This window comes from Bradyrhizobium forestalis, from assembly GCF_002795245.1.
GTDB lineage: Bacteria > Pseudomonadota > Alphaproteobacteria > Rhizobiales > Xanthobacteraceae > Bradyrhizobium > Bradyrhizobium forestalis.
The window spans coordinates 1-56,510 of sequence record NZ_PGVG01000039.1 but is presented as its reverse complement, the minus strand read 5'-3'; the positions used below and the strand labels follow the sequence as shown (position 1 = coordinate 56,510).

The 56,510-nt window shown below is 65.2% G+C and carries 51 protein-coding genes and 1 pseudogene (1 of these 52 running past the window's edge); 26 read left to right on the top strand and 26 right to left on the bottom strand.

Annotated features, from left to right (window positions below; translation table 11 throughout):
• A protein-coding gene (locus CVM73_RS31670; protein WP_100235701.1) for a helicase-related protein crosses the window boundary here: on the bottom strand, positions 1-3,374 show its 5' portion. It extends 28 nt beyond the left edge of the window; 3,374 of the gene's 3,402 nt are visible here — the first part of the coding sequence; the start codon lies at positions 3,372-3,374; its stop codon lies beyond the left edge, outside the window.
• 689 nt (positions 3,375-4,063) lie between these two features.
• Entirely contained in the window at positions 4,064-4,903 is an 840-nt protein-coding gene (locus tag CVM73_RS31665) for a DUF3108 domain-containing protein (RefSeq protein WP_100235715.1), read from the bottom strand.
• A 507-nt stretch (positions 4,904-5,410) separates the two neighbouring features.
• Here CVM73_RS31665 and rpmB point away from each other — a divergent pair.
• The 7 genes and pseudogenes from rpmB (at position 5,411) to CVM73_RS31640 (ending at position 10,006) form a co-directional block, all read left to right on the top strand.
• Complete coding sequence (gene rpmB / locus CVM73_RS31660; RefSeq protein ID WP_100235700.1) at positions 5,411-5,719, top strand: 50S ribosomal protein L28; 309 nt, start codon at positions 5,411-5,413, stop codon at positions 5,717-5,719.
• A 429-nt stretch (positions 5,720-6,148) separates the two neighbouring features.
• Positions 6,149-6,685 (top strand): hypothetical protein, encoded by a 537-nt coding sequence (locus CVM73_RS39430; protein ID WP_146006689.1) that lies wholly within the window; start codon positions 6,149-6,151, stop codon positions 6,683-6,685.
• A gap of 209 nt (positions 6,686-6,894) precedes the next feature.
• Positions 6,895-7,033: pseudogene (locus CVM73_RS41845) on the top strand (phospholipase effector Tle1 domain-containing protein); the annotation flags it as partial.
• Between the two features lie 57 nt (positions 7,034-7,090).
• Positions 7,091-7,327 (top strand): hypothetical protein, encoded by a 237-nt coding sequence (locus tag CVM73_RS31655; RefSeq protein WP_100235699.1) that lies wholly within the window; start codon positions 7,091-7,093, stop codon positions 7,325-7,327.
• On the top strand, positions 7,324-7,866 hold the full coding sequence (locus CVM73_RS31650; protein WP_100235698.1) for a hypothetical protein: 543 nt from the start codon (positions 7,324-7,326) through the stop codon (positions 7,864-7,866). Before CVM73_RS31655 ends, CVM73_RS31650 begins: the two co-directional genes overlap by 4 nt.
• Positions 7,867-8,114: 248 nt before the next feature.
• On the top strand, positions 8,115-9,500 hold the full coding sequence (locus CVM73_RS31645; RefSeq protein WP_100235697.1) for a T6SS phospholipase effector Tle1-like catalytic domain-containing protein: 1,386 nt from the start codon (positions 8,115-8,117) through the stop codon (positions 9,498-9,500).
• A gap of 260 nt (positions 9,501-9,760) precedes the next feature.
• A complete protein-coding gene (locus tag CVM73_RS31640) occupies positions 9,761-10,006 on the top strand; it encodes a PilZ domain-containing protein (RefSeq protein WP_167407165.1) in 246 nt (81 codons plus the stop codon).
• Positions 10,007-10,047: 41 nt separating this feature from the next.
• Here the strand turns inward: CVM73_RS31640 and CVM73_RS31635 are convergent, their stop codons facing one another.
• From CVM73_RS31635 to cobS, 5 genes are all read right to left on the bottom strand, one after another.
• Positions 10,048-10,455 (bottom strand): hypothetical protein, encoded by a 408-nt coding sequence (locus CVM73_RS31635; RefSeq protein WP_100235695.1) that lies wholly within the window; start codon positions 10,453-10,455, stop codon positions 10,048-10,050.
• 134 nt (positions 10,456-10,589) lie between these two features.
• The gene (locus CVM73_RS31630) at positions 10,590-11,702 is read right to left on the bottom strand and encodes an NADH:flavin oxidoreductase/NADH oxidase (protein ID WP_100235694.1); all 1,113 of its coding nucleotides are present in this window, start codon (positions 11,700-11,702) and stop codon (positions 10,590-10,592) included.
• Positions 11,703-12,062: 360 nt separating this feature from the next.
• Positions 12,063-13,145 (bottom strand): esterase-like activity of phytase family protein, encoded by a 1,083-nt coding sequence (locus CVM73_RS31625; protein WP_100235693.1) that lies wholly within the window; start codon positions 13,143-13,145, stop codon positions 12,063-12,065.
• Positions 13,142-15,046, bottom strand: coding sequence for a cobaltochelatase subunit CobT (cobT, locus tag CVM73_RS31620; RefSeq protein ID WP_100235692.1), 1,905 nt, complete (start codon positions 15,044-15,046; stop codon positions 13,142-13,144). The genes CVM73_RS31625 and cobT overlap by 4 nt, the downstream gene beginning before the upstream one ends.
• A 186-nt stretch (positions 15,047-15,232) precedes the next feature.
• Positions 15,233-16,231, bottom strand: coding sequence for a cobaltochelatase subunit CobS (gene cobS / locus CVM73_RS31615; protein ID WP_100235691.1), 999 nt, complete (start codon positions 16,229-16,231; stop codon positions 15,233-15,235).
• Positions 16,232-16,528: 297 nt separating this feature from the next.
• Between cobS and CVM73_RS31610 the strand changes: the two genes are divergently transcribed.
• The 5 genes from CVM73_RS31610 to CVM73_RS31590 all read left to right on the top strand — a co-directional run bounded on the left by CVM73_RS31610 (position 16,529) and on the right by CVM73_RS31590 (position 21,100).
• Positions 16,529-17,188: a DedA family protein gene (locus tag CVM73_RS31610; protein WP_100235690.1), complete on the top strand. Its 660-nt coding sequence runs from the start codon at positions 16,529-16,531 to the stop codon at positions 17,186-17,188.
• Positions 17,189-17,447: 259 nt separating this feature from the next.
• Positions 17,448-18,449, top strand: coding sequence for an ABC transporter substrate-binding protein (locus CVM73_RS31605; RefSeq protein ID WP_100235689.1), 1,002 nt, complete (start codon positions 17,448-17,450; stop codon positions 18,447-18,449).
• Positions 18,446-19,225 (top strand): ABC transporter permease, encoded by a 780-nt coding sequence (locus CVM73_RS31600; RefSeq protein ID WP_100235688.1) that lies wholly within the window; start codon positions 18,446-18,448, stop codon positions 19,223-19,225. Before CVM73_RS31605 ends, CVM73_RS31600 begins: the two co-directional genes overlap by 4 nt.
• Positions 19,213-20,091 (top strand): ABC transporter ATP-binding protein, encoded by an 879-nt coding sequence (locus CVM73_RS31595; protein WP_167407164.1) that lies wholly within the window; start codon positions 19,213-19,215, stop codon positions 20,089-20,091. The genes CVM73_RS31600 and CVM73_RS31595 overlap by 13 nt, the downstream gene beginning before the upstream one ends.
• Before the next feature lie 283 nt (positions 20,092-20,374).
• Positions 20,375-21,100, top strand: a complete 726-nt coding sequence (locus CVM73_RS31590; RefSeq protein WP_100235687.1) for a Crp/Fnr family transcriptional regulator — start codon at positions 20,375-20,377, stop codon at positions 21,098-21,100.
• On the opposite strand, the gene atzF is transcribed toward CVM73_RS31590, so the two are convergent.
• Together atzF and CVM73_RS31580 are read right to left on the bottom strand one after the other, a co-directional pair.
• The gene (atzF, locus tag CVM73_RS31585; protein ID WP_245452486.1) at positions 21,097-22,482 is read right to left on the bottom strand and encodes an allophanate hydrolase; all 1,386 of its coding nucleotides are present in this window, start codon (positions 22,480-22,482) and stop codon (positions 21,097-21,099) included. The two genes, CVM73_RS31590 and atzF, sit on opposite strands and share 4 nt — an antisense overlap.
• Positions 22,483-22,594: 112 nt before the next feature.
• Complete coding sequence (locus CVM73_RS31580) at positions 22,595-23,812, bottom strand: citrate/2-methylcitrate synthase (RefSeq protein ID WP_100235685.1); 1,218 nt, start codon at positions 23,810-23,812, stop codon at positions 22,595-22,597.
• Positions 23,813-23,884: 72 nt separating this feature from the next.
• Between CVM73_RS31580 and CVM73_RS31575 the strand changes: the two genes are divergently transcribed.
• Complete coding sequence (locus tag CVM73_RS31575; protein WP_100235684.1) at positions 23,885-24,976, top strand: citrate synthase/methylcitrate synthase; 1,092 nt, start codon at positions 23,885-23,887, stop codon at positions 24,974-24,976.
• A 232-nt stretch (positions 24,977-25,208) separates the two neighbouring features.
• Here the strand turns inward: CVM73_RS31575 and CVM73_RS31570 are convergent, their stop codons facing one another.
• Positions 25,209-25,841, bottom strand: coding sequence for a J domain-containing protein (locus CVM73_RS31570; RefSeq protein ID WP_100235683.1), 633 nt, complete (start codon positions 25,839-25,841; stop codon positions 25,209-25,211).
• Between the two features lie 127 nt (positions 25,842-25,968).
• On the opposite strand from CVM73_RS31570, the gene CVM73_RS31565 reads away from it, so the two are divergent.
• Entirely contained in the window at positions 25,969-26,244 is a 276-nt protein-coding gene (locus CVM73_RS31565) for a BolA family protein (protein WP_100235682.1), read from the top strand.
• Positions 26,245-26,384: 140 nt separating this feature from the next.
• On the opposite strand, the gene CVM73_RS31560 is transcribed toward CVM73_RS31565, so the two are convergent.
• Genes CVM73_RS31560 through CVM73_RS31550 form a run of 3 tightly spaced genes read right to left on the bottom strand, consistent with a single transcriptional unit; the run spans position 26,385 to position 29,489 of the window.
• The gene (locus CVM73_RS31560) at positions 26,385-27,689 is read right to left on the bottom strand and encodes an HlyC/CorC family transporter (protein WP_100235681.1); all 1,305 of its coding nucleotides are present in this window, start codon (positions 27,687-27,689) and stop codon (positions 26,385-26,387) included.
• A 31-nt stretch (positions 27,690-27,720) separates the two neighbouring features.
• The gene (gene aroB / locus CVM73_RS31555; RefSeq protein ID WP_100235680.1) at positions 27,721-28,869 is read right to left on the bottom strand and encodes a 3-dehydroquinate synthase; all 1,149 of its coding nucleotides are present in this window, start codon (positions 28,867-28,869) and stop codon (positions 27,721-27,723) included.
• Positions 28,866-29,489 (bottom strand): shikimate kinase, encoded by a 624-nt coding sequence (locus CVM73_RS31550; protein WP_167407163.1) that lies wholly within the window; start codon positions 29,487-29,489, stop codon positions 28,866-28,868. The genes aroB and CVM73_RS31550 overlap by 4 nt, the downstream gene beginning before the upstream one ends.
• A 160-nt stretch (positions 29,490-29,649) precedes the next feature.
• Between CVM73_RS31550 and CVM73_RS31545 the strand changes: the two genes are divergently transcribed.
• The 4 genes from CVM73_RS31545 (at position 29,650) to CVM73_RS31530 (ending at position 34,134) form a co-directional block, all read left to right on the top strand.
• Positions 29,650-29,796 (top strand): hypothetical protein, encoded by a 147-nt coding sequence (locus CVM73_RS31545; RefSeq protein ID WP_035669499.1) that lies wholly within the window; start codon positions 29,650-29,652, stop codon positions 29,794-29,796.
• A 16-nt stretch (positions 29,797-29,812) separates the two neighbouring features.
• Positions 29,813-30,772, top strand: a complete 960-nt coding sequence (gene xerD, locus CVM73_RS31540) for a site-specific tyrosine recombinase XerD (RefSeq protein WP_100235678.1) — start codon at positions 29,813-29,815, stop codon at positions 30,770-30,772.
• Positions 30,773-31,113: 341 nt separating this feature from the next.
• Positions 31,114-32,076, top strand: a complete 963-nt coding sequence (locus CVM73_RS31535; protein ID WP_100235677.1) for an acetyl-CoA carboxylase carboxyltransferase subunit alpha — start codon at positions 31,114-31,116, stop codon at positions 32,074-32,076.
• Between the two features lie 525 nt (positions 32,077-32,601).
• Positions 32,602-34,134 carry a L,D-transpeptidase family protein gene (locus tag CVM73_RS31530; RefSeq protein WP_245452485.1) on the top strand — a complete coding sequence of 511 codons (1,533 nt, stop codon included), beginning with the start codon at positions 32,602-32,604 and terminating at the stop codon, positions 34,132-34,134.
• A 124-nt stretch (positions 34,135-34,258) separates the two neighbouring features.
• Here the strand turns inward: CVM73_RS31530 and CVM73_RS31525 are convergent, their stop codons facing one another.
• From CVM73_RS31525 to CVM73_RS31495, 7 genes are all read right to left on the bottom strand, one after another.
• The gene (locus CVM73_RS31525) at positions 34,259-34,954 is read right to left on the bottom strand and encodes a branched-chain amino acid ABC transporter ATP-binding protein (RefSeq protein ID WP_100235675.1); all 696 of its coding nucleotides are present in this window, start codon (positions 34,952-34,954) and stop codon (positions 34,259-34,261) included.
• Positions 34,947-35,681: an ABC transporter ATP-binding protein gene (locus tag CVM73_RS31520; RefSeq protein ID WP_100235674.1), complete on the bottom strand. Its 735-nt coding sequence runs from the start codon at positions 35,679-35,681 to the stop codon at positions 34,947-34,949. Before CVM73_RS31520 ends, CVM73_RS31525 begins: the two co-directional genes overlap by 8 nt.
• On the bottom strand, positions 35,668-36,759 hold the full coding sequence (locus CVM73_RS31515) for a branched-chain amino acid ABC transporter permease (RefSeq protein WP_100235673.1): 1,092 nt from the start codon (positions 36,757-36,759) through the stop codon (positions 35,668-35,670). Before CVM73_RS31515 ends, CVM73_RS31520 begins: the two co-directional genes overlap by 14 nt.
• Positions 36,760-36,823: 64 nt before the next feature.
• Positions 36,824-38,041 carry a substrate-binding protein gene (locus CVM73_RS31510; protein WP_100235672.1) on the bottom strand — a complete coding sequence of 406 codons (1,218 nt, stop codon included), beginning with the start codon at positions 38,039-38,041 and terminating at the stop codon, positions 36,824-36,826.
• Positions 38,042-38,045: 4 nt separating this feature from the next.
• Positions 38,046-38,903, bottom strand: coding sequence for a branched-chain amino acid ABC transporter permease (locus CVM73_RS31505; protein ID WP_100235671.1), 858 nt, complete (start codon positions 38,901-38,903; stop codon positions 38,046-38,048).
• Between the two features lie 36 nt (positions 38,904-38,939).
• A complete protein-coding gene (locus tag CVM73_RS31500) occupies positions 38,940-40,454 on the bottom strand; it encodes an amidase (RefSeq protein ID WP_100235670.1) in 1,515 nt (504 codons plus the stop codon).
• Between the two features lie 165 nt (positions 40,455-40,619).
• A complete protein-coding gene (locus tag CVM73_RS31495) occupies positions 40,620-41,804 on the bottom strand; it encodes a substrate-binding domain-containing protein (protein ID WP_167407161.1) in 1,185 nt (394 codons plus the stop codon).
• A 179-nt stretch (positions 41,805-41,983) separates the two neighbouring features.
• On the opposite strand from CVM73_RS31495, the gene CVM73_RS31490 reads away from it, so the two are divergent.
• A complete protein-coding gene (locus tag CVM73_RS31490; RefSeq protein WP_100235669.1) occupies positions 41,984-42,427 on the top strand; it encodes a MarR family winged helix-turn-helix transcriptional regulator in 444 nt (147 codons plus the stop codon).
• 361 nt (positions 42,428-42,788) lie between these two features.
• Here CVM73_RS31490 and secA read toward each other — a convergent pair whose 3' ends face one another.
• Entirely contained in the window at positions 42,789-45,629 is a 2,841-nt protein-coding gene (secA, locus tag CVM73_RS31485) for a preprotein translocase subunit SecA (RefSeq protein ID WP_100235668.1), read from the bottom strand.
• 354 nt (positions 45,630-45,983) lie between these two features.
• Here secA and CVM73_RS31480 point away from each other — a divergent pair, with 354 nt between their 5' ends.
• Both CVM73_RS31480 and argJ read left to right on the top strand, forming a co-directional pair.
• Entirely contained in the window at positions 45,984-46,904 is a 921-nt protein-coding gene (locus tag CVM73_RS31480) for a peptidylprolyl isomerase (RefSeq protein WP_100235667.1), read from the top strand.
• 130 nt (positions 46,905-47,034) lie between these two features.
• Positions 47,035-48,276 (top strand): bifunctional glutamate N-acetyltransferase/amino-acid acetyltransferase ArgJ, encoded by a 1,242-nt coding sequence (argJ, locus tag CVM73_RS31475; RefSeq protein WP_100235666.1) that lies wholly within the window; start codon positions 47,035-47,037, stop codon positions 48,274-48,276.
• Positions 48,277-48,488: 212 nt separating this feature from the next.
• On the opposite strand, the gene CVM73_RS31470 is transcribed toward argJ, so the two are convergent.
• Entirely contained in the window at positions 48,489-49,814 is a 1,326-nt protein-coding gene (locus CVM73_RS31470) for a TadE/TadG family type IV pilus assembly protein (RefSeq protein WP_100235665.1), read from the bottom strand.
• Positions 49,815-49,952: 138 nt separating this feature from the next.
• Between CVM73_RS31470 and CVM73_RS31465 the strand changes: the two genes are divergently transcribed.
• Positions 49,953-50,363, top strand: a complete 411-nt coding sequence (locus CVM73_RS31465; protein WP_100235664.1) for a (deoxy)nucleoside triphosphate pyrophosphohydrolase — start codon at positions 49,953-49,955, stop codon at positions 50,361-50,363.
• Positions 50,364-50,496: 133 nt separating this feature from the next.
• Here the strand turns inward: CVM73_RS31465 and CVM73_RS31460 are convergent, their stop codons facing one another.
• Positions 50,497-51,366: a methyltransferase domain-containing protein gene (locus CVM73_RS31460; RefSeq protein WP_167407168.1), complete on the bottom strand. Its 870-nt coding sequence runs from the start codon at positions 51,364-51,366 to the stop codon at positions 50,497-50,499.
• A 196-nt stretch (positions 51,367-51,562) separates the two neighbouring features.
• Here CVM73_RS31460 and CVM73_RS31455 point away from each other — a divergent pair, with 196 nt between their 5' ends.
• From CVM73_RS31455 to CVM73_RS31440, 4 genes are read left to right on the top strand one after another with little or no spacing between them, the layout of a single operon-like run.
• Positions 51,563-52,360, top strand: a complete 798-nt coding sequence (locus CVM73_RS31455; protein ID WP_100235662.1) for a ComF family protein — start codon at positions 51,563-51,565, stop codon at positions 52,358-52,360.
• A gap of 47 nt (positions 52,361-52,407) precedes the next feature.
• Positions 52,408-52,683, top strand: a complete 276-nt coding sequence (gene grxC / locus CVM73_RS31450) for a glutaredoxin 3 (protein WP_100235661.1) — start codon at positions 52,408-52,410, stop codon at positions 52,681-52,683.
• Positions 52,680-53,558 carry a carbon-nitrogen hydrolase family protein gene (locus CVM73_RS31445; protein ID WP_100235660.1) on the top strand — a complete coding sequence of 293 codons (879 nt, stop codon included), beginning with the start codon at positions 52,680-52,682 and terminating at the stop codon, positions 53,556-53,558. Before grxC ends, CVM73_RS31445 begins: the two co-directional genes overlap by 4 nt.
• Positions 53,555-54,037, top strand: a complete 483-nt coding sequence (locus CVM73_RS31440; protein WP_100235659.1) for a DUF1178 family protein — start codon at positions 53,555-53,557, stop codon at positions 54,035-54,037. The genes CVM73_RS31445 and CVM73_RS31440 overlap by 4 nt, the downstream gene beginning before the upstream one ends.
• On the opposite strand, the gene CVM73_RS31435 is transcribed toward CVM73_RS31440, so the two are convergent.
• From CVM73_RS31435 to CVM73_RS31425, 3 genes are all read right to left on the bottom strand, one after another.
• Positions 54,034-54,933 carry an EamA family transporter gene (locus tag CVM73_RS31435; RefSeq protein ID WP_100235658.1) on the bottom strand — a complete coding sequence of 300 codons (900 nt, stop codon included), beginning with the start codon at positions 54,931-54,933 and terminating at the stop codon, positions 54,034-54,036. The two genes, CVM73_RS31440 and CVM73_RS31435, sit on opposite strands and share 4 nt — an antisense overlap.
• A gap of 281 nt (positions 54,934-55,214) precedes the next feature.
• Entirely contained in the window at positions 55,215-55,982 is a 768-nt protein-coding gene (gene ubiG / locus CVM73_RS31430; protein ID WP_167407160.1) for a bifunctional 2-polyprenyl-6-hydroxyphenol methylase/3-demethylubiquinol 3-O-methyltransferase UbiG, read from the bottom strand.
• 14 nt (positions 55,983-55,996) lie between these two features.
• Positions 55,997-56,464 (bottom strand): PH domain-containing protein, encoded by a 468-nt coding sequence (locus CVM73_RS31425; protein WP_100235657.1) that lies wholly within the window; start codon positions 56,462-56,464, stop codon positions 55,997-55,999.
• Between the last annotated feature and the right edge of the window lie 46 nt (positions 56,465-56,510).

Below are 56,510 nucleotides of genomic sequence, written 5' to 3'. Positions count from 1 at the left end.
TTCAGCGCGGCAAGCTTGGCGAAGGGCGAGTTCGGATCGATGGGACGATCGCGCTCGCGCGGATTCGCGCTCGATGCGTAGGGACGCAGCGAGGGACCGGACTCGCGATCGCGACGATCGCGGCCCTTGTCGCGGTCGCGGCCACGATGCTCGCGGCCGCCGTCGCGATCGCCGGGCTTGCCCTTGCCGCGATCACGATCCTTGCCCTCGAAACGGCGGTTGTTGTCGCTGCGCTGCTCGCGGCGATCGCCACCTTCTTCGCGGCCCTTGCGGAAATCTTTCCGATGCCCGCCGTGGCGATGGCCCGGCTTCGCGCCTTCGGCGGCTTCGCCCGGACCCGCCGCGCTGGCCTCAGCACCCGCCTGCGAACGCGGCTGATGGTGGTGACGCTGGTGGCGATGGCGCTCGTGACGCGGCTTGCGATCCTCGTGACGGCCGGCCGGGCGCCAGACCTCGACCAGCTCGGGCTCGGCGGGCGGGGCCGCAGCCTCAGGCGCGGCAGCATCGGGCGATGCGGCAGCTTCCGTCGCGGCGGTCTCGGCGGCAGCAGCTTCCAGGCCGGCAGCCTCGGGGGACGTCGCAGCCTCTTCGGCGGGCGGCGCGATGCCGGGGGCATCTTCGGGCGTGACGGGCGCTTCTGGAGACGCTTCGAGCGCCGGCTCCTCATGGGCGGGCTCGTCGTGGGCGGGCTCGTCGTGGGCTGGCTCGTCGTGCGGCTCCACGCCGGGGGCGTCTTCGACCGTGACGGCTTCGGCGGCGGCTTCGGTCGATGCAGTCGCCTCCACCGGCAGGCCGGCAACGGCCTCCGCCGCGGCTTCGGTCGAGGTCTCGGCGCTGCCCTCGGCGGGCGGCGTCTCGGCCGCAACCGTTTCGGTAACGACCGGCTTCTGTGGCAGCGGCGGGCGCTTCTCCAAGCGATAGCCGAGCGCACGCAGCACGGAGGCAAAGTCTTCGCCGGCTGATCCCGTGAGCGAGGTCATCGCCTGCGTCACCACGAAGCTGCGGCCGTCGAACGCGCCGGCGGGCTTTTCGCCCGGCGCGTTCTCGCGCCAGGCCAGCGCCGGGCGGATCAGGTCGGCCAGGCGCTCCAGAATGTCGACGCGCACGGCGCGCTCGCCAGCCTGCTTGTAGCCGAGCACGCGATAGGCATCGCGCGGCAGCTGCTTGTCGACCGGGAACGAGGTGCGGCCGGACGATGCCAGATGCTGCGCGCCCGACAGCGCGGAGAGATCGACATTGTCCTGCTTCAGCGCCCAGAGCAGCGCGGCGAGCGCACGCGCGGCGGGCTTGAGCAGGCCGGGGAAATAGATGTGATAGGCGCCGAAGCGGACGCCGTATTTCCGCAACACGGCGCGCGAGGGCTGGTCGAGATCCTTCAGCTCGCTGGCGATCTTCGGACGCTCGAGCACGCCGAGCGCCTCGACCAGCTGATAGGCGATGCCGCGGGCAATGCCGGTGACGTCCTCGGCCTTGCTGAGCTCGAACATCGGCCCGAGCAGCTTTTCGATATGCGTCTTGAGCCAGAGCTCGAGCCGCGCCTGCACCTTGTCGCGGGGGGCGCCGGTGAGGCGCTCGTCGGAGATGATGCGGATGCGCGGATGCAGCGCGTCCTCTGCGGCAGACAGCCGCGCCACGGCATCGCCGGTCCAGCGGATGATGCCTTCCGAGGTCAGCACGAACTGCTCGTCCGGCGCATTGCCGAGCTTTTCGGCGCGCGCATTGATCTCGCCGGCGAGCACCGCTTGCGCTGCAGCCTGCAAGGCTTTCGCATCGGAGCCTGCTTCCGCCGCATCCGGTGCAAAGGTGAAGCCGTCGAGGCGGCCGATGACATGGCCTTCGACGATGACTTCGCCGGTCTTGCCGATTTCAGTATTCAAGCTCGTGTTCTCCCGCAGGCGGCGCATCAATACACTGGTCCGGCGATCAACGAAACGCTCAGTCAAGCGTTCATGGAGCGCATCCGATAATTTATTTTCGACCTCCCGCGTGATCCCCTGCCAGCGTTCGGGGTCTCTCAGCCAGTCCGGGCGGTTGGCGACGAAGGTCCAGGTGCGGATCTGGGCGATTCGGGCCGACAGCGTGTCGATATCGCCGTCGATGCGGTCGGCCTGGGTGACCTGGGCCTCGAACCAGGAATCGGGAATGCAGCCCTTCCGCATCAGGAAGCCGTACAGCGTCGTCACCAGCTCGGCATGGGCGGCCGGCGACAGTTTCCGGTAATCGGGGACCTGGCAGGCCTCCCAGAGACGCTCCACCGCCGCCTTGCCATGCGCGATATCGCGCACCTCGCTGTCGCGGGCGGCGTGGTCGAGCACGCGCATGTCCTCGGCCACAGGCGCGCGCGTCAGCGTCTCGTGGCCGGGGGCGAGGTTCAGCGACACCTGCAGCGCGCCGAGCGAGGAGAAATCCAGCTTCGCGTTGCGCCATTGCAGCACCTTCACGGCATCGAAGGTGTGGTTCTGCAGCGCGTTGACGAGCTCGGGCTCGAACGGCGCGCAGCGGCCCGTGGTGCCGAAGGTGCCGTTGCGGGTGGCGCGGCCGGCGCGGCCGGCTACTTGCGCGAATTCGGCCGGCGTCAGGCGGCGGAACTGGTAGCCGTCGAACTTGCGGTCGGAGGCGAAGGCGACGTGATCGACGTCGAGATTGAGGCCCATGCCGACGGCATCGGTGGCGACGAGATAATCGACATCGCCGTTCTGGAACATCGCCACTTGTGCGTTTCTGGTGCGGGGCGACAGCGAGCCCAGCACCACGGCGGCGCCGCCGTGCTGGCGGCGGATCAGCTCGGCGATGGCGTAGACTTCATCGGCCGAGAACGCGACGATGGCGGTGCGGCGCGGCTGGCGCGTGATCTTGCGGTCGCCGGCGAATTCGAGGCTGGACAGGCGCGGCCGCGTGATCATGGAGACGCCCGGCAGCAGCCGCTCGATGATCGGCCTCATGGTGGCGGCGCCCAAGAGCAGCGTCTCGTCACGGCCGCGGCGGTTGAGCAGCCGATCGGTGAAGACGTGGCCGCGTTCGAGATCGGCGGCGATCTGGACCTCGTCGACGGCGAGGAAGGAGACGTCGAGGTCGCGCGGCATCGCCTCGACGGTCGACACCCAATAGCGCGGGTTCTTCGGCTTGATCTTCTCCTCGCCGGTGACGAGCGCGACGCTGGCGGCGCCCGCCCTGTCGGCGATCTTGTTGTAGACCTCGCGCGCGAGCAGGCGCAGCGGCAGCCCGATCATGCCGGAGGGATGCGCGAGCATCCGCTCGATGGCGAGATGGGTCTTGCCGGTGTTGGTCGGCCCGAGCACCGCAGTGACGCCCGCGCCAGGCACTCGATCGTGAAGGGCGCGCTCGGAGGCGAAGGGGGAGGAGGAAAATGCCATGTCCGGGGATTAGGTAGTGGCGATTTGGGCGAATGTCAGTGCTGGATGAGGCGGTGAGGGGGCTGGGCCGTTCCCACACACAGCGCTGTCATCGCCCGGCTTGACCGGGCGATCCAGTACGCCGAGACGGCTGCGGTCGAGCCGAGAGGCCGCGGCGTACTGGATGCCCCGGTCAAGCCGGGGCATGACGGCGGAGGGTGCGGCACGCTCTCCCCAAATCCCGCGCAACTGTCTCACTTTGCGACGCTTTTCCCGTTCGCTTTAAGCTTCGGAACGACTCTAGAACGAATCGCGGCCGAATCGCTGACTCCCTGTTGAGTCCTGTTCCGTTCACGCAACATGTCGCGGGACTCATATTGGTTGCGCACTAGATGGAGTTTTGCGTGGCCGCACAAGCGACCGGATTCGTTAAAGCTGGGGACGGCGCGGAGTCGAATCAGAATCGGGGAGGAGTCAAATGGATTCCCCGGCTGCGGACGCTGGCAAAACAAAAGTTGCGAAAACAACCCCATGCACAGTAGGTAAGTGATTGAATCTACAAGACATTCTCACGAGCCAAATAACCGCTCGTCATTCCGGGACGCGCCGTAGGCGCGGGCCCGGAATCCATCGCGCGGCAGCCTCCGTGGCCTGATGGATTCCGGGTTCGCGCCAAGTGGCGCGCCCCGGAATGACGGCGGAGAGAGACCTTACTGCGTCTTCGCCACCCTTGGCGGCTGGGGCGAGGTGATGAAGCTCGTCGCTTCCAGCATGGCCGGGCCCAGCGGCGTCGGCACTTTCAGCCAGAACGGGACCAGGATGCGCGTGCCCGCCACCGGCGCAAACGCGATCTCGATGTTGCGCTGGGCGGCGAGGTATTTGATCACGGGGCGGTCGGGGATGTAGCCGGCCACGGGCACGAAATAGAGCGCGCAGACCACGACCGGGCCCTTGTACCCCTTCTCCGCCTTCACGGTCTCCATGCGCTTGAAATCGAGCTTGAGATCGTAGCGCATGCGGCCGTCGAACACGGGAGCCGCGTTGTGGCAGGCCTCGGGCGTAACCGGATCGCCGGCGCCGGGCACGCGCAGCAGCGAGGCCGTCATGGGGTCCCAGACGCCGCGGCGATGCGCGTCAGTGACGACGATGCGGTCGGGATCGACCGGCGGCTCCGGCAGGATCGCAAAATCCTTCACATTGCCCTTGTCGAGGGTGATGCGGATCTCTTCGGTCTTCTTCTGGGTGGTGGTGGAGGCCTGGTAGCCGGTCGCAACCAGCGCGCCGTTGACGATGCGCCCCTGGCTCGCGCCGGTGCCGGACCCGCCCGTGAACGACTTCAAAAGCCCCGAGGTGCCGCCGGCGGCGGCTGCCGAGAACACGTCGTCCTGGATATCGATGTTCCAGGCGCCCTTGCCGACGGGAATGCCGGCCAGCGAGGCCTCATACTGCGCCTCGAGCTTGCCTTGCGCCGCGGCCGGCACCGCGCTCCACGCCAAGACCCACGCCAGGGCCAGCGCGCAAAAGGCAGCCAGCCTGCCGGCCAGCCGCAGGCGGGCCGGGCGCAGGTCTTGCGCAAAAAGGGGCGTTGTCAGCACGAAACAATCCAATCGGGGCGCGATGCGCTGTTACTTAAGCCAAAAACCGCGGCAAACAATGTGTGAGGGCGTCATGGCCCTGGGAACTCCACGGACTCTTCGGCGGCGAATACGCCCTTTATGTGATGGTAAGGCGCGCTAATCATTGCCGTTTTGGTGATCAAGAGGTAGCCGGGGGCTCCAAACCTCCCCCGCCCTCCGCTGTCATGCCCCGGCTTGACCGGGGCATCCAGTGCGCCGCGGCCTCTCTGGCCAACACAGCCGTCTCGGAGTGCTGGATCGCCCGGTCAAGCCGGGCGATGACACGTTTCTTGGGGCACGAATCCCCGCCCAAAAACTTGACGCAAGGCCCCTTCCCCCCTATACGTCCGCCCGCTCCCTGCAAGGACAGAGAATTCGCCCCCGTGGCGCCCGAAAATGGCGGCCGCACATCGTTGGGGGTTTAGGATAAGGATTTTTGCCATGTCTCGCCGCTGCGAACTGACGGCCAAGGGCCCCCTCGTCGGCCACAAGGTCAGCCACTCCAACATCAAGACCAAGCGCCGCTTCCTGCCGAACCTCGTCAACGTGACGTTCATCTCGGAAGCCCTCGGCCGCAACGTGCGCCTGCGCGTCTCCACCAACGCGGTCAAGAGCGTCGACCACAATGGCGGCCTCGATGCCTTCCTGCTCAAGGCCAACACCGACGCGCTCTCCCCGCGCGCCGTCGAGCTGAAGCGCGCCATCCAGAAGAAGGTCGGCGACGCGCAGCCGGAGAAGAAGGCGAGCTGAGATTTCAGAATTGGGCGGGGGCTAGGTTGCGTCGCGCGGCGTAGGCTTAGCCGAGTAGAGTTCGAGTAACGGCCGGATCGAAAGATCCGGCCGTTTTTGTTTTGTGCGGTTCACCGACGAAAGTGCCACTTGCCCGCGAGGGTAGCACCGAGCATCCTGTGGTTGAGCAAGTCTTAGATTGGGGCGGGAGGATGGACGTCGCCACTGAATTTAAGTCGAAGATTCTTAGCCGGAGCAAAGAGCCCGACGAATATCGAGTTTACCGAGCGGGTCTCGAGTGGGATCTGACCGACCCTATCGTTATTGATCGAGCGGAAGATTTTAAATCAACGCCGAGGTGGAGCGATCGTCTTACTCCCTACCATCACCAAGTAACCAACCTCATTACATTCTGTCGCCGTCTTCCGGTAACTTTGCTCGCGGACGACGTTGGTCTCGGAAACCGGCAAGCGCGCGCTCAAGCGCTACTTCGTGAGCAGCAGCTTATCTGGTCTCAGGCTCTTGGAGCAAATCGCTCAACGATCATCGACCGGAACATTCTGTACACCAACCGAACGGCGAACATGCGCGTGGAGTGGCCGCGCAGCCCATCCAGATGATATTCGAACCTGCGACCTAACCGGGCTCTCGATCCACATTGAGTTCATGACGCCAAACGCACCTTACCGGCTTCAGCCCCTAATCGAGATACTAAATGGTGTTCGCCGAAATTCGGATGGCATCGAAACATGGCCAGAAGTTGCTAACCAACTCGCGTCAGCCAAGAACGGCGGAAAGTACCGGGTCGAGGCTGCAATTATTTCGCCGGACAATCGGCACCTGGCAACATCGTCCGAGTCAAGAGCTCTGCTTGGCCTTCGTGTGAATCAGGTCGGCGCCCTCTACGAAGTTTCGACCAAGAGCATTATCGGGCGCATCTGCGTCGGAAAACGTGGCAAGGATGGCTGGACAGAAACATCCCGTTGACGAAAGTCTCACAACGATACCTGACGGGACATCAAAAGCTGACGTCTCCCGTCGCATTGCAGGCAAACGAGTTCGCCAAACTGACGCGGCGCTGGCGGCTCAAGGCTCCGAATTCCCGTGTGAGCCCACAAGATCATCACGAAGAGATCAACCAACCTCAACAAATTCCACTATACTCGCCCCGGTAGCATCACCCGGAGGCGCATCCCGTGGATCACGCACCCAACACCGACCACAAACCCGAGCCCAAACGAACTCGTCATCTGCTGAGACGGCACCGGCAACGAGATCTCGGAGAACATCTCCAACGTCCTGAAGCTCTATCGCCGCCTGCGCAAGGCCGACAAGAGGCAGTCGCCGACATGTTGACATTTGTTAACACCCGCCCTATCCTCTTGCCTCAGCATGGCTGATCGGCCGCGGCATCCGCACAAGGAGATCGAGGCGGTCGTCGCCGAGGCCGAACGGAAGGGCTGGCGCTGGCGCAAGATGGGGCATTGGGGGCGGCTGTTCTGCCCGCATGCCGGCCGCGACGGCTGCCAGGTTGGCGTGAACGGGACACCGAAGAACCCGGAAGACCACGCCCGGCAGGTGATGCGGGCGATCGCGCGCTGCCCGCATGGAACGGAGGATGGCCCGTGAAGAGGTTCGAGTTCAGCATCATCGCATCGGGCCTCGATCCCGAGGCCGAGGATTTCGAGCAGCGCTTCTATGATGCCGGCTGCGACGATGCGGCGATCGCGTTCCAGAAGGGCCACATCATCGTCGATTTCACGCGCGAGGCGAAATCCATCGGCGAGGCCATCGTCTCGGCGGTGCGTAACGTGCAGGCCGCCGGCGCCAGGATCGATCGCGTCGAGCCCGACCCGCTCGTCAGCCTTTCCGACATCGCCGCGCGAAGCGGAATGACGCGCGCGGCGATGACACAATATTCCAAGGGGCAGCGCAGCCGGGGTTTCCCCGCGCCGGTCGCCCGCGTGACGTCCGACAGCCCGCTCTGGGATTGGGCCACGGTGGCAAAATGGCTGTTTCAGCACGACAGGCTCAGCCGCGACGAGGCGATCGCGGCGGCCGCCGTGCGGGCGGCCAACGAAGCGATCCGGTCGCGCGCCGGCAAGCTCGAAGATGCGCTGAAGGGAAGCCTGAAAGCGTACGAGAAAGAGCTCGACCAGGCCGCGTGAGTGCGGGATGCAGCGGCATCGCATATCAGTATGGTGTGGCGAACAGTTTGCTTGCGGCGATCCTTCGAGACGCCCGCCTTGGGCGGGCCCTCAGGATGAGGACCTGGTTTGCGGCACAATGGTCGGTCCTCATGTTGGAGGTGCCGGGACCCTCCGCATAAATCTTCGCGCGCCCTGTCGATCGTCACGGTCGCTTCCACCATTTTCCGCTATACTCGTCCCGGTAGCATCACCCGGAGGCGCATCCCATGGAGCACGCGGCCAGCACCGACCACAACCCCACCGCCAAAAACCTCGTCATCTGCTGTGACGGGACCGGCAACGAGATCTCGGAGAACATCTCCAACGTCCTGAAGCTGTATCGCTGCCTGCGCAAGACGGACAAGACGCAGCCGCGGCAGCTGGTGTTTTACGATCCCGGTGTCGGCACGGTGACGGAGCCTTCGACGTGGCACCGCTGGAAGGCCAATATCAACCTGGTGCTGGGGCTCGCCACCGGCTACGGGCTCGATGAGAACGTGCTGTCGGCCTATTGCTTCCTGGCCGAGCATTACACGCCCGGCGACAAGATCTATCTGTTCGGTTTTTCGCGCGGGGCTTACACGGTTCGCGTGCTGGCGGGGCTGATCCACAAGATCGGCCTGATCTCGCCGGAGCAGGCGAACCTCGCAGGCTCGGGCATGGTCGCCTACAAGCAATATTCCGGCACCGGGCGCGGCAACGACATCGAAGACCTCAAGGACGTCGCTTTCGACGAGAGCGGGCCGCTGCCGAAGGACGCATTCGACCTCGCCGCGCAGTTCGCGCGCATCACCTCGACGCGCTGGCCGACCATCCACTTCATCGGCGTCTGGGACACGGTGGCGAGCGTGATCGTGCCGCGGCGCGACAATTTCTTCTTCGTGTTCAGCCTGGAGGAGCTCGCCTTCACGCGGCGCGATCCGAGCGTCAAGATCTTCCGGCAGGCGATCGCGATCGACGAGCGGCGCCGCATGTTCCGCCTCAACAAGTACGAGGAGCCGCAGGAGTTCTGGAGCAACCGCTACGTGCCCGACGAGAAGAAGCTGCCGCAGGACATTCTGCAGGTGTGGTTCGCCGGCGTGCATTGCGACGTCGGCGGCGGCTATCCGGAAGCCGAGAGCGGGGACTCCAAATATCCGCTTGTGTGGATGATCGAGGAGGCCGAGAAGGCCGGGCTGAAGTTCAACCCGCGCACGGTGAACCAGCTCGCCTGGGGCATCCAGCGCAAGAACTCGCCGTTCAGATATGTCGAGCCCGCTTACACGGGGAAGACGGGAGAATTGCACGATTCGATGAATGCGGCCTGGCGCGTGCTGGAGTATTTGCCGAAGAGCGCAAAGTACAAGGAATGGCCGGAGCGGAAGGTCACTTTCGGCTTCTACATCCCCGATTGCGAGCCGCGCGTCATCCCCGAAGGCGCGCATGTGCATGAGAGCGTGCTGAAGCGGATGGCGGTGGAGCCGAACTATCGGCCGGTGAACCTGCCGAAGGCGTATGTGACGGTGCCGATGCCGGTGGGGCCGCAGCATGCCGAGGCGGCGGCCGATGAGGGCGTGCTGCCACCCTCCCCTGGAGGGGGAGGGTCGGCTCACATGGAGCAGAGCGACATGTGAGACGGGGTGGGGTGACGGTCTCTCCACGGAGGCGCTGCCCGAGGGGAGAGATCACCCCACCCCGTCTCGCCTCGCTACGCGATGCGAGCCGACCCTCCCCCTCCCGGGGCGGGTGGCAACCCATTACCGCCGCTTTCTGCTTTCGCCGACACTTTTCATTAAAATTCTCCCGCCAACCTTAGCCTGATCGCATCATCTCTTTTCCATCATTGGGACAAACCACCCGCCGCGATACCTGCGGAATTGGAGGAGACGTGCCAATGCATCCGCGCAAATATGTCCGCGTGAAGCCCGCAGGGCTGGTGTCGCGACAGGCCAAGATCATCACCGACCCGCGCGCGCCGGTGATCCCGTGCACGCTGATCGACTATTCGCCCGGCGGGGCCTGCGTCGATCTCGGCGGACAGGTGAAGATTCCCGATCGCTTCGAGCTGCTCCACGTCAACACCAAGAAGCGCTGCCGCATCGCCTGGAAGCGCGGCACGCGGGTGGGCGTGGTGTTTTAGGGGATCTTACCCTCCCCTGGAGGGGGAGGGTAAGAAAGAAGCTACTTCCGCATCCGGGCCTTGGCGCCGGCGACGATCTGCATGGCGACGCCGGCGATCCAGCCGGCGAAGACGAGCCAGGTCCAGGCCATGTGCGGATCGAGCCGGAGCACGATCACGGCGACCGAGGCGAGCGCGGTCAGCGTGGCGCAGAGCGTGCCGGCCGCGCTCAGAAATTCCGCGGCGTCGATCTCGCCATGTGCATCGTCGAAAGGCATTTGCGGCGTGTCGATGCCGAGATAGAAGCCGACGGCCCCCAACGCCATCATCAGCAGCAGGAATCCCTGCGTGGTGAGCGTGGGGATCGCAGATCCCACATAGGCGCCGACGAACAATCCGCACGCCGCCCCCGCCATCGCAAGACCCACACGCTCGAACACATGGGCAGTTTTACGAACACCAAAACGCATGGCCGGCCTCCGCGAGGCGTTGAATGCGGAGAGGTTAGGACAGTTTTGGGGGGCGTGGAAGGTGAGGAGGTTATAGCGATCGGCTTAGCTCCCTCTCCCCGCGACGAGCTTCGCTCGCGCTGGAGGCGAAGACCTCACCTCGCCCCGAACGTGGTCTTGCCGAACAGCGCCTTTTGCGCCTGTGGCTGCGAGCGCCAATATTGCGGCGGGGCCTCGACCTCGCCGCCGAGCGCGGCGGCGGCGTGCCAGGCCCAGCGCGGGTCGTAGAGCATGCCGCGGGCGAGCGCGACCATGTCGGCCTTGCCGGATGCGACGATCTCCTCGGCATGCCCAGCGTCGGTGATCAGGCCGACGGCGATGGTGGGCAATCCCGTCTCGCGCTTGATGGCCTCTGCGAACTGCACCTGATAGCCGGGGCCGAGCGGAATCTTCTGCAGCGGCGAGACGCCGCCGGAGGAGGCATCGATCCAGTCGACGCCGCGCGCCTTCAGCGCTCGCGCAAATTCGATCGTCTGCGCCAGATCCCAGCCGCCCTCGACCCAGTCGGTCGACGACACCCTCATGCCGACCGGCTTGTCCGCTGGGAAGGCGGCGCGCACCGCATCGAACACTTCGAGCGGAAAGCGCAGGCGGGCCTGAAAGGACCCGCCATAGTCGTCGGTGCGCCGGTTCGAGACCGGCGAGAGGAATTGATGCAGCAGATAGCCGTGCGCGCCGTGCACCTCGATGGCGTCGATGCCGAGCCGCGCGGCGCGCTTCGTGGAATCGACGAAGGCCTCGCGGATGCGCTTGAGGCCCGCCGCATCCAGCGCCAGCGGCGCGGCCTCGCCTTCCTTGTGCGGCACCGCTGACGGCCCCACCGTCTGCCAGCCGCCCTGCCCCTCCGGAATCAATTGGCCGCCGTCCCAGGGCCGCGCGCTACTGGCTTTGCGACCGGCATGGGCGAGCTGCATCGCGACCGCGGCGGAGGAATGCTTGCGCACGGAGCTCAGGATCTGCTTCAGCGCCGCTTCGCAGGCATCGCTATAGAGCCCGAGGCAGCCCGGCGTGATGCGGCCGATCGCCTCGACATGCGTCGCCTCGATGCAGAACATCGCAGCGCCCGACAGGCTGAGATTGTTGATGTGGGTGAAGTGCCAGTCGGTGGCGACGCCGTCATCGGCCGAATACTGGCACATCGGCGACACGATCACGCGGTTCTTCAAGGTCAGGCCGCGCAGCTTGATCGGATTAAACAGGGCGCTCATGCGGGGAGTTCCGGGGGATCGAGGGCGATGGAGGGAGTGTAGTGAGGGACGCGCGGATTGCTAGGCGCGCGGTGGAATGGCCGGTAGCCTCGGCGTGCATTTCCGCAATCGAAGCTGGACGCGAGATGGCGCCACACATTCCGCTGTCGTCCCGGACAAGCGTCAGCGCAGATCCGGGACCCCAGCGCGAGCGCTTGCGCTCGTCGCCATAACCACAGGGAGACGTGGTTACGGCGACTCGAATTTACCGGCGTCAGGCAACGACTTCTTCCCGGGAGTATCGCGACGAGCGCAAGCGCTCGCGCGGGGGTCCCGGATCTGCGCGCGCTTTAGGCGCGCTTGTCCGGGACGACAGTGGGGCTACTCCGCCAGCGTGAATTGCAGCAGCAAGGTCCGCTGCAGCATCGAGAAATTGTCGTCGGAGATCAGCGTCAGCACGGTCTCGCCCTCAGTGGTGACGTGGGCGTCGATGCCTTCCATGTTGTCGATCTCGTGGCCGAGATCGGCGGCGAACAGCGCGGGGCCGTCGACCAGCGCGCCCGGCGCGATCGACGTCAAGGGGATGGCGCGGATGCGGATGTTGACGCCGGTGAACCAGGAGAATTTGCGTTCGAGGATCAGAAGCTCGCCGGAGGGCAGCAGCACGGCATCGCTGATGTCGTATTTCTCGGTGCGGCGGACGCTGAACTGGCCGGGCGTGGGGCCGCCGATCAGGAAGGCGACGAGATTGCCGTCGGCATCGAGCCCGCGCTCGGAGAACGCGATCAGCGTGCCCGCGAGCGGCATGTTCTGGTCTTTGCCTTTGGGCACGACCACCATCGCCTCCAGCCCCTTGTTGTAGGGCAGCTTGCGCAAGGCCGGCGGGACGGCGATCACCTCGCCGCGGGCGCGTGTGCCGCCCTTGGCAAAGTCGTAGCGCAGGATCTGGTTGACGCGCTCGAGCCCGACATAGACGAGGTTGCCGTCGCGCGCGATCGATTCCGAATCCCACCAGAGGTGCTTGTCCGTGATCGGCCGCCCCTCGGCGCCGAGCAGCGGCGCGGCCTCGACCTCCGCGAGCCCGGCCATGTCGCGGCCGGAATAGCGGATGCTGCCGGTGAACCAGCCGCCCTGGTCGGAGATCGCGAGGAAGCGCTCGCCCTTGCCGTCGAGGAAGCGGATGCCGGACAGGCCGCCGAAGCCGCGATAGGGCGAAGTCAACACCAGGCCGCTGCGATATTCCAGCGAGCCGAAGCGCGTGCGCGAACGGTCGCGCGGCTCGAAATTGGGGATGGCGCGCGCGTTGACCTCGACGCTGACAGGCGCGGCGACGGCGTGCTCGACCTGCGCGCGCGGCGGCGGCTCGGCCGCACCTTGCGCCCGCGCCAAGCCGGAGACTGCGAGAGTTGAAAATCCTGCCGCAGCAAAGCCGAGAAAGCTGCGGCGGGATGAAAGCGTGCTCACGAATGCAATTTGCGTCGCGGGCGGGCGGGTGCCTGCGTGGGCGCCGTGTTGGTCTCGCTGAAGAGCTCGGCGAGTTTTTCGGTGATGGCGCCGCCGAGCTCCTCGGCGTCCACGATCGTCACCGCGCGGCGATAGTAGCGCGTGACGTCATGGCCGATGCCGATCGCGATCAGCTCGACCGGCGAGCGGGTCTCGATCTCCTCGATGATGTGGCGCAGGTGCCGCTCGAGGTAATTGCCGGGATTGACCGACAGCGTGGAATCGTCGACCGGCGCGCCGTCCGAGATCATCATCAGGATCTTGCGCTGCTCGGCCCTCGCCAGCAGGCGCTTGTGCGCCCAGTCCAGCGCCTCGCCGTCGATGTTCTCCTTCAGGAGACCCTCGCGCATCATCAGGCCGAGGTTCTTGCGCGCACGGCGCCAGGGGGCGTCGGCCGACTTGTAGATGATGTGGCGGAGATCGTTGAGGCGGCCGGGATTGGCCGGCTTGCCGGCGGCAAGCCAGGCCTCGCGCGATTGCCCGCCCTTCCAGGCGCGCGTGGTGAAGCCGAGGATCTCGACCTTGACGCCGCACCGCTCCAGCGTGCGCGCGAGAATGTCGGCGCAGGTCGCGGCGACCGTGATCGGGCGGCCGCGCATCGAGCCGGAATTGTCGAGCAGCAGCGTCACCACGGTGTCGCGGAACGTCGCCTCCTTCTCGTGCATGAAGGACAGCGGGTGATAGGGATCGGTCACGACGCGCGACAGGCGCGCCGGGTCGAGGATGCCCTCTTCGAGGTCGAACTCCCAGGCGCGGTTCTGCTGCGCCATCAGGCGCCGCTGCAGGCGGTTGGCGAGGCGGGCGACGATGCCTTGCAGATGCGCGAGCTGCTTGTCGAGATAGGCGCGCAGCCGCTCCAGCTCGTCATGGTCGCAGAGATCTTCCGCCGCGATGACCTCGTCGAACTTCGGTGCGAAGGCGTGGTACTCCGGCCCGCGCGGCTCGTTCCTGCCATGCGCGTTCGGACGCGTCGCCTCGCCCGGCGTCTCGTCGTCGCCGAGCTCGCCGTCGTCGAAGGTGTCGGAGGTCGAGGCCTGCGCGCTTTCCATCGCGCTCTCGCTCATCTCCTCGCTCGTCGCCTGCGCCTGGTCGGCGCTCATCTCCTGCGCGGCGTCGGAATCGGGCGAGCCCTCGGCGCCGGACTGATCGTTGTCGCCGTCCTGGTTCTCGTCGTTCTCGTCATTGTCCTCGCTGTCGGCGTTGCGCTCGTCGCCGAGCTCGAGCGCCGACAACAGATCATGCACGGCGTCGCCGAACCTGGCCTGGTCCTCGACCACGCCGTCGAGCCGGTCGAGCCGCCTGCCGATCTTGTCTTCGAGAATCGGACGCCAGAGGTCGACCATCTTCTTCGCCGCCGTCGGCGGCGCGAGGCCGGTCAGGCGCTCGCGCACCAGCATCGCCAGCGCATCGGCGAGCGGCGCGTCGGCACGGTCGGTGATCTCGTCGAACTTGCCGCGATGGAAATGGTCGTCGAGCATCGCGGTGAGGTTCTTGGCAACGCCCGCCATGCGGCGCGCGCCGATCGCCTCGACGCGAGCCTGCTCCACCGCCTCGAACACGCCGCGCGCCTGCGGATTGCCGGGCATCAGCTTGCGGTGAACCTTGGGATCGTGACAGGCGAGCTTGAGCGCGATGGAATCGGCGTGGCCGCGCACGACGGCGGCGTCACGCTTGGTCATCTTGCGCGCCGGCTCGGGCAGCCGCGCCTTGCCCGGCGCAAGGCCCGGGCGCTCGGCGGCGAAGGAGACGTCGAGCTCGGGCGATTTCGCGATCGCCTTGAGGCAGGAGGCCACCGAGCGCTTGAACGGCTCGGTCGGCGCTTCCTTGTTGCTGCGGAATTTGGAGTTGGAGGTGGTGCTCATCTCGATCTCACCGTCGTCCCCGCGAAAGCGGGGACCCATAGCCACAGGGAGCAGTTAGTGAGCACACTGATGGCCCAATCTTCGCAAAACCACAGCCGGTGGTCATGGGTCCCGGATCTGCGCTTCGCCCTCGACAACGCTTCGCGTTGCCAAGCGCTGCGCTTGTCCGGGACGACATCTCAAAGCTCAGCTCAGCGCCACATTTACCGCCGATTCCGGCAGCTCCGCGTTGAAGCAGCGCTGGTAGAATTCGGCGACCAGGGGACGTTCGAGCTCGTCGCACTTGTTGAGGAAGGTGACGCGGAAGGCGAAGCCGATATCGCCGAAAATGTCGGAGTTTTCTGCCCAGGTGATCACCGTGCGCGGGCTCATCACCGTCGACAGATCGCCGTTGGCGAAGGCGTTGCGGGTGAGGTCGGCAAGGCGCACCATCTTGTTGACGATGTCGCGTCCCTCCTGGGTGCGATAATGCTTGGCCTTGGCCAGCACGATCTCCACTTCCTCGTCGTGGCTGAGATAGTTCAGCGTGGTGACGATCGACCAGCGGTCCATCTGGCCCTGGTTGATCTGCTGGGTGCCGTGATAGAGGCCCGAGGTGTCGCCGAGGCCGACGGTGTTGGCGGTCGCGAACAGGCGGAACGCCGGGTGCGGCTTGATCACCTTGTTCTGGTCCAAGAGCGTCAGGCGCCCCGAGACTTCCAGCACGCGCTGGATCACGAACATCACGTCCGGGCGGCCGGCGTCGTATTCGTCGAACACCAGCGCGACGTTGTGCTGGAGCGCCCAGGGCAAAATGCCGTCGCGGAATTCGGTAACCTGCTTGCCGTCACGGACCACGATGGAGTCCTTGCCGACGAGGTCGATACGGCTGATGTGGCTGTCGAGGTTGACGCGCACGCAGGGCCAGTTCAGCCGCGCGGCGACCTGCTCGATATGGGTGGATTTGCCGGTGCCGTGATAGCCGGTCACCATCACGCGGCGATTCTTGGCGAAGCCGGCGAGAATGGCCAGCGTGGTGGCGCGGTCGAAGCGGTAATCGGAATCCACTTCGGGCACGTGAGGATCGACTTCGGAATAGGCCGGGACTTCGAGATCACTGTCGATCCCGAACACCTGGCGCACCGACACTTTCATGTCGGGCAGACCGGAAACTTCCTCAACTTTGGACAGGGCGGCGGTCGTCATCAATCCTCCGAGGTCCCGGGCGGTCCCGAAACCGGTTATTCGCACGTTGGCTGCGGCTGGGTGCTGGAAAGCAACCTATCAGAGACAAGTGGCGGGCAGAAGCCCGCCCTCCAATCAAAGTTCCATTGTCTTTTCATTTAGATAGGCAAGGAACGCAGATTTTGGAGGGCTGCCTTGCGAATCACGCCCGCATTTCGCACCCGGGGGAAACGGCCCAGCCTATGCGAATGGCAAATTTCGCCGGTTCTCCTTATGTAGGGTTCAAAGCCCCGCGCGCCAGCCCGCCACAGAGACGACGTGACGTCCTTCCTCGATCCCCTCATCTCCTTCGTTTCGGCCCATGCGTGGCTGGGCTATCTGACCCTGTTCCTGGCGGCGCTGCTCGAAGCCGTGCCGGTGGTGGGATCGGTGATCCCCGGCTCCACCATCATCCTGGCGCTGAGCGCCCTGGTGCCGGGCGGCGAGCTGCAGCTGCCATGGGTGCTGCTGGCGGCGGCGCTGGGCGCGGTGCTGGGCGACGGCTCGGCCTATTGGATCGGGCACCGGCGGCAGCGCGAGATCCTCAACACCTGGCCGTTGACCAATTATCCGCGCGTGGTCGCGGAGAGCGAAAGCTTCTTCAACCGTTTCGGCACCTGGGCCGTGTTCTTCGCCCGCTTCGTCCCGCCCGTCCGCGCCTTCGTCCCCGTGACCGCCGGCGCACTGGGCATGGCGCCCGCGAGATTCTACGCGGTGAACATCCCGGCGATCCTGGCCTGGGCGCCCGCACATGTGCTGCCGGGCGTGCTGGCGGTGTCGGCGCTGCACGAATATGCCGGACTGCATCATCATGGACATGTCGGCAAGCACATCTGGATTCTGACCGTGGTGGGGGTTGCGATCGTGCTGGGGCTGGCTGTGTGGATCTATCGCCGGCGGAATGGCGGCGCGGTCGCGGAAGCCAAGCCGCGGGCCTGATGGCGCGACGCCCGGCGTCCGGTCGCGGCCTCGACCTTGCTCCTCTCGAGCACGGCGGCCGAACAGCACGCCGCACAAGAGGCGGGCAAACAGAGCTCTCCGTTGCCCAAATTGCGATCCGCTACGGATCCGCGCTGCGCAAATGTTCGTCAGCGGGACACGTTGTCGATTAATTGCTTCACGGCGCAGTGCCTTCGGATGACCCTTCTCCAATCACAGGCTGGCCGTTGCGGCCGCCGACATGACCGGAGGTGGTTGCATGCGCTCGAAAACAGCTCTTCGCATGGTCTCGTTTGCGATCTCGGCCTGCGCGGGCATCTTGAATCCGGCTTCCCAGGCCAAGGCCGAAGAGGTCCTGAAGGCACGGCTTGCGCAGAACCTCGCACCGATCTCGGGCCTTGCGATTGTCGCCAAGGCGAACGGCCTCTTCGGCAAGCAGGGACTCGATATCTCGGTCTCGAATTTCACCAGCGGAAAGCAGTGCCTCGACACGGTGATGGGCGGAGGCGCAGATATCGCGACGACCGCCGAAGCTCCGGTCACGGCGGCTGCGATGGCCCAGCAGCCGATCGCCTTCGTCGCCGGCATGGAGTACTCCGATCTGAAGACGATGACGGCCGCGTCCGCCGCAATCAGGACCAAAGCGGATCTGCGCGGCAAACGCATCGGCTTCACAGCCGGCACGGGGAGCGAGGTCTACACCTCGGCTCTGCTGAAGGCGGCGGGATTGACCGCCAAGGACGTCACGCTCGTCAACCTTCGTCCCCAGGAGATGCTTCCCGCTCTGGCGGCGGGAAGCATCGAGGCGTTCGACACCTGGGAGCCGCACGTGGCCAATGCAAAGAAGGCGCTCGGCGAGGGGGCCGTCCTGCTCGATACCAAGGGGCTCTACTCGGAGACCTTCAACATCGTCGTGACGCGGCCCTATCTGGAGGCAAACCCGGCCATCGTCAGCAAATTCCTGGCTGCTCTCATTGAAGCGGAAGGCTGGGTGAAGGCCCATCCGGACGAAGCGATCGACATTGTCGCCGCCGCAACCGGCATGAAGCGCGACGAGCTGGCGCCGATCTGGTCGGATTACGTCTATCACGTGCGCCTCGACGACAAGCTGCTCGAGACGTTGAAGACGCACGCGGCCTGGCGGCTCGAGACCGGCAATCACCCGCCGGGGGCGGGGATGCCTGATTTCTCGAAGGTCATCGCGGCGGCGCCGCTGAAGGCGCTTGATCCCGCCCGTGTGACACTGTCGGCCAATCCATGAGCACCGGCGGGCACAACCGTGCGACGACGGCCGGACGCCTGAGCGTGCTTGTCGGCGCGCTCTCCGTGCCAGCTTTCGTCGGCGTATGGGAATTGATCGCGCGCTCGCGGATCGTCAACGCGGTGCTCTTCCCGCCGCCGTCGACGGTCGCTGTCGCCGTCCTTGACTGGATCCACAGCGGCCAGTTTTTCGGCGACCTCTGGGCGAGCCTGTTCCGCGTCACCGTGGGTTTCCTGATCGGGACGACGGGCGGGATCATGCTCGGCATGCTGACGGGCCGGTTCCGGCTGGTCTCGAGCCTGCTCTCGCCGTTGTTTCATATCCTTCGCCCGATCCCCCCGATCGCCTTCGTGCCCATCGTGATCCTCTGGTTTGGCTTGTCGGAGGCCGGCAAACTCTTTCTGGTCGTCTGGGGAGTGTTCTTCACCGTATGGCTCGCGACCCATATTGGCGTTCAGAAGGTCGATCGCGGTCTCGTTCGCGCCGCGCTGATGCTCGGCACGCCACGTCGGCAGATGCTCTCGGAGATCATCCTGCTGGGGGCGCTTCCCTACATCGTTGTCGGCCTGCGCACCGCCGTCAGCATCTCCTTTTACACGCTCGTGGCCGCCGAGCTGGCAGGCGCGTTCGCCGGCATCGTCTACCGGATCGAGATTGCGCAACAGAATATGCAGACCGGACAGGTCATGGGAGGGCTGGCGGCGCTCGGACTGCTCTCCTTCGTCGCCGATCGTTCCTTCGCGGCCATTGCCGAGCGCGCCGTATGGTGGCGATGATGCACAACCCGCTTCGACCGACATCGCCGCTCCGGCTCGTGGATGCTCCGCCGGAGCCTTCATCGGCAGTGCCGGAAGCGACCATCCGGGTCGAGAATTTGAGCATCGTGTTCGACGTGCCGCGCGGTCAGGTCATTGCGGTGGACCGGGTGTCCCTGGCCGTGATGCCGGGTGAGTTCGTCTCGCTGGTTGGTCCGTCGGGCTGCGGCAAGTCTACGCTCTTGAACGCGATGGCGGGTCTCGAACGGCCGTTCGAAGGCGAGGTCATGGTAGCTGGCAAGCCGATGCTGGCACCTCGACCGGATATCGGGATGGTGTTCCAGCAGCCGCATCTGTTCCCCTGGAAATCGGTGCGCCGTAACATCGCTCACGGACCGCGCGCGCTCGGCAAGTCGAGAACGGAGGCGCTTCGGATCGCCGACGACCTGATCGACATGATCGGGCTGACAAAATTCGCGAGCGCCTATCCGCATACGCTTTCAGGCGGCATGCAGCAGCGGGTGGCGATTGCTCGCGCCCTCGCGAACCAGCCGCGTGTGCTGCTCATGGACGAACCCTTCGGTGCTTTGGACGCGCAGACCCGGGCCGTGATGCAGGATAACCTGCTCGAACTGCGCGACCGGATCAACGCCACGATTGTTTTCGTCACGCATGACATTGACGAAGCCATTCTCCTGTCGGATCGCGTGCTGATCATGAGCGCCGGGCCGGGCCGCATCCTGCGGGATCTTTCCGCGGGCCTGCCGCGCCCGCGCTCCAGCGCTATTCTGACCGACCCCGCCTATCTCGCGCTCAAGCGGGATTGCCTTGACCTGATCCGGACCGAAGGCCGCAAGGCGTTCGAGCAAATGGAAACAGTGACCTAGCCCCAATGGGGCTGGGCTATCGCGTATGGCACCTTGCGAGATCTGAACGCGCGCCTCGTCCTTCGAGACGACCGCTTCGCGGTCTCCTCAGGATGAGGCTAAGAGGCATCGGTGCTCGCTGAAACTCGCGCAACACACTTGGTCCTCATCCTGAGGGCCCGCCTATGGCGGGCGTCTCGAAGGATGGCCACAGGCGAAATCGCTCCCATATGCGATTACCCTGCCCCAGCGGGGCTGGCATAGCTCTTGAATGGATCTGCTCCAGCTACGAGGGAGCGGGCAGATGTCAGCGGCAACTCTCAAGACGACGGCCGGGATCATGCTGGCGGAGTCGGATGCTCTGGTCAGATCGTTGCCAGGCTTGCTCGACCATCTGAGCGAGGCTGACCAGCGCCGTGTGAAGGCAATCGGTCGCCACGAGGTTCTGGACACCGGCAAGCATATCTGGCGCCAGGGAGACACGCAGAACGGCATATATCTGATCGAATCCGGCCGGATCCGCAGCTATTACGCAGCACCTTCGGGGCGCGAGGTGACGCTCGCCTACTGGTTTGGCGGCAATTTCGTCGGCGGGCCCGACCTCTTCGGAGCTGGTGCGCATATGTGGTCTTCGGTTGCCATCGAGCGCAGCCGGCTGCTGTTTCTGCCTGGCCCCGCGCTGCGCGAGCTTGCGCTTCAGTCGGCGTCCATCGCGGTGGCGCTGCTGGATGCCCTGGCCTTCAAGGCAAGGTGCTACTCGGCCATGGCGCAGATGCTCGGCACACGATCGGTGACCGAGCGGTTGCAGCGTCTTTTGATCTTTCTGTCGAATATCTACGGCTCGCAGCACGGCCGCGAGATCGTGCTCGGCATTCCGTTCACCCATGGCGACCTCGCCAACCTGATCGGGGCGACGCGACAATGGGTGACGGTGCAGCTCTCTCGCATGCAGGCGAGAGGCATCATCCGCTACGACAGGGGCCTGATCGTCATTCTGAATTTGCGTGCGCTCGACCTCGAAATCGTCTAAGTCGCGGCACGCGCATAGACATTCAGCCCGAACAGAGCGTCGCCATTGTCCCGCTGCCATCGCGAGGCGAAGTCCAGGAGGGCGTGGTCGTGCCATGCGGGGGCCAGCAGGGTGACGCCCATCGGCATGCCGCTGGCGAGCGTCGCATTGGGAAGCGCCACCGCACACAGATCCAGAAGATTGACGGAATAGGAGTAGTGACCAAGACGCGTATTGAGCGCGATGGGGTCTTTCAGCATTTCCGCAATGGTGAAAGGACGCGGCGCGGTCGGCACGACCAGGACGTCGATCTGCTTGAAGAGGAGCTGGACCTGCCGCCGCAACTTCAGGAGACGATGTTGCGCCGCGAATGCGTCAGCCGCCGAAAATTGCGCCGCGGAATGCAGGACTTTGCGCGTAACCTCCAGCAGATCACCATGATCGATGTCGAAAAGCTTGCTGATCGCAGCGTAGCGCTCGGCGATCCACGGTCCCGAGAAGAGCATTTCGCCGGCCTCGGCGAAAGGTGTGAAGTCGATCTCGAGGGCCTCGCCTCCCAGTCCCACCAGTCTCCCGCAAGCCTGTTCGTAAAGCGCGTCGCATTCGGGCAACCCGAATGAATTGAGCTGAGGGGCGGAAATGCGCCCGAAGCGGAATTCGTCGGGGACAGCGGATGACGGGCCGCGCGCTTCGCGGCTGTAGGAATCCTCCTCGTCGAAGCCCTCGATGAGCTCCAGCAACAATTTGCCCTCGGTGACGGAATTGCAGAAGATCGACGGACAATCGATCGTGGGGCAGTTCGGAACCAGTCCGCGGGATGAGACAAGCCCGACCGTCGGCTTGATTCCGATGATGCCGTTGAAACCTGCCGGCACCCGGCCTGAGCCGCCGGTGTCGGTGCCAAGTGAAAAGGCAACGTGACCGGCCGCCACGGCGACGGCCGAGCCCGAGCTCGATCCGCCCGAGATATAGCGATCATCGGCGGCACTTGGGCAGGCGCCGTGAGGTGACCGGGCGCCGGACAGCCCGGTCGCGAATTGATCCAAATTGGTCTTGCCGAGACAGATTGCGCCGGCCGCGGCGAGGCGCTCGACGCACCGGGCCGATCGCTCCGCAACATAGGCGAAGGATGGACAGGCCGCCGAGGTCGGCATGCCCTTCACGTCGATGTTGTCCTTCACGCCGAAAGGCACACCGAGCAGAGGCAGCAATTCGCCCTGCGCGGCGCGACGTGCGAGAGCCTCGACCTCCGCCAGCGCCTCTTCCATGGGCCTCACATGGATCCAGCAATTGCGGTGTTGGTCACGTTCGATGCGCTCGTACGCCATCGCGATCGCCGAGCTCAGTTCGGCCGAGGTGCGAAGGGGGCGGCTGCGGCGAGTTAGGGCGACGGCTTGCGACACAAATGGCTCCCGAGGAGATCGAAGGTGCTGCAAACCTGCCCGGAGGTGGACGGGACGGAAAGCAATTAAGCGCTTCTGCTGCCGCCGTGAACCGGACCGCAAGTTGGAGCGATCACGAACTCCCCGCCCTCCGTCCCGGCGCGGGCCCGACATATCTCGCTCTCGGCCGGATCAGCTTGCCGAACTGCAATTGCTCGCTGGCATGCGCGATCCAGCCGACGCTGCGGGCCATCGCGAACAGCGCGAGCTCGCTGCCGGCGGGCAGGCGCAGCGCGTGCACGAGGACGGCGAGCGCATAGTCGATGTTGACGAATTCGCCGGTCGCCTCCGCGATGCGCTCGGGCACCTCGCGGGTGAATTTGCGCGGCGCGCCGGCGCGCGACAAGGCATTCAGCAGCGATTGCGCGCGAGGATCGCCACGCTTGTAGACGCCATGACCGAAGCCAGCGAAACGCTCGCCGAGCGCGACGCGCTCGCGCACGACAGGCTCGACGTCGCGATCGACCAGCGTCTTGACGAGCTGCGAAGCCAGCACGCCGGCACCGCCATGCTTCGGCCCTTTCAGCGCGGCAAGGCCGGCGATGACGGAGTCGAAGAGATTGAGGCCGGTCGAGGCCGCGCAGCGCGCGGTGAAGGTCGAGGCGTTCAGCTCATGATCGGCGAGGAGGACGAGCGCGCGGCGGATCAGATCGGGCGCATGCTTGTTGTCAGGCGCCCAGGCACGCGCGACCTGTTGATGCAACGGCTCGTCCGACGGCTCGGCATTGAGCATGGTCGCAACCAGCAGGCGGACGATGCGCGCGCCGACCATGGCGCGGCCATCAGGCGCGCGGGTGAAGGCGCGAGGATCGGCGCTCGCGGCCAGCGCCAGCACGGCGATCGCGCGGTCGATCGGCGCCGCCCGGCGCGCGGCCTGTCCGATCGTGCGCATCTCCTCCGATATCTCCGGCTGATTATCTGGATCGAACGGATCGACGCCGGAGACGTCCCAGAGCAGCGTCGCCGTGTGCTCCAGCGTGTCGCTCTCGGAAAGATCGACGCAATTGACGCCGCGGTAGATCGCGCCCTCCTCGGTGATGGTCGAGATCTCCGTGTCCATCACCGGCAGGTCGGCGTCGAAGCTGCGCAGGCCGCGCGGCTCGGGGGACGGCACGCGCCGTTCTTTGAGCGCGCGGACGTCCTCGGCGCGATAGCGGTTTTTTCGCGAGTCCGGCGTCGGCTCGGAGCGGATCAGGCCGCGGCTGACATAGGCGTAGAGGGTGGCCGGGGAGATCGCGAGCTCGGCGGCGGCTTCACGGGCGGAGAGGTACAGCCCATCGGAATTTTTCATATTGATTTATGTAATCAAGATTGATCAATCTGTCGAGAGGCCCGACCTTTCCGCAGTGAAAGGAGACAGGCCATGAACATCCACCTCACCAAGAGCCAGATCGGGCTGGACGGCGTTCCCGCGGCTGAGACCGTGCTGAGCCATGTCGATGGCGAGCGCGGCGAGTTGATCATCGCCGGAGAGCATGTCGGCCGGCTGGCAAGCCAGTCGAGTTTTGAGGGCGTGACCGCCCGGCTCTGGAACGGCGCGAGCAAGAGCGGCTTGAGCGAAGCCAATGTCCGCGCAAGCCTCGGCGTGGCGCGGGAGCGCGCATTTGCGCGGTTGCCGGACCTCTTACCCGCGACGCACGGTATGGGCATCGTCGACGGGTTCCGCGCCGCGGTCGCCGGGCTTCGCGCGGAGAACGGGATCGAGCACGAGGCGACCATCGTCGGTGCGTTTCCGGTGATTGCGGGCGCGCTGGTTCGTCAGGCCAAGGGACTACCGCCGGTCGCGCCCGATCCGAATGCAAGCCATGCGGCCGATACGCTGCGGATGCTGCGCGGTGCCGCGCCGGAGCCGCGTGAGGTCGCCGCACTGGATGCCTATTTCGTCACGGTCTGCGACCACGGCATGAACGCCTCGACCTTCACCACGCGCGTGGTGGCCTCGACCCAGGCCGACCTGTTCGCCGCCGTCACCGCCGGTTACTGCGCACTGACCGGACCGCTGCATGGCGGCGCGCCGGAGCCGGTGCTGGAGATGTTAGACGCGATCGGCTCCAGCGAGCGCATCCGGCCATGGGTGGATGCGGCGCTCGCGCGCGGCGAACGGCTGATGGGCTTCGGCCATCGCGTCTATCGCGTGCGCGATCCCCGCGCCGACGTGCTCAAGGCCGCGATCGAGCGGCTTTCGGCTGAAGGCGCCGACCTGCCCTTTGCCGGCGAGGTCGAGGCCTATATCCGCAGCGCGCTGCGCAGGAAGAATCCCGATCGGCCGCTGGAGACCAATGTCGAGTTCTTCACCGCGATCCTGCTCGATGCGCTGGCGATTCCACGGCAGGCGTTCACGCCGGTTTTCGCGATGGCACGCGCCGCGGGCTGGACCGCGCACGCGCGCGAGCAGCAGCGGACGGGGCGATTGATCCGGCCGAGCTCGTCCTATGTGGGGGCGATGCCGGAGTGAAGCGCGGTGGCGGAGCGATACGCTCCGTCGTCCCTGCGAAAGCAGGGACCCATACCGCGTGATCTTTCGATCGTCCGAGGTGGGAGTACCGCGGCAAGACTTCGTCACTACGAGTCTTCGCCAAACTGCTCCCTGGGGCTATGGGTCCCGGATCTGCGCGCGCTTAAGGCGCGCTTGTCCGGGACGACACTGATGGTGTGGCGCCGATTGCAGCAGCAGTCTGAGGGAGCCCCTACGCCTCCCGCACCACCGTCTTCAGATAATTATAGGCCTTGATGATCTCGATCAGGCGGTCTTCGGTGGAGCGATCGCCGCCATTGGCGTCGGGGTGATGCTGCTTCACCAGCGCCTTGTACTTGGTCTTGACGTCGGCAAGCGTGGCGTCGGGGCCGAGGCCCATGACCTGGAGCGCCTTGCGCTCGGCATTCATCACCTTGCGCGCCTCGGCCTTGGGCTGGGCTTCGGGGCCGCGGCGCCAGTTGGCGCGGCCGTTGATCTCGGAGAACATGCTGAACGGGTCGAAGGCGCCGTCGATCTCGGCTTCCGATCCCTTCTTGCCGCCATTGGCGCCCATCTTCCAGGTCGGACGATGGCCCGTCAGAGCGTCCTTCTGGTAGCGCGCGACGGCTTCCGGATTCATGCCGGAGAAGAAATTGTAGTTCTGGTTGTACTCGCGCACGTGGTCCAGGCAGAAGTGCCAGTACTCACGCTGGTTCTCGCGCCCCTTCGGCGCACGATGCGACCCCTTGTTCGCGCAGCCCGCCCACTCGCAGTTGACCACGGTGTCGCGCGGCTTCGCTTCCGGCTGCTTGCCTCGCGGCTTCACGCGGATGGAGTCGAAGAACTTTGATGAATCGATCGGCATGGCTGACTTTGACTACGCAATGCAAAAACCTTCAAGTCTTGACATTGCAATTCGCTGAGCACCCGGTCGCAGTTACCTTGGACGTCCGGGTATTGACGGGGTGCGATCGCGCACCTTAATGGCACACATGGCCATGAAAGACACTATCAGCAACAAGTTGCAGGAAGCTTTCACGCCTGAAAGCCTGCAAGTCGTCGACGAGTCACATCTGCATGAAGGCCACGCCGGCCATCGGCCGGGCGGCGAGACGCACTTCCGTGTGTATATCGTGTCTGCCGCCTTCAAAGGGAAGAGCCGGGTCGACCGCCATCGCATGATAAATTCGGCGCTCGCCGCGGAACTCTCCGGCGGCGTGCACGCGCTCGCCATCAATGCGCAGGCGCCGGGGGAAGGCGGAAGCTAACCCCACTGTCATGCCCCGCGAAGGCGGGGCATCCAGTACTCCGAGACAGCGCGGCTATAGCCGAGCCGCTGCGGCGTACTGGATCGCCCGCCCCAGTGCGCAAGTGCGCACAAGGCGGGCGATGACACCGAGTGTGAGGCTCAAAACGACGTCCCGGCCCTTCTCGGCTTTGCCTCCTCCAGCTCTGCTTCCCGCGGCACCGGTGAAATACGGAGCGCGGTGATGCGGTTGCGCTCGCGGCGGAGGACACGGAAACGGAAGCCGTGGAAGGTGAAGCTCTGGCCGCGGTCGGGAATCGAGCGCGCCTCGTGAATGACGAGGCCGGCGACCGTCGTTGCCTCTTCATCGGGCAGGTGCCAGTCCATGGCGCGGTTGAGGTCGCGGATCGGCACCGAGCCGTCGACCACGACCGAGCCGTCCGGCTGGGCGCGCACGCCGGCCACCACGACGTCGTGCTCGTCGGAGATGTCGCCGACGATCTCTTCCAAAATGTCTTCCAGCGTCACAAGACCCTCAACCTCGCCGTACTCGTCGACGACGAGTGCGAAATGGGTTTTTCGCCGGCGGAAGGCCTTGAGCTGCTCGGAGACGGGCCGCATCTCCGGCACGAACCAGGGCGGCAGCGCGATGGTGGAGACGTCGATGCGCGAGGTGTCGCCGTCGGAGGCGCGGATCGCGCGCAGCAAATCCTTGGCGTGCAGCACGCCGATGATGTTCTCCGGCTTCTCGCGCCAGAGCGGAATGCGGGTGTATTCGGTCGCCAGCACCTCGCGCACCAGCTCTTCCGGCGGCAGATCGGCATTGATCATCATCATCTCGGTGCGATGGATCATGACGTCGGAGACCTGGAGCTCGCGCAGGTCCAGGAGGCCGCCAAGCATGTCGCGGTCATGCTTCTCGAACTTGCCTTCGTGGTGCAGCAGGTCGACCGCGCCGCGCAGGCGCTCGGTCGGCGACAGGATGGCCTGATGCTCGCCGGCCAAGCCAAACAGCCGCATCAGCAGGCGCACGATGACCTCGACTATTCTGAGCAGTGGACCCAGCACGTACATCGTCAGCCGCATCGGGCGCGCGACCGCGAGCGCCATGCGATCCGGCGCGTTGATCGCGATGGTTTTCGGCAGCACCTCGGCGAAGATCACGACCAGGGCGGTCATCACGCCGGTGGCATAGAGCACGCCGACATCGCCGAACCAGGACGTGAAGATGCCGGTGGCAAGCGCGGACGCGCCGATATTGGCGATATTGTTGCCGAGCAGAAGCGCGCCGATCAGGCGCTCGCGCATGTCGAGCAGCTGCGAGACGACGTCGGCGTCGCGATTACCTTGCTTGGAGAGGCGGAGCATGCTGGCGCGCGAGGCGCCGGTCAGCGCGGTCTCGCTCGCGGCGAAGAACGCCGAGACCAAGAGGCAGAGGACGACGATGGTGAATCCGAGCCAGTCCATGCACCACTCAACAGAAATGATCGGCCGCGCATCAAGCCTTCTGCGCGAGCTTGTCCTCGAGGAAGTCGCGCACCGGCGCCGGCTCGACATCCTTCGCGATCACCGCGCGGCCCACGGCTTCCAGCAGGATGAAGGTGAGCTTGCCGCGCTTGACCTTCTTGTCCTGCGCCATCAGCGCCATCAGCGCGTCGGCGTCGGCAAGGCCTTCCTGCGCAAAACCCGCGATGTCCTGCAAGCGCGTCGGCAGGCCGGCTTCGATCAGGTGGCGTTCGACACGCGCCGCCTCAAGCTCGCCGATCATGCCTAGCTTAGCGGAAAACTGCGCCGCCAGCGTCATGCCGATCGCGACGCCCTCGCCGTGGAACAGGCGGTCGGAGAAGCCGGTCGCGGCTTCCAGTGCGTGGCCGAAGGTGTGGCCGAGATTGAGCAGAGCGCGCTCGCCGGTCTCGCGCTCGTCGCGCGAAACGACGCCCGCCTTGGCACGGCAAGAGGTCGCGATCGCATGCTCGCGCGCGGAGCCGCCCTTGAAGATGTCGGAGTGGTTCTTTTCCAGCCAGGAGAAGAAGGCCTCGTCGCCGAGCACGCCATATTTGGCGACCTCGGCATAGCCGGCGCGGAATTGCCGCGGCGACAGCGTGTCGAGCACGGCGGTGTCGGCGACGACAAGCACCGGCTGGTGGAAGGCGCCGAGCAAATTCTTGCCCTGCGGCGAGTTGATGCCGGTCTTGCCGCCGACGGACGAATCGACCTGCGCCAGCAGCGAGGTCGGCACCTGCACGAAATCGACGCCGCGGCGCAGGATCGCCGCGGCAAAGCCGGCGAGATCGCCGACCACGCCGCCGCCGAGCGCGATGACGAGATCGTTGCGCTCGATTCGAGCGGCGATCAGGGCCTCGCTGACCTTTTCGAGGCCGGCATAGGTTTTCGAGATCTCGCCCTCCTCGACCACAATGCGCGAGGTCGGGATGCCGGCGGCGGCAAGCGACGCTTCGGCCGGCTCGAGCCAGTATTTTGCGACGGTGCGGTCGGTGACAACGGCCGTACGCACGCCCGGCCGCAAGGCTGCGATCCGTTCGCCAAGCGAAGACAGCACGCCGCGGCCGATGACGATGTCATAGGCGCGATCCTCCAGCGCGACGTCGACCTTGACGGGATCGGAATGTTTCAACGGCGCAGTCATCTTAACGCACTCGCAACGTCGGCAGGTGGTTGGGCGGCCTGTTCGCCGCAGAGATGGGCGTGCAGCGCCGCGATGCATTCCTCGACGATTCTATCGTGCGGCACGTCGCGCGAGGCGATCGTGAGGTCGGCATTGGCATAGACCGGCTCGCGCTCGGTGAGCAGGCGCGTCACGGTTCCCTCGGGGTCGGCGGTCCGAAGCAGCGGACGGTCGGCACGACGACGCACGCGGCGCATGATGACGTCGTGGTCCGCCCTGAGCCAGATCGAGATGGCTTTCGCCGCGATGCGCGCGCGCGTCTCCTCGCGCATGAAAGCGCCGCCGCCGGTCGCCAGCACCACGGGACCACCCTCGAGCAGGCGCGCGATCACCCTTGCCTCGCCATCGCGGAAATGCGCCTCGCCATGGCGTTCGAAAATCTCCGGTATGGTCATGCCGGCCGCCGCCTCGATCTCGGTGTCGGCATCGACGAAGGGCAGCTTGAGGCGGACCGCCATGCGCCGGCCGATGGTGGATTTGCCCACCCCCATCATGCCGACGAGCACGATCGAGCGCGCGCCGAGTGCCGACAGGATGTCGGCCTCGGGCGAAGCGGGAATCGGCAACGCGGCGTCGGACATAAATCTCGCTCGATCTGCCGCCAAAGGCGGCATGGTTTGGCCACCTATACGACCCCGCAGGGACCCTCGCCAGAGGACTCTTGCCACGAAACGGCGAACATGTTGGATGATTTCATTGGTTAATTTGGCCGCCTGGCCCCTTACCCGAGACCCCAGAACGATGCCGAGCTTGTTCCGCTTCCTGACGGTCGTCGCCGTGATCGCCGGCATCGTCTATGGCGTGGTCTTCGCGCTGGCGAACTTCGTCAATCCGAAGCCGCGGGAAATGACGGTGACGATCCCGCCGGATAAGTTTCTCAAGAAATAGCAGCTAGGCTCCGGGCATGCCCGCAAAGCCCTCCGACACCAAGCTCATCGGCCTGTTCCTCGACATGCTCGCAGCGGAACAGGGCGCCGGCCCCAATACGCTCGACGCCTATCGCCGCGACCTCACCGATTTCTCGGAATTTCTGGGCCGCGTCGGCCACAGTTTCGCGGACGCGGAGACGCAGATCCTGCGCGACTACCTCGTCGATCTCGACACCCGCGGCTTCAAATCCACCAGCGTCGCGCGGCGGCTGTCGGCGATGCGGCATCTCTACCGTTTCCTCCTGAACGAGCGCATTCGCGGTGACGATCCGGCGGCGATCCTGTCCGGACCCAAGCGCGGCCGCGGCCTGCCAAAGGTGCTGTCGATCGCCGATGTCGACCGCATGCTCCGCCGCGCCAAGGAATTGAGCGAGGCGGAAGATGCCTCGCCCTCGAAGCGGCTGCGGGCGTTGCGACTCTATTGCCTGCTCGAGGTGCTCTATGCCACGGGCCTGCGCGTCTCCGAGCTGGTGGCGCTGCCGCGCTCGGCGGCCAAGCGCGATGCCCGCATGATCGTGGTGCGCGGCAAGGGCAACAAGGAACGCCTGGTGCCGCTCAACGAGGCCTCGCGGCAGGCGATGGCCGACTATCTCGCCGCGACGGAGACTGCGAAGACGGAGAAGAAGAAGGACAGCCTCGCCGCCTCGAAATGGCTGTTTCCTTCCTTCGGCGAGAGCGGACATCTGACGCGGCAGCATTTCGCCCGCGACTTGAAGGAGCTTGCGGTTGCCTCCGGCCTGCAGGCCCGGCTGGTCTCCCCGCACGTGCTGCGCCACGCCTTCGCCAGCCATTTGCTGCACAACGGCGCGGACTTGCGCATCGTGCAGACCCTGCTTGGACACACCGACATCTCCACGACCCAGATCTACACCCATGTGGTCGAGGAGCGGCTGAAGAGCCTGGTGCGGGATCTGCATCCGCTCGCGGAGAGGTAAACGGGTCTCGTGCCCCGGACGCAGCGCAGCGTTCCCGGCGATGCGAAGCATCGTCCGGTACGGTGCGCCGCAGAGCCGGGGCCCATGCCGCTTGCTGGGTCCCGGCTCAGCGCAGCAGCGCTATAGGGCGCTGCAGCGCGTCCGGGACACGAGCGCTCCAGCCGGGGCAACCCATGAAACCGCCTTGACTTCGGCCACATCTCCGCAGAAAGAGCCGGGGCCTCCCGGATGATTTGGCGGGCTCGCTCGCAGCGCACAAGTCAACCCATTGGAGAAGCTACACTCTTTCCACCCACCCAAATCCGCTTCGCCGCTTCACCCCGTCCCCCTATATTGAGTTGATGCAAGACCAGATGCGCAGCTATCTCGACTTCGAAAAGCCCGTCGCCGAGCTCGACTCCAAGGTCGACGAATTGCGGGCGCTCGCGGCCTCCGGCACCGATATCAGCGACGAGGTCGGGCGGATCGAGGACAAGGCGGCGCAGGCGCTGGCCGACCTCTATACGAACCTGACGCCGTGGCAGAAGACGCTGGTGGCGCGGCATCCGCAGCGGCCGCACTTCAACGACTTCATCAAGGGCCTGATCACCGAGTTCACCCCGCTCGCCGGCGACCGCAAGTTCGGCGAGGACGAGGCGCTGGTCGCCGGTTTCGGCCGCTTCCGCGGCGAGCCGATCTGCGTGATGGGCCAGGAAAAGGGCGATTCCACCGAGAGCCGGATTCGGCACAATTTCGGCATGGCGCGGCCCGAAGGCTATCGCAAATGCGTGCGGCTGATGGAGATGGCCGAGCGGTTCGGCCTGCCGGTGCTGTCGCTCGCCGATTCCGCCGGCGCCTATCCCGGCATCGGCGCGGAAGAGCGGGGACAAGCCGAGGCGATCGCGCGCTCGACCGATGCCTGCCTGGCGCTGACTGTGCCGAACGTCGCCATCATCACCGGCGAGGGCATGTCGGGCGGCGCCATCGCCATCACCACCGCCAACAAGGTGTTGATGCTCGAGCACGCCATCTACAGCGTGATCTCGCCGGAAGCGGCGTCCTCCATCCTCTGGCGCGACGGCACCAAGGCGCAGGAAGCCGCCAACAACATGAAGATCACCGCCCAGGACATGCTCCGCTTCGGGGTGATAGACGCCATCCTGAAGGAGCCGGTCGGCGGCGCCCATCGCGACCCCGCCGCCATGATCGCCACCACGGGCGAGGCCATCGCCAAAGCCTTCGACGAGCTCCGCGGCCTGGACGGGGATGCGATCCGTAAGCAGCGGCGGCAGAAATTCCTCGATATCGGCCGGAAACTGGGCTGATTCCGGCGGGTTTTCGTGTCCCGGACCCGGTGCGGCACGAAGTGACGCTCCGCAGAGCCGGGATCCAGGGGGCCGCACAGCTCGCTCGCAGCCTGGGCCCCGGCTCAGCAGCGCACCGCCAAAGGGGCGCTGCGCTGCGTCCGGGGCACGAGACGGCCCCCCGGTAACCCCGCATTAACCCTTTTTTTGCCCAAATCGGCGATCTGAGTCCCGATGGGGCCCAAAAGCCCAAGTTCCGTCCCAAGTCGCGTCCATTTAGTCTTCGTTGACCATGCCACTGGGCCAACGCCCTCGTGATCCCCGCTCGGGTTGCGACCACATGACCCAGAGGTTAGAATTTTAATCAATGGCTTCAGGGCATAAGCGCTGGGGCGTGAGCTGAAAAAGCCCGTCATGACGGGTCCGGTTTTCCGGTCGGATCATGCGCCAAACGAATTGGGGTTCGCGCTCGCTGCCCGGCACGGTGTGGGGTCCATCTTGATTTCTCGTTCGCTTGCTCGCGCGCTCTTGGCTTCGGTTGCGCTGATGACGGCCGGCGTTCTGCTCGCCGGCTGCGACACCGATCAGGTCTCGCTCGCGACCAACGCCAAGGCCAACCAGCCGGTGCCGCCGAAGCTGATCGCCGCGATGGCCGAGAAGGACATGGACCTGCAATCGCCGATCCTGGTCCGCCTGTTCAAGCAGGAGGCCGAGCTCGAGGTCTGGAAGCAGACCCGCTCGGGCCAGTTCGCGCTGCTCAAGACCTATCCGATCTGCCGCTGGTCCGGTGACCTCGGCCCCAAGGTGCGCGAAGGCGACCGTCAGGCGCCGGAGGGATTCTACTCGATCAATCCGAGCCAGATGAATCCGCAGTCGGCCTATTACCTCTCGTTCAACACGGGTTATCCGAACGCGTTTGACAAGGCTTTGGGCCGCACCGGCTCGCAGCTGATGGTGCATGGCGATTGTTCGTCGCGCGGCTGTTACGCGATGACCGACGAGCAGATCGCGGAGATTTATTCGCTCGGACGCGAATCCTTCTTCGGCGGGCAGAAGGCGTTTCAGCTGCAGGCCTATCCGTTCAAGATGACGCCGGTGAACATGGCCAAGCACCGGAACAATCCGAACATGCCGTTCTGGAAGATGATCAAGGAAGGCTATGATCATTTCGAGGTGACGCGGCAGGAGCCGAAGGTCGATTTCTGCGAGAAGAAGTACGTGTTCGACGCAACGAAGCCGGCCGACGCCAAGCGCGATCCGGTATTCGACGCCTCGGCAAAATGCCCGGCCTATGTGATCCCCGAGGACATCGCCAGCGCCGTGCGCGAGAAGCAGCAGCAGGACGAGACCGTCTACGCCAAGCTCGTCGCCAAGGGCACGCCGGTGGCGCGCATGAACACCGGCATCGACGGCGGCATGAACAAGGTGTTCGCCGCCAAGATTCCGGAAGGCTCGACCGGCCTGTCCGAAGGCGCCGAAGGCACCACGCTGCAGATGCTGGCGATGGCGAAGGCACCCGGCACGATCCCCGGACACGTCAATCCGCCCAAGCCGAATCTCGACGCGGTGGCGTCCGCGCCTGCGCCGCAGGAAGAGCGGGTTGTCGCGGCCAGCGCGCCCGCCGCCAACACGCGCGTCGCGTCGGCCGCTCCGAGCGAGAAGTCGCAAGAGAAATCTCAAGGCGGCTTCTTCTCCAATCTCGGCCGCAAGATGGGCCTCGGCACCGCCGACACCACGGCGACCGCCACGCCTGCGCCGCAGGCGACCGCGTCCGTGGCGCCGGCCCAGACGTCCACGACGCCGCCCACGGCAGCGTCGAGGCTCAAGGCCGCAGTGACTCGCTTCGTGCCGGGCCATGACAAGTCCAAGGACGCCGCGAAGGATACGCCGAAACCGGCTGTCGCTGCCGCCAAGCCGGCTGAGCCGCCGAAGCCGCAGCCCGACACCCGCCTCGCCCAGACCCGCCCGGCGTTGAAGCCGTCGGTGTCGGATGGCGCCGGTGAGAGCGGCCAAATGGCGGGTGCCGCACCTGTGGTCTCGTCGAACTCGTTCGACAGCCGCTTCGGGGCGATGAAGTAAGCCGACGACTTTCGCTCTCACCCCACACTCTGCTGTCATCGCCCGACTTGATCGGCCCTGGATGCCCCGGTCAAGCCGGGGCATGACAGGTGAGTTCGGGGCGACAGCGATGCGCTTCGGCGCCCTACGGCGCCAGATACCGCATCAGCTCCGGGTTGCCCCTCACCTCACCCGCCGCGCCCTGCAGCGCGACGCGGCCGCGATCCAGCACATAGGCGTAGTCGGCAACGCGCAGCGCCAAATCGAGGTGCTGCTCGACGATGATCACGGCGATGGTCTTGGCGAGCTCGATCAGGCGTTCGGTGATCTCCTCGATGACGCCGATCCAGACGCCTTCGGTCGGCTCGTCCAGCAGCAGCAGCTTGGGATCGCCCAGCATGGCGCGGCCGATGGCGAGCATCTTGCGCTCGCCGCCGGAGAGGGTGCCGGCGGGCTGATCGAGGCGCTGGCCGAGTTTGGGGAAGATGGTCAGCACGCGGTCGATCGCGGAGGCATCCTTAGCTGCGAGCGAGCCGACGGCGAGATTGTCGCGGACCGACAGGCGCGCGAACACCGAATGCTCCTGCGGCACGTAGCCGATGCCGGCGCGGACGCGCTCCTGGGTGGCGCGGCGGCTGATGTCGCGGCCGTCGAAGGCGACCTCGCCCTTCCACGCCGGCAGCTCGCCGACGATGGTCTTCATCAACGTGGTCTTGCCGGCGCCGTTGCGGCCGAGCACGGCGACGCCGCCGCGCCAGGGGATGCCGAGGCTGACGTCGAACAGGACCTGGCTGCGGCCATAGCCGGCGTCGAGATGCTTGATGTCCAAAAATTCAGGCACGGCGCAGATAGATCTCCTGGACGGATGTGTTGGCCTGGATCTCGGACACCGTGCCCGATGCCAACACCTTGCCCTGGTCGAGCACGGTGAGGCGATCGCAGATGTCGCGGATGAAATCGAGGTCGTGCTCGACGATGACGAGCGAACAGTGCTTTTTGATCGGCTGCAGCAACTCACCGGTGACGCGGCGTTCCTCCAGGCTCATGCCGCCGGTGGGCTCGTCGAGCAGCAACAGCTTCGGCTTGCCCGCCAGCGCCATCGCGATTTCCAGCCATTGCTGCTGGCCATGCGACAGCGCCGCGGCCGCATCGAAGGCGCGGTTCGCGAGGCGGAACTGCGTCAGCATGGTCATGACCTGGTCGTGCAGCGCACCCCGCGTGCGCGAGAATACGAGGTCGAGCAGCGAGCACTGCGCCTGTAGCGCCAGCAGGATGTTGTCGTAGAGCGTCAGCGACGGCAGCACGGATGTGATCTGGAATTTCAGGCTCATGCCGGCCCGCGCCCGCTCGGTCGGCGTGAATGCGGTAATGTCGGCGTTGACGAAGGAGACCTTTCCTTGCGTCGGCACCTCGGCACCGGCGATGCACTTCATCAGCGTGCTCTTGCCGGAGCCGTTCGGGCCGATCAGGCCATGAAACTCGTTCTCGCCGACGGTGAGTGCCGCGCCATCGAGCGCGGTGAGCTTGCCGAAGACCTTCTTGATGCCGGCGGCTTCAAGGAGCGGCATTGCGCTTCTCCTTCGGTTTCGCACCGAAGCTGCCGACGCGTTCACGCTCGCCGAGGACAAAACTGATCAGGCCGAGCGGCCGGAACAGGATCACGAGCAGCAGCAGCAAGCCCAAAATGATCGGCCAGACGTCGCGATAATTGTCCGACAGCCAGAAGCTGACGCCCTCGACGATGACAGTGCCGATGACGGCGCCGATCAGCGTGCCGGAGCCGCCGAACAGCACGTAGAGCACGACCTGCGTGGAGACCACGACGCCGACCATGTTGGGCCAGACGAAACCTTCGTGGAACGCGTAGAGGCTGCCGGCAAGGCCGGCGACGGCGCCGCCGATGGTGAAGATGATCGCTTTCAGGTGCTGCGCCTTGTAGCCGAAGAAGGCGATGCGCTGCTCGTTCTCGCGCAGGCCGGCGAGCGCGAGGCCGAATTGCGAGCGCACCAGGAAGCGGCAGAGCAGGTAAACCACCACGAGAATGCCGAGCACGAGATAGTAGAAGGCGGGGCCTTCCGTGAATTCGTAAGTACCGAGCGACATCGGTGCGATCGAGGGAATGCCGTTCTGGCCGCCGAGATAATACCAGCCGCGCGCGAGGCGGTCGGCGGCGTAGGAGCCGGTGAGCGTGCCGAGCGAGACAAAGATCACGCTGGAGGGATGCCGGCCCAGCAGCAGGAAGCCGCCGAGCAAGAGTGCGAAGGTGAGGCCGATCAGCGTGCCCGCTGGCAGCACCAGGACAATGTTGGTGATGTCGAGGTCGCGCGCGAGCAGTGCCACGCCATAGCCGGCCGAGCCGAAGAACAGGGCCTGGCCAAAGCTCATGATGCCGGCATAGCCCCAGACCAGGTCGAACGACAGCGCGAACAGCGCGAGGATGATCACGCGGGTCGCGAACACGGTCAGATAGTCCTGCAGCACCAGCGGCGCGAGCAGCGCCGCGACCAGCACGACGCCCTCGACGATCGGCAGGATTTTTCGTGCCGTCCCTCGTTCTGCCGGCGCGTGATCGATGACCGGAACGTCCATCTCGTCCCCGACTTCGACCTGGACGGCTTGCTTAGCTGCACCCATAGATTTCAGCATTCCGAGTTGAGGCATCGAGAGGGTCGGTTCGCTTCACCTCTCCCCGTCGGGGAGAGGTGAGGATTCAGCATTCCTTGGGATCGACGAGGCCGTTGCTGCGTGCGACGATCTCGTAATTGCCGCCCTTGGCGACGGCGGTGTACATCTTCATCTTGCAGTGCCGCTTGCCCGGGACCATCTCGGCGGGGCCGCCGGGACCTTCGGCGATCTTGGCATGGTCGAGCGCGGCCGCCACCGACTCGCGGTCGATCTTGCCGGCTTCCTTCACTGCGGCTTCCCACAGCTTCAGGCCGCGATAGGTGCCGGTCGCGGCGCTGCCGGCGGCGAACAGGAAGTTGCCCGGAAAATCCTTCTCATAGGCCGCCTGGATTTTTGCGTCGAACGGGTTCTCCTTGGTCAGCACCTTGAAATAGTCGAGGCAGCTGGCGAGGCCCTCGATCTCCGCGGCCTGATTGATGTTGAGCGTGTTCTCGTCATAGTAGACGCAGGCGAGCCGCCCGCCGTTCTTGAGGAAGCCGGCTTCATAGAGCTGCTTGAAGAACGGGCCGACGCCCGGCGGAATGACGGTGTTGAAGACGACGTCGACCTTGTTGGAGACGATGCGGTTGACGGTCGCGGAAAAGTCGACCTGGTCGAGCGGGTAGTATTCCTCGAACACGACCTCGCCGCCATTGGATTCGATCACCTTGCGGGCATAGACGTTGAGCGTGTGCGGCCAGACATAGTTCGCGCTCGGCAGCGCGAACTTCTTGCCGCCGTTCTTGATCAGCCAGGGGATGAACTCATCGCACTGTTGCGCCGGCGTCGGGCCGGTGCAGAACAGATAGGGCGTGCACTCCTTGCCTTCATAGAGCTGCGGATAGATGTAGAGCGTCTTGCCGCGCGCCACGATCGGGTCCTTGATCGCGTTGCGCATCGACGAGGTGATGCCGCCCAGCACCATGTCGACCTTGTCGCGCTGAATCAGTTTTCGCACGTTGCCAACGGCCACGGATTCGTTGGACGCGGTATCCTCGATGTAGAGCTCGAGCGGACGGCCGAGCAGGCCGCCGGCCGCGTTGATCTCCTTGATCACCATCTTGGCGACGTTGGCGTCGGCATTGCCGGCATAGGCGATCGGGCCGGTGAGGTCGGTGGCGATGCCGACCTTGATCGGGGCCTCGGCCGCATTGGCCCAGGGCGCCGGGATCACCCAGCTGCCGACACCGGTTGCGACTGCGCCGGACGCGAAAGCGAAATTGGACAGGAAGCGGCGCCGTGAAAGCTGAGTGCGATCGAACATGTGACTAAACCCCTTTTCCAGCGATGAGGCCCTGCGGGCGGAATTTGATGAAGACAATGGCGAGAACGAAGACGAGCACGTCGGCGACGACGGGCGCCATCACCCAGGGCAGCGCGGCGCTGAGCGTGCCGATGACGCCGGCGCCAGCGACCGGACCGATGAAGGAGCCGACGCCACCGACCATGACCGCGACAAAACCCTGGATCAGGAAGCGCAGGCCGAGATCGGCGAACAGGCTGAACACCGGCACGATCAGCGCGCCGGCAAGGCCGGCGAGCGCGGCACCGAAGGCAAAGGTGGCGCCGTAGATCAGCGGCGTCGAGATGCCCGAAGCGCGCGCCAGCGACGGATTTTCCAGCGTCGCGCGGACGCGCAGGCCGAAGCTCGTGCGCGACAGCAGCAGATAGCAGCCGCCCATCACCAGCAGGGTGATGACGATGATGGTGAAGCGCCAGGCCGAGATGTGCATGGCGCCAATGTCGATCGAGCCGCCGATCGGCTCCGGCACGGTGAGATAGAAGCCGCCGATCAGGCCGCGCACGGATTCGCGGATGATCAGGCCGAGCGCATAGGTGCCGAGCATGGCGACGATCGGTGCGGCGTAGAATCTTCGGATGATCAGCGCCTCCAGCACGAAGCCGAGCGCGCCGACGACGAAGGGCGCCGCGACCATGCCGGCCCAGATCGGCATTCCCTTGGCATAGGCGAGATAGGTGATGTAGGCCCCGAGCAGGACGAACTCGCCCTGCGCGAAGTTGAAGATGCCCATCATGCTGGCGATGATCCCGAGCCCCAGCACGATCAGGACGATGATCGCGCCGAAGCTCAGGATCTCGAACGCCGCGACGAACGCGTTAGCCATGCGTTGCGATCCACCCCGCCTGCATCGGTCGACCTCTCACATCTTCTTCCAGTCGCCGATCTGCTCGAAGGCGTGCGCGGCGCGGTAGATGGTGGATTCCTCGAACATGCGGCCGACCAGCATCAGGCCGACCGGCAGGCCGTCGACCATGCCGCAGGGCAGCGACATCGCGGGATGATGCGTGATGTCGAACGGCGCGGTGTTGGAGATCATCTCGAGCGCGCGAGCAACGTATTCCTCGCGGCTGGCATTGGGCTCCGGCAGCTTGGTCGCCTTCATCGGCGTCGTCGGCAGCAAGAGCAGATCGTAATCCTCGAGTGCCTTGTCGTAGGCCGCAGTCAGCCGGCGCGAGATGTTGAGCGCCTTGCCGTAGAAGCGTGGACCGAAATTGTTGTTGATGTAGGTGCCCAGCATCATGAACAGCTTCGTGGTCTCGGACAGCGAATCGGCCTGCCGGCGCCAGCCGCGATGGAAATCCATCAGCGAGGTCGAATAGAGATCGCCGCGGCTGAGGCCGTAGCCGTCGCCGAACATCATGGTCTGGGTCAGGCCTTCGGTGCCGATCGGGGTCCAGATCGCGCCGCCCAGCAGGTGCATCGGGATCGAGACGGTCTCAACCGTGGCACCCAGATCCCTAAAGCGCTTGGCGGCCTCGCGCACGCTTTCATTCACCGCGGCCTCTGCGACCGGCTGCTCAAAACCTTCCTTGAGGATGCCGATCTTCATGCCCTTGACGCCCTGGCCGAGCGCCTTGGTGTATTCCTCGACCTTCGGCGCCTTGATGCGCGAATCGTAGCCGTCGTCGCCGGCGAGCACTTCGAGCAGCAGCGCATTGTCGGCGACCGTCGCGGTCATCGGACCGGTATGGTCGACATAGATCTCGATCGGCATGATCCCGGTATAGGGCACGAGGCCCCAGGTCGGCTTCATGCCGTAGATGCCGCAGAACGAGGACGGCATGCGGATCGAGCCGCCCTGATCGCCGCCGATCGCCATGTCGACCTCGCCGAGCGCGACCACGACGCCCGATCCCGACGACGAGCCGCCGGCCGAGTAACCCATCTTGTGCGGATTGTGCACCGGCCCGTAGGAGCCGGTGTGGCTGCCGCCGGACAGGCAGAAGTGCTCGCAATGGGTTTTGCCGGCGATCTCTGCGCCGGCGTCCAGCATGCGCGTGACGATGGTGGCGTCGAAATCGGGCACATAGCCTTCCAGCGTCGACGAGCCGTTGGTCATGGGCACGCCGGCCAGCATGATGTTGTCCTTGAGCGCGACGGTCTTGCCCTTGAGCTTGCCGCTGGCGGCGCCTTTCACGGTCGACTTGCGATACCAGGCATTGCGCGGGTTCTCTTCGGCCGAGGGCCGATAGCCCGGCGTGCGCGGATATTTCACCTCCGGCACCTCATCCGGCATCGCGGCAACGAGATTGTAGGCTTCGATCGAGCCTTGCATCAGGCCGCGGAACGAGGCGACGTCGTCGTCGGACAGCGAAAGGCCGCACTGCTCGGCGACGCTGCGAAGTTGGGCGGGCGTTGGAAGGACAACTGTCACGGCGCTCTCCTTGAAGGCTTCTTGATCCCTGGCGTTGAACGGAAGCCTCTCGCTCGCGCCTGCGCGGCGCGGGCCAATCGGCTTCGTGTCGTTACTAGAGACGGAAATATTTTCCTTTTCAAGTATTATTTCGCGCGATCGGTGCGGCGTGTCGGCAGCCGTCCCTCAGAGCGTTTTGATGATCCTGAAGTCGAGACCGTCGGCTTCAGCGAGATACATCGGCATCTCGGCGCGGCCATCGCGAAGCGTCACGGGACCGCGGCCCGCCGAGTAGACGGTGTTGCGGGCGGCCTTCAGCAGCGGACGAAAGGCCAGCGAGCCGGCGCGGTTGGCCACGGCCTCCAGGAAGCGCAGCCCCTCATAGTTCGACTGGCCGACGGAGCCGACCGGCGGCGCGTTGGCACCGAACATGGAATGATAGGCACTGAGGAACTCGTCATTGGCACGCGAGACCAGGCCGTTGAAGTAGCCGGAGGCGCAGAACAGATTCTCGGTGTTGTCGGCGCCGATACCGAGCAGCACGGTCTCGTCCATCGCACCGGCAAGCCGCAGCGTCGAGGGGGCAAGCCCCGCTTCCGCGAAGGCGCGGTTGAAGGTGATGCTGTCGGTGCCGATCAGCGAGATCAGCACCACGTCCGGCTTGGCGGCGCGGATGCGCGCCAGATGCGGCTCGTGATTGTCCTCGCCGACCGGGACGAACTCCTCGCCGACGACCTGGCCGCCCGCCTCCTTGATGTAGCGCTTCACCGCGCGATGCGACTGCCAGGGCCAGACGTAATCGCTGCCGATCAGGTACCAGCGCGCGGCCTTCTTGACCTCCGCCAGCCAATGGATCGACGGCCGGCTCTGCCAGCGCGGCGTCTCGCCGATCGCCATGACGCCCGGCGTGCGCTCGCCGCCTTCATAGACCGGGGTGTAGATATAGGGGATGCGATTGCCGGTGACCTTGCGCAGCGCGACCCGGACCGCGCTGATATGCGAGCCCATGATGAGGTCGACCTCGTCGAAAGCGATCGCCTGCTCGGCGCGGCGCACCACCTCGTCGATCGGGCCGCCGGAATCGTAGATCGACAGCTCGAGCTCGCGACCCAGAATGCCGCCGCGCTTGTTGATCTCGGCGACCGCCAGCATCGCGCTGTTGGTGGAGGTCGGGCCCCAGATCCCGGGCGAGCCGGTGAAGGTGAGGAAATTGCCGATGCGCAGCTTGTTGCGCGCGCCGCGCCGCTTCATGAAATGCGCATCGACCGGAGACAGGTCGAAATCCGCCGCCGATGACGACAAATTCCTGAACAGCAAAGACGGCGGCAACGCCGGGCCGCCGTGAGCCGGGAAGTTTACCGTCGCGCGCACGCCAACTCCTGTCTGGGACCAGACCTGAAAGCACATTGAGCAGGCGGCCGCGGCTTCCGCCCTTTTGTTGGGCAATGATCCTATTTTGAAAATATTGAATATTCAAGAATTGAAGTGCATATAGATGCAGCATTGATTGCAAGACATTCACTCAATTGGGTCAAGACGAAGTCTTAGCCGTGGCAAAACCGCCGAAAGAAAACTCCCCGATCACCGAACACCTCGCCTACCTGCTCGCGCAAGCCAACCGGGAGATCAACCGGCAGCTCGAACTGCGGTTGAGCAAGGAGGGCGTGCCGGTCGAGCAATGGCGCATCTTGAAAGTGCTGTCGGATGGCAACGGCCATTCGATGGGCGAGCTTGCGGACGCGGTGCTGCTCAATCATCCGACGCTGACCAAGATGATCGACCGCATGGTCTCCGATACGCTGGTCTATCGCGTGCAGGACCCGAACGATCGCCGCAAGGTGCTGATGTTCATCTCCGACCGCGGCAAGGTGCTGTGCAAGAAGCTCAACTCGCTCGCGGTGGACCAGGAGGAGCACATCCTGGAAAGCTACGGCGACAAGTCGACGAGCGAATTGAAGCGGCTGCTGGAGAGCTTGATCGACAGCTCGAATTGAGCTGCGCACTCTCTCAACACGTCGCCCCGGACAAGCGCGCGCAGATCCGGGATCCATAACCACAGGAAGACGTTTGGCGAAGACTGGTCGTTACCCGTTCTCGCGCGGTACGACGACCACGCGCCGTCGATAGATTCCGCGGTATGGGTCCCTGCGTTCGCAGGGACGACGGCTTGGAAAGTCTCGCGCCACACACAACTGTCATCGCCCGATTTAATCGGGCGATCCAGTATTCCAGAGGCGGATGTGATTGAGCCGAGGAGCCGCGGCGTACTGGGTCGCCCGGTCGAGCCCGGCGACGACAGCGGATGATGAGGCGCGAGAATCGCGCCTCACACGCGCACGGCAGCGAAACTGGCCGCTACGCGTACCGACCGTGGCAGTGCTTGTACTTCTTGCCGCTACCGCACGGGCAATCCTCGTTGCGGCCGACCTTGCCCCAGCTGGCCGGGTTCTTCGGATCGCGCAATGCCGCGTCGGTGTGCTGCGGGGCCAGCGTGACGCTGGCGAGCGCCATTTCGTCCTCGCCGGTGTTCGGGTCGAACTTGTGCGCTTCCATCGCCGGCAGGATGGGGGCTTCCTGCTCTGGCGGGACGATCTCGACGCGCATCAGCTGCGCCGTGACGGCCTCGCGCAGATGGGCACTCATCTCCTGGAAGAGATTGAACGCTTCGGTCTTGTATTCCTGCAGGGGATCGCGCTGGCCGTAGCCGCGCAGGCCGATGACCTGGCGCAGATGGTCGAGCATGATCAGGTGCTCGCGCCAGAGATGGTCGAGCGTCTGCAAGAGGATGGTCTTCTCGACGTAACGCATCACGTCGGGGCCCCATTGCGCGACCTTGGCGGCCATGTGCTCGTCGGCCTTGGTCTCGATGCGCGTCAGCAGCTCCTCGTCGGCGATGCCCTCTTCCCTGGCCCATTCGTCGACCGGCAGGTCGAGATCGAGCACGCGCTTCAACTCGTCCTTGAGCCCGGCGACGTCCCACTGCTCGGCATAGGCATGCTCGGGCACGTGCTTGACGACGAGGTCGTCGATGAAGGCGTGGCGCATGTCGGCGACGGTCTCGGCGACGCTCTCGTCCTTCATCAGTTCGACGCGCTGATCGAAGATCACCTTGCGCTGGTCGTTCTGGACGTTGTCGAACTTGAGGAGGTTCTTGCGGATGTCGAAGTTGCGCGCCTCGACCTTCTGCTGCGCCTTCTCCAGCGCCTTGTTGATCCAGGGATGGATGATGGCCTCGCCCTCTTGCAGGCCGAGACGCTGAAGCATGCTGTCGAGGCGGTCCGAGCCGAAGATGCGCATCAGGTCGTCTTCCAGCGACAGGAAGAATTTCGAGCGGCCGGGGTCGCCCTGACGGCCGGAACGGCCGCGCAGCTGGTTGTCGATACGGCGGGATTCGTGACGCTCGGAGCCGATGATGTAGAGGCCGCCGGGCTTGTTCACGGTCTTGGCGGGCTTGGATCCCTTCGCCGGCTCGACCTCGACGGTCTCCTCGGCCTTCAGCACGATGTCGCGGAAATGCTCGATGTCGGCCTTGATCTGCTCGATCTTCGTCGCCTTCTCGGCTTCATCGGTGATCCCGGCAGTCTCCTGCTGGATGCGCATCTCTAGCGAGCCGCCGAGCTTGATGTCGGTGCCGCGGCCGGCCATGTTGGTGGCGATCGTGATCGCGCCGGGCACGCCGGCTTCGGCGACGATATAGGCTTCCTGCTCGTGGAAGCGCGCATTCAGCACCGCGAACAGCTTGGCCGGCTTGCCGGCACGGGCGGCGGCATAGAGCTTGTCCAGCGCGCTCTCCTTGCCGAAGTCGATCTGCTTGTAGCCGTTCTTCTTGAGGAATTCGGCCAGCACTTCCGATTTCTCGATCGAGGCGGTGCCGACCAGCACCGGCTGCAGCCGCGCATTGGCACGCTCGATCTCGGCGAGGATGGCCTGATATTTTTCCTTCTGGGTGCGATAGACCTCGTCGTCCTCGTCGAGACGGGCGATCGGCAGGTTGGTCGGGATCTCCACGACCTCGAGCTTGTAGATGTCGAACAATTCGTCCGCTTCGGTCGCGGCGGTGCCGGTCATGCCCGCCAGCTTCTCGTACATGCGGAAGTAGTTCTGGAAGGTGATCGAGGCCAGCGTCTGGTTCTCGGGCTGAACCTGGACGTGCTCCTTGGCCTCCAGCGCCTGGTGCAGGCCTTCCGAATAACGGCGGCCCGGCATCATGCGTCCCGTGAACTCGTCGATGATGACGACCTCGTTGTCGCGGACGATGTAGTCCTTGTCGCGCGTGAACAGCGTGTGGGCGCGCAGCGCCTGATTGATGTGATGCACGACGGAGACGTTCTCGACGTCGTAGAGCGACTCGCCCTTGAGCTGGCCGGCATCGCGCAGCAGCGTCTCGATCTTCTCCATGCCGGCTTCGGTCAGCGTCACCGTGCGCTGCTTCTCGTCGACCTCGTAGTCGGACTTGTCGAGCTTGGGCAGGAAGCCGTCGATGGTGTTGTAGAAATCGGAGCGGTCGTCGAGCGGACCGGAGATGATCAGCGGCGTGCGCGCTTCGTCGATCAGGATGGAGTCGACCTCGTCGACGATGGCGAAGAAGTGCGGCCGCTGGACCATGTCCTCGAGCCGGTACTTCATGTTGTCGCGAAGATAGTCGAAACCGTATTCGTTGTTGGTGCCGTAGGTGATGTCGCAGGCATAGGCAGCCTTGCGCTCGGCATCGTCGAGGCCGTGCACAATCACGCCGGTGGTCATGCCGAGGAAGCCGTAGATCTGGCCCATCCAGCCGGAGTCGCGGCGGGCGAGATAGTCGTTGACGGTGACGACGTGCACGCCCTTGCCGGCGAGCGCGTTGAGGTAGACCGCGAGCGTTGCGACCAGCGTCTTGCCTTCGCCGGTCTTCATCTCGGCGATGTCGCCCTCGTGCAGCACCATGCCGCCGATCAGCTGAACGTCGAAATGGCGCTGGCCGAGCGTGCGCTTGGCCGCCTCGCGCACGGTGGCGAAGGCGGGGACGAGGAGGTCGTCGAGCGTCTTGCCGTTCGCAAGCTGCTGCCTGAATTCCGCGGTGCGGGCCTTGAGCGCCTCGTCGGAGAGCTTCGAGACCTCTGGCTCCAGCGCGTTGATCGCGTTGACGCGGGACTGATATCCCTTCACCCGCCGGTCGTTGGCGGAGCCGAAAAACTTGCGGGCGAGCGCGCCGATCATGCCTAGTTCCTGTGTTCGCGATTTAACCGCGTTGCAGCCAAGAAGTTGTCACCCGCTTGCCTATTCAACTCACCGTGACGCTTCGCGGCGTCAGAGCCCGGACTGCGGGGATCATCCGCCATATGGGTGGGAATTGGGCAAGTCTGGGTTCAACGGCCAAAAACGCAGCAAAATAAACGCCATCGCCATGGTCGCGACCGGGCAGAGATATGGCCCGGTCAGGGCCTTGTCAACGGCGGGCGCATTGCGGCTAATTCATCATTTTGACAGACTTTTCGCGTTGCCAAGCCCCCCTGAATTGGGCGAGTGTCCGCCCCGCTCGAGCAGCCCCCTGCTTCAACATAAGGATTTTCCATGACCACCTCGTTCCCGGTAACCACCGGCCAGCGCTTTCGCCATGCGTCCGCCCTGGCTGGCAGCCTCGCTCTGGCGCTGTCCCTGGCGTTCGCGGGCCCGCTCCGGGCCGCCGATGATCCGGTGCTGGCGAAGGTCAATGGCGCGGAGATCAAGAAGAGCGACGTCACCATGGCCGAGGAGGAACTCGGGCCGAGCCTCGCCCAGATGGACCCGGCGACCAAGGACGAGAACGTCCTGTCCTTCCTGATCGACATGAAGATCGTCAGCAAGGCTGCCGAAGACAAGAAGCTCGCCGACAGCGAGGAGTTCAAGAAGCGCCTGGCGTTCGCCCGCAACCGGCTTCTGATGGACAGCCTGCTCGCCAATGAGGGCAAGGCCGCCACCACGCCGGACGCCATGAAGAAGGTCTATGAAGAGGCCTCCAAGCAGATCACCGGCGAGCAGGAGGGGCGTGCCCGCCACATCCTGGTCGAGACCGAGGACGAGGCCAAGGCGGTGAAGGCCGAGCTCGACAAGGGCGCCGATTTCGCCGAGCTCGCCAAGAAGAAGTCCAAGGACCCCGGCTCCGCCGATGGCGGCGACCTCGGCTTCTTCACCAAGGAGCAGATGGTGCCGGAGTTCTCGGCCGTCGCTTTTGCGCTCGAGCCCGGCAAGATCTCCGATCCCGTGAAGTCGCAGTTCGGCTGGCACATCATCAAGGTCGAGGAAAAGCGCAACCGCAAGGCGCCCGATTTCGAGCAGGTCAAGGCCCAGATCGAGCAATACGTGACCCGCAAGGCCCAGGCCGAGTATGTCGCCAAGCTGCGCACCGAAGCCAAGGTCGAGCGGCTGGACCAGCCGGCGGCGGATGCCTCCAAGGACGCCAAGTCCGATGCGAAGCCGTCCGACAGCAAGATGGCCCCGCCGGCGAAGAAGTAAGAATTCGCTGTCACTTCGGTGACGCCAAGAGTATCTAAACCTTCGTGATGCCCGGCCCTAAGCGCGAAGCGCGTCTTCGCATGATGGGGCCGGGCATCTGCTTGTCCAGATCCCACGAAGGCGCCCCGCGATGTCCTCAGCCGTCTCCCCGCTCGCTCCGAAAACCGTTCCCGACATGCCCGTGATCGCGGGCGTCCGCCTTGCGACGGCCGAAGCCGGCATCCGCTACAAGAACCGCACCGACGTGCTGCTGGCGGTGATGGACAAGGGCACCGCGGTCGCCGGCGTCTTCACCAAGTCGAAATGTCCCTCAGCCCCGGTTGAATGGTGCCGCGCCAAGCTGAAGGGCGGCAAGGCGCGCGCGCTCGTGGTCAATTCCGGCAATGCCAATGCCTTCACCGGCAAGACCGGCCGCGCCTCCACCGCGCTGACCGCGAAGATCGCGGCCAAGGCGGTCGGCTGCAGCGAGAGCGAGATCTTCCTGGCCTCGCCCGGCGTGATCGGCGAGCCGCTGGACGCGACCAAGTTCGACGGCGTGCTCGGCCGCCTCGCCGAAGCTGCCGAGCCCGGCGATTATCTCGCCGCGGCCAAGGCGATCATGACCACCGACACGTTCCCGAAGGTCGCGACCGCCACCGTCAAGCTCGGCAAGGCCAAGGTCACCATCAACGGCATGGCCAAGGGCGCCGGCATGATCGCCCCCGACATGGCGACCATGCTGTCCTTCATCTTCACCGACGCACCGATCGCGCCCGCCGCGCTGCAGGCCCTGCTCAAGAGCGGCGTCGAGGACACGTTCAACGCGGTGACGATCGACGGCGATACGTCGACATCGGACACGTTGCTGGCCTTCGCGACCGGCGCTGCGGCCGAGCACGGCGCACCAAAGATCGGCCGCGCCAGCGATCCACGCCTGAAGGCCTTCGTCAAAGCTTTCAACCAGGTGCTTGCGAACCTCGCCGAGCAGGTGGCCCGTGACGGCGAAGGCGCGCGCAAGCTGGTCGAGATCACCGTCGAGGGCGCCAAGACCAAGGCCTCGGCGCGCAAGATCGCGATGTCGATCGCGAACTCGCCGCTGGTCAAGACCGCGATCGCCGGCGAGGACGCCAATTGGGGCCGCGTGGTGATGGCGGTCGGCAAGGCCGGCGAGCCGGCCGATCGCGACAAGCTTTCGATCTCGTTCAACGGCATCCGCGTCGCCAGGAGCGGCGCGCGCGACCCCGACTATGACGAAGCGCAGGTATCGGAGGCGATGAAGGCGCCGGAGATCGCGATCAAGGTCTCGCTCGGCCTCGGCAAAGGCCGCGACCGCGTCATGACCTGCGACCTCACCAAGGAATACGTCGCGATCAACGGGGATTACAGGTCGTAGCTTTTGCTACTCCCTCCCCGCCATCCCCGCGCAATGGCGAAGCCATTGTCGCTGGAGGCGCGAGACACGTGGCGCAAATGCGACGCGGGGCGAGCCTCGAAGGATGCACGGCCACCGCTGCCACCGCGCGGAACGAGCCGGGCCGTCGCCCTTCGAGGGCCGCTGAAGAAGCGGCCACCTCAGGGTGACGGGGAACGAAGGTCGTTACCAGCTCACCCCGAGATGCGCGCGTCGGCGACCGCCTTCCTGAACAGCGCGTTCATGGCGTCCGCGATGCCTTGCGTCGGACTGACCTCGAAATACAGCCCGGGCGAAGCGCAGCTCTGCATGTTCTTTGCGATCTCGCTGTTCGGCGAAGGTCCATACGGACCTTTATTGAACGGATCGATCCATTTCATGTACCAGGCGTTGGTGGGCAGTGCGAGGTACGTCGTGTACAGCACGGCGATCTTGACGCCCCGATCCGTTATCTTCTTGCAAAGCGCAGGGTTGAGCGGCGACTGGCAACGCGTGGTGCCCGAGAGCGGTTTCAGGCATCCGGTGTTGCTCTCGTCAGCGACCCCATCGGACACGAAGAATAGATATTTGAGCGGACTGGACGACGTGCCGCCTCCGGGTGAACTGATCTCCTTGTCGATCGCAGGAATTACCGCGGTGAATGCCGTGTCCTGATCGTTATTCTCGTTCTGCCCGTTCACCGACATCAGGTCGATCTTGCCGGCCGCCGTCTTGGCGCTGGAGAGAGAGGCCGACAACGAGAACAGACTGCGCAGGCCGAGCGTGCTTGCGGAGCCGCCGAAATCATAGATCGCCATTCTGAACTGGTTTGAATAGGTTTCAGTCAGGCTCGCGGTCTCCATCAGCGACGCCGTCGCGCTCCGAAGCACGTCGATCCGCGTCGTCACGCCGAGCTTCTTGGCAAGGTCGTAGTAGTTGTTCGTGTTCTTGAGATCGTGGCAGGCGAAAGCGCACTTGTCCGAGGTGTTGTTGACCATGGTCTGCACGTCGGTCGGCGTCGCACCGACGCCCATCGACGGCGAATTGTCGAGCAGCAGATAGAAGTCGATATAGAGCGGCATGCTGGCCGTCGCCTTCGACGTGCCACTCAACGTCAGCGCGGACTTGCCGATCAGGCCGAGAAACATGGTGTTCATGGTTGCGGTGAACGAAACCGTCGAGGTGACGGTCGAGCCGGACTTGACCACGGTCGGCGCGAGGCTGGTCAGCGTGTAACCGGTCAGATTGGCGCGGTTGGCATTGAAGATGTTCTCGGCATCTGTGACGCCGACCGAAATCGAGCCGTCCGCAGTCATGTTGCCGGCGGCCTTGAAGGCCGGCGAAGCCTTGGCGATCGAGCCGACACTGGCGGCATCGGCCGCAGCCTGAAGCTTGGACCGGGTCAGCGTCGCGCGCGAATAATCGATGGCGCAACCGATCGCGCTGATCAGGGGGACGCAGGCGAGTGCGAAAATCACCGCGATATTGCCACGCCGGTCGTGGACGAAGCGGCGGAGAATGATGGAAAACGCAGCGCGCATGGATCGGCCTGGAGTGGTTTAAGGAGTTCCCACTCTAGGAACCGCGGATTAAATATGACTTATGGAGACCGTAGAAACACTGGCGACAACGGGGTTAACAAACCGTTGCGCACGATCTTCAGCGAGCGACAGACACGCATGGCCGATCTCAAACTGACACTGGTGGTGGCCTGCGCGCTGGTCGACGCCGACAAGCGCGTCCTGATCGCGCAGCGCCCCGAGGGCAAGGCGCTGGCGGGCCTGTGGGAATTCCCGGGCGGCAAGCTCGAAATGGGCGAGCGGCCGGAGCAGAGCCTGATCCGCGAGCTCCACGAGGAGCTCGGCATCACCGTCGCCGAGCCGTGCCTCGCGCCGCTGACCTTCGCCAGCTACGGTTACGAGACCTTTCACCTGCTGATGCCGCTCTACATCTGCCGGCGCTGGGAAGGCCTGGTCACGCCGCGCGAGGGCCAGAGCCTCGCCTGGGTCCGCGCCAACAAGCTGCGCGACTATCCGATGCCGCCCGCGGACATTCCGCTGATCCCGCATTTGATCGATCTGCTGATGTGACGATGCCTTGCCCCGGACGCGGCGCAGCGCTTCTTCAGCGGTGCGCCGCTGAGCCGGGGCCCACGCTAGCGGCAGACTGGGTCCCGGCTCAGCGCAGCAGCGTAAGAACGCTGCAGCGCGTCCGGGACACAGACTACTCCTTCCCCGCCTTCTTCACCGCCTCCGCCAGGCTCGCCTTGGCCGACCCTGGCTTCAGCGGCTGCTGCTGGCTCGCATGCGGCGCCCAGCCGGAGAGCCAGATAATGTCGAAGGTCGCACGGATGCGACCGTCGGCATCGGCAAAGCGCTCGGCATAGATTTCAGCCATCCGCAGCAGCGTCGCGCGGCGCGTCGGCGTGCGCCGCCGCTCGATCAGCACATTGGTCGCGCCCATGCGGCGGAGATCCTGCATCAACGCGAACGCGTTGCCATAGCGCACCACGACGCGGTCGACGTCGGTCACCGGCAGCGCGAAGCCGGCCCGTTGCAACAGCGCGCCGATGTCGCGCAAATCGGCGACCGGCGCCACGCGCGGCGACACGCCGCCCTCGCATTCGGCTTCCGCTGCTGCAAAGGCCTGCCGCAGCTCGGTCAGGCTGTCGCCGCCGATCATCGCGGCGAGCAGCAGCCCGTCCGGCTTCAGTGCCCGGCGGATCTGCGCCAACACGCCCGGCAGATCGTTGACGAATTGCAGCGCCAGCGCCGAGACGACGAGGTCGAGGCTCTCAGGCGCGACAGGCAATTTTTCCGCGCCGGCCGCATCAATCGCGATGCGCGCGATCGATGGAAGCCGCGCGTGTAGGATGTTGAGACCTTCGCCGGGCGTCCAGAGATCAGCCGGCGCGTGAAACTCACGCATCACTGCGGCCAGCCGGTCTGACATGTCCTCGGCGACCCGATCGAGCAGGAAGCTCACGGCACCTTGCGCCTGCGCACGCCGCTGCCGTGCGCGCAGCAAGGCACGATCGAACAAGGCGGGCGGGGTTTGTGGGTTCTGGGCCATGCCGCTGGTTACGCCGATCATGCCGGCCATGGCAATCACTCTCGTGTCCCGGACGCGCTGCAGCGCTCTTGCGCTGCTGCGCAGAGCCGGGACCCAGGCATCTGCGCATGCGGCTCTCTGGGCCCCGGCTCAGCAGCGAACCGCTACGCGGCGCGCTGCGTCCGGGGCACGAGAGTTGCGGCTTGAGCCGATAAGCACTGAACGCTAGCCTCTTCTCATGGAAGCCGACACTGCCCCCACCCGTTCCATCGCCGCACCGCTGCGGGCCGCGTGGACGGCTGGCCGCCGCGTGCTGTCGCGCGCAGCACGGCTCGCGCTCGACATCGCACTGCCGACACAGTGCGTATCCTGTCACGAGCCGGTGGACGGCGAGGGCGTTTGCGCTTCGTGCTGGGCGCGGCTGTCGTTCATTGAACGGCCCTACTGCCCGCGGCTCGGCATCCCCTTCGTTTATGACCCCGGCCCCGACATGCTGTCGATGGAGGCGATCGCGAGCCCGCCGGCCTACCAGCGCGCCCGCGCAGCGGTACGTTACGACGATGTGGCGCGCACGCTGGTCCATGCGCTGAAGTACCAGGACCGCACCGATCTGGCGCCGGCCATGGGCCGCTGGATGGCGCGCGCCGGCGGCGAGCTGCTGACGGGTGCCGACATGCTGGTGCCGGTGCCCCTGCAATGGCGGCGGGCCTGGCGGCGCCGCTACAACCAGTCCGGAGCGCTGGCGCGCATCATCGAACGGCAGAGCGGGGTCCGGGCGCGGGGCGACGTGCTGCGGCGGGTCCGTGCCACCGAGCAGCAGATCGGCCTGTCGCGGGCCCAGCGCGCCACCAATGTGCAGGGCGCATTCCAGGTATCTCCCGACCGTCAAGCCGAGGTCCAGGGCCGCCGCGTCGTCCTGATTGACGACGTGCTGACCTCAGGTGCGACATTGGATGCCTGCGCGCGCGCCCTGCTGCGCGCCAAGGCAGCCCAGGTCGACGTGCTGGTGTTCGCCCGGGTTGTGGAGATCAGGTGAAGTCCCATATAATTCAATGAATTCATGACATGAGAGCGCCAGACGAGATGACTGCTGCTGTCGAGATCTACACCCGGCCGGGCTGCGGCTATTGTTCCGCCGCCAAGTCGCTGCTGACCCGGAAGAAGGCGACCTTCACCGAATTCGATATCGCCAAGAACCCGTCCTGGCGCCAGGACATGTACGGCCGCGCCGGCCAAGGCTCGACGTTCCCGCAGATCTGGATCGGCGGCACCCATGTCGGCGGCTGCGACGAGCTCTATGCGCTCGATCGCGACGGCAAGCTCGACGGCATGCTCGAAAGCATCAAGGCAGTGTCATGAGCGAGAATCGCACCTTCACCGCCGCCATGGTGCAAATGCGCACCGGCCTGATGCCCGGCCCGAGCCTCGAACAGGCAACGCGGCTGATCCGGCAGGCTGCGGCCAATGGCGCCGACTACGTGCAGACGCCCGAAGTCAGCAACATGATGCAGCTGAACCGCAAGGCATTGTTCGAGCATCTGCAGAGCGAAGAGGACGACACCTCGCTGACGGCCTACCGGGCGCTCGCGGCGGAGCTGAAGATTCACCTCCACGTCGGCTCGCTGGCGCTGCGCTTCTCGCCGGAGAAGGCGGTCAACCGCTCCTTCCTGATCGGGCCCGAGGGCAATGTGCTCGCGAGCTACGACAAGATCCACATGTTCGACATCGAGCTGCCGGACGGCGAGAGCTATCGCGAATCCGCCAATTACCAGCCGGGCGAGACCGCCGTGATCTCGGATCTGCCCTGGGGCCGCGTGGGCTTAACGATCTGCTACGACGTACGCTTCCCGGCGCTGTACCGTGCGCTCGCCGAGAGCGGCGCCTCTTTCATCACGGTGCCGTCGGCCTTCACCCGCAAGACCGGGGAAGCGCATTGGCACGTGCTGCTGCGTGCACGCGCGATCGAGACCGGCTGCTTCGTCTTCGCAGCAGCCCAGGCCGGCCTGCACGAGAACAAGCGCGAGACCTATGGCCACTCGCTGATCATCGATCCCTGGGGCGAGATCCTCGCTGAGGGCGATGTTGAGCCCGGCATCATCATGGCCAAGATTGACCCGGCCAAGGTTGAGACGGCGCGCCGTGCGATTCCCTCGCTCCAGCACGGCCGCCGTTTCGGCGTCTCCGATCCCAAGGCAGGACCGGACCATTTGCACCTCGTGCGGGGATCAGCATGATCCGCTACGCACTGCACTGCGACCGCAACCACGCCTTCGAGAGCTGGTTTCAGAGTTCGTCGGCCTATGATTCGCAGGTGAAGCGCAAGCTCGTGACCTGCCCGATCTGCGGCTCGGCCAAGGTCGACAAGGCGATCATGGCGCCGCGCATCGTCGGCAAGAAGGGGCGCGCGACGCCGCCGCCGGAGCCCACAGCGACCGCCACGTCTGCGCCCGAGACTGCGCCGTCCGGACCGACCTCGCTGCTGATGGCGCAGGAGCGCGAGCTGCGCGCCAAGCTGAAGGAATTGCGCGATCACATCGTCAAGAACGCCGACAATGTCGGCGACCGTTTTCCCAACGAAGCCCGCGCCATGCACTACGGCGACAAGGAGCACCGTCCGATCTACGGCGAGGCCTCGCCGGAAGAGGCGAAATCGCTGATCGACGAAGGCATCGAGGTCTCGCCGCTGCCGACGCTGCCGGAAGACCGGAACTAGGCCCCCACCAGCACCGCCACGCCGACCACGATCAGCGCAATGCCTGCAAGCTCGCGCGGCGCGATCGGCTGCTTGAACGAGTAGTAGGCGACGGCTTGCGCGAACAGCACCTCGATCAGGGCCAGCGTGCGGACATTGGCCGCCGCCGTCAGCGCGAACGCAAGGAACCAGAACTGCGAGGCGAAGGCGCCGGTGAAGCCCGCGAGCATCGACGGCCGCCACAGTCCGAGGATTCCTCGCAACACGTCTGGCGCGCGCCAGAGCAGGTAGATGGTCAGCACCAGCGTCTGCACGAACAGGCCGAGCACCAGCGTGAACGATGCTGAGGTCACGAAGGATACGCCGGGCACATTGATGATGGCGCCGCGGAATCCCACCGCAGAGAGCGCGAAGGCCGCCGCGGCGACGAGACCGGTGATGGTCGGCTTCAATTCCGCAAAGCTCTTCTCGCCGCCCGGCCGGAGTGCAGTGATGACGACGCCGATGGTGGCGATCACGATCGCAAGCACCTTCAGCCAGGTCAGGTGATCGCCGAGGAAGACGAAGCCGAAGATCGCGGTCTGAATCGCCTCGGTCTTCAGGTAAGCCGTCGTCACCACGAACGAGCGGTCGTTCATCGCAAGCAGCATCAGGCCCGTGGCGACGATCTGGCTGAGCGCGCCCAATAGCAGCCACGGCCAGAACACAGTCGGCGGCATGCTGAGATGATCGCCGGTCGCGAGCAGCACCAGCCCCAAGAACAGCAGCGAGAATGGAAAGCCGAACAGGAAGCGGATATTGGTCGCGCCCCAGGTCCCCAGCGGCTTCGTCAACGACCGCTGCATCGCATTGCGCACGACTTGGCCGAGCGCAGCAATGATGGTGAAGGGAATCCAGAGGCTGGCGATGGTGAACATGGGGAGTGGATTGGGAAGCGAGGGCTGAAGATTGCAGCCAACCTGCCGCTGCCGACGGAGGAGGTCAATCACGCGGATGTCATGGGTGCGATGCTCTCGCAACAAACTCCGCTGTCGTCCCTACGAACGCAGGGACCCATAACCCCAGGGAGCAGTTATGCGAAGACCGTCAACCCGCGCATCCAACACCCTTCGCCACCGATAGATTCCGCGGTATGGGTCCCTGCGTTCGCAGGGACGACAGCGTTCTTGGAGGAACGGCTCGTGCCATATCCGCCCCCTCACACCATCGCTTCCGCCACCACCATGTAGTTCACGTCCATATCTGACGAGAGCGACCATTTGTCGGCGAAGGGTGAGTAGACGACGCCGGTCTGCTCGGTGATGACGAGGCGGTTGTCGAGCAGATACTTGGTCAACTCGTCGGGGGTGACGAACTTGTTCCATTCGTGGGTGCCGCGCGGCAGCCAGCGCAGCACGTATTCGGCACCGACGATGGCGAGGGCGAAGCTCTTCCAGTTGCGGTTCAGCGTCGAGACCACCATCAGGCCGTTCGGCTTCAGCATCGAGGCGCAGCGCTTCAGGAAGACGCCGACGTCGGTGACGTGCTCGACCACCTCCATCGCCAGCACGATGTCGAAGCGCTCGCGCGGGTCGATCTCCTCCACCGTGGAGCAGCGATAGTCGATCGCCAGATGGCTCTTGTCGGCATGCAACTTCGCCGCGGCGATGTTGCTCACCGAGGGATCGATGCCGATGACTTGAGCCCCCAGGCGCGACAACGGCTCACAGAGCAGGCCGGCGCCGCAGCCGATGTCGAGCACGCGCAAGGACCCGAGGCAATTGAGGCTGCGGACGTTGCGCTCGAACTTGCGGCAGGCGGCGTCGCGGATGTAGCCGAGCCGCAGCGGGTTGATCCGGTGCAGCGGCGCCATCTTGCCCTTGGGGTCCCACCACTCCGCCGAGAGCTTTGAAAATTTCGCGATCTCGGCGGCGTCGACGGTCGAGCCCGGCTGGGCGGAGAGGGAAGTATTTTGCTGCATGCTCATGGTTACGCGCGGTCCTACCGCGTGGTGATCGAACTACGGAAAGCGAGCGGCGAGGCGATCGTCTTGATCGTCTCGATCCCCTCGCCGACGCCGCGAATCGTCACGTCGCCGTAGTTGAGAATACGTCCAAGAATGGTCTGGTCGACATCGACGCTTTCGACCTTGTCCAGCGCCATCTCGAAGGTTCGGCGCTTGATGAAACCGGTCTTGTGCACGACCCTGAGGTTGGTGACGTCGGTCTCGGTGGTGAAGCGATGGAACCAGCCCTTGATGGTCCAGTACAAGGCCGCCAGAGCCACGAGACCAGCGGCAACGAGGCAAAGCAAAACGAGCCCGTCGGCCGTGGCCTGCCGCGACAGGATGAAAAGCGCCAGCGCCACGATCCAGGCCACAATGGCCGGAAAGTAGAAGATCCAGTGCGCATTGGTCGAATACAGCACCCGCTCGCCCGGTTGCAGGATCTCGTCGATATAGCGCGCCATGACCTCGGTTAACCCACTACCCCCGCGCCCTGCCCCCGCAGGAACC

Coding starts and splice junctions, on each gene's coding strand:
- aroB (WP_100235680.1), bottom strand. CDS start 28,869: ATGACTGCGCCGTTGAAACATTCCGATCCCGTCAAGGTCGACGTCGCG.
- CVM73_RS31505 (WP_100235671.1), bottom strand. CDS start 38,903: ATGGCTAACGCGTTCGTCGCGGCGTTCGAGATCCTGAGCTTCGGCGCG.
- CVM73_RS31545 (WP_035669499.1), top strand. CDS start 29,650: ATGCCGAGCTTGTTCCGCTTCCTGACGGTCGTCGCCGTGATCGCCGGC.
- CVM73_RS31445 (WP_100235660.1), top strand. CDS start 52,680: ATGAGCGAGAATCGCACCTTCACCGCCGCCATGGTGCAAATGCGCACC.
- argJ (WP_100235666.1), top strand. CDS start 47,035: ATGTCCTCAGCCGTCTCCCCGCTCGCTCCGAAAACCGTTCCCGACATG.
- CVM73_RS31550 (WP_167407163.1), bottom strand. CDS start 29,489: ATGTCCGACGCCGCGTTGCCGATTCCCGCTTCGCCCGAGGCCGACATC.
- CVM73_RS31570 (WP_100235683.1), bottom strand. CDS start 25,841: ATGCCGATCGATTCATCAAAGTTCTTCGACTCCATCCGCGTGAAGCCG.
- CVM73_RS31515 (WP_100235673.1), bottom strand. CDS start 36,759: ATGCTGAAATCTATGGGTGCAGCTAAGCAAGCCGTCCAGGTCGAAGTC.
- xerD (WP_100235678.1), top strand. CDS start 29,813: ATGCCCGCAAAGCCCTCCGACACCAAGCTCATCGGCCTGTTCCTCGAC.
- grxC (WP_100235661.1), top strand. CDS start 52,408: ATGACTGCTGCTGTCGAGATCTACACCCGGCCGGGCTGCGGCTATTGT.
- CVM73_RS31635 (WP_100235695.1), bottom strand. CDS start 10,455: ATGCGTTTTGGTGTTCGTAAAACTGCCCATGTGTTCGAGCGTGTGGGT.
- CVM73_RS31565 (WP_100235682.1), top strand. CDS start 25,969: ATGGCCATGAAAGACACTATCAGCAACAAGTTGCAGGAAGCTTTCACG.
- cobS (WP_100235691.1), bottom strand. CDS start 16,231: ATGACGACCGCCGCCCTGTCCAAAGTTGAGGAAGTTTCCGGTCTGCCC.
- CVM73_RS31600 (WP_100235688.1), top strand. CDS start 18,446: ATGAGCACCGGCGGGCACAACCGTGCGACGACGGCCGGACGCCTGAGC.
- CVM73_RS31535 (WP_100235677.1), top strand. CDS start 31,114: ATGCAAGACCAGATGCGCAGCTATCTCGACTTCGAAAAGCCCGTCGCC.
- cobT (WP_100235692.1), bottom strand. CDS start 15,046: ATGAGCACCACCTCCAACTCCAAATTCCGCAGCAACAAGGAAGCGCCG.
- CVM73_RS31465 (WP_100235664.1), top strand. CDS start 49,953: ATGGCCGATCTCAAACTGACACTGGTGGTGGCCTGCGCGCTGGTCGAC.
- CVM73_RS31595 (WP_167407164.1), top strand. CDS start 19,213: ATGGTGGCGATGATGCACAACCCGCTTCGACCGACATCGCCGCTCCGG.
- CVM73_RS31455 (WP_100235662.1), top strand. CDS start 51,563: ATGGAAGCCGACACTGCCCCCACCCGTTCCATCGCCGCACCGCTGCGG.
- CVM73_RS31590 (WP_100235687.1), top strand. CDS start 20,375: ATGTCAGCGGCAACTCTCAAGACGACGGCCGGGATCATGCTGGCGGAG.
- CVM73_RS31460 (WP_167407168.1), bottom strand. CDS start 51,366: ATGATCGGCGTAACCAGCGGCATGGCCCAGAACCCACAAACCCCGCCC.
- secA (WP_100235668.1), bottom strand. CDS start 45,629: ATGATCGGCGCGCTCGCCCGCAAGTTTTTCGGCTCCGCCAACGACCGG.
- CVM73_RS31645 (WP_100235697.1), top strand. CDS start 8,115: ATGGAGCACGCGGCCAGCACCGACCACAACCCCACCGCCAAAAACCTC.
- CVM73_RS31560 (WP_100235681.1), bottom strand. CDS start 27,689: ATGGACTGGCTCGGATTCACCATCGTCGTCCTCTGCCTCTTGGTCTCG.
- CVM73_RS31440 (WP_100235659.1), top strand. CDS start 53,555: ATGATCCGCTACGCACTGCACTGCGACCGCAACCACGCCTTCGAGAGC.
- CVM73_RS31580 (WP_100235685.1), bottom strand. CDS start 23,812: ATGAAAAATTCCGATGGGCTGTACCTCTCCGCCCGTGAAGCCGCCGCC.
- CVM73_RS31530 (WP_245452485.1), top strand. CDS start 32,602: ATGACGGCCGGCGTTCTGCTCGCCGGCTGCGACACCGATCAGGTCTCG.
- CVM73_RS31605 (WP_100235689.1), top strand. CDS start 17,448: ATGCGCTCGAAAACAGCTCTTCGCATGGTCTCGTTTGCGATCTCGGCC.
- CVM73_RS31480 (WP_100235667.1), top strand. CDS start 45,984: ATGACCACCTCGTTCCCGGTAACCACCGGCCAGCGCTTTCGCCATGCG.
- CVM73_RS31470 (WP_100235665.1), bottom strand. CDS start 49,814: ATGCGCGCTGCGTTTTCCATCATTCTCCGCCGCTTCGTCCACGACCGG.
- CVM73_RS31520 (WP_100235674.1), bottom strand. CDS start 35,681: ATGCCGCTCCTTGAAGCCGCCGGCATCAAGAAGGTCTTCGGCAAGCTC.
- CVM73_RS31655 (WP_100235699.1), top strand. CDS start 7,091: ATGGCTGATCGGCCGCGGCATCCGCACAAGGAGATCGAGGCGGTCGTC.
- rpmB (WP_100235700.1), top strand. CDS start 5,411: ATGTCTCGCCGCTGCGAACTGACGGCCAAGGGCCCCCTCGTCGGCCAC.
- CVM73_RS31630 (WP_100235694.1), bottom strand. CDS start 11,702: ATGAGCGCCCTGTTTAATCCGATCAAGCTGCGCGGCCTGACCTTGAAG.
- CVM73_RS31510 (WP_100235672.1), bottom strand. CDS start 38,041: ATGTTCGATCGCACTCAGCTTTCACGGCGCCGCTTCCTGTCCAATTTC.
- CVM73_RS31425 (WP_100235657.1), bottom strand. CDS start 56,464: ATGGCGCGCTATATCGACGAGATCCTGCAACCGGGCGAGCGGGTGCTG.
- ubiG (WP_167407160.1), bottom strand. CDS start 55,982: ATGAGCATGCAGCAAAATACTTCCCTCTCCGCCCAGCCGGGCTCGACC.
- CVM73_RS31640 (WP_167407165.1), top strand. CDS start 9,761: ATGCATCCGCGCAAATATGTCCGCGTGAAGCCCGCAGGGCTGGTGTCG.
- CVM73_RS31435 (WP_100235658.1), bottom strand. CDS start 54,933: ATGTTCACCATCGCCAGCCTCTGGATTCCCTTCACCATCATTGCTGCG.
- CVM73_RS31575 (WP_100235684.1), top strand. CDS start 23,885: ATGAACATCCACCTCACCAAGAGCCAGATCGGGCTGGACGGCGTTCCC.